The sequence below is a fragment of the Sorangium sp. So ce590 genome, assembly GCF_051521365.1.
Lineage (GTDB): Bacteria > Myxococcota_A > Polyangia > Polyangiales > Polyangiaceae > Sorangium.
Genome location: NZ_CP150346.1, coordinates 1,845,488 through 1,903,158 on the forward strand (window position 1 = coordinate 1,845,488; position 57,671 = coordinate 1,903,158).

At 68.8% G+C, this 57,671-nt stretch carries 49 protein-coding genes and 4 pseudogenes (2 of these 53 running past the window's edge); 34 read left to right on the top strand and 19 right to left on the bottom strand.

Features of this window, described 5'->3' with window-relative positions:
- The 6 genes from WMF28_RS06840 to WMF28_RS06865 all read left to right on the top strand — a co-directional run.
- Positions 1-245, top strand: the 3' portion of a protein-coding gene (locus WMF28_RS06840; protein ID WP_437601263.1) for a hypothetical protein. The gene continues 226 nt to the left of window position 1, outside the view; 245 of the gene's 471 nt are visible here — the last part of the coding sequence; the start codon falls outside the window, past its left edge; its stop codon occupies positions 243-245.
- A 367-nt stretch (positions 246-612) separates the two neighbouring features.
- The gene (locus WMF28_RS06845; RefSeq protein WP_437601264.1) at positions 613-1,761 is read left to right on the top strand and encodes a hypothetical protein; all 1,149 of its coding nucleotides are present in this window, start codon (positions 613-615) and stop codon (positions 1,759-1,761) included.
- 203 nt (positions 1,762-1,964) lie between these two features.
- Positions 1,965-3,551, top strand: a complete 1,587-nt coding sequence (locus WMF28_RS06850) for an SNF2-related protein (RefSeq protein ID WP_437601266.1) — start codon at positions 1,965-1,967, stop codon at positions 3,549-3,551.
- Positions 3,552-3,976: 425 nt separating this feature from the next.
- Positions 3,977-5,086, top strand: a complete 1,110-nt coding sequence (locus tag WMF28_RS06855) for a hypothetical protein (protein WP_437601268.1) — start codon at positions 3,977-3,979, stop codon at positions 5,084-5,086.
- Between the two features lie 289 nt (positions 5,087-5,375).
- The gene (locus WMF28_RS06860; RefSeq protein ID WP_437601269.1) at positions 5,376-6,236 is read left to right on the top strand and encodes a HipA family kinase; all 861 of its coding nucleotides are present in this window, start codon (positions 5,376-5,378) and stop codon (positions 6,234-6,236) included.
- Entirely contained in the window at positions 6,217-6,645 is a 429-nt protein-coding gene (locus tag WMF28_RS06865) for a DUF3037 domain-containing protein (protein WP_437601270.1), read from the top strand. The genes WMF28_RS06860 and WMF28_RS06865 overlap by 20 nt, the downstream gene beginning before the upstream one ends.
- 35 nt (positions 6,646-6,680) lie before the next feature.
- On the opposite strand, the pseudogene WMF28_RS06870 reads toward WMF28_RS06865, so the two are convergent.
- The 5 genes and pseudogenes from WMF28_RS06870 to WMF28_RS06890 all read right to left on the bottom strand — a co-directional run.
- Positions 6,681-6,803: pseudogene (locus WMF28_RS06870) on the bottom strand (prolyl oligopeptidase family serine peptidase); the annotation flags it as partial.
- Positions 6,804-6,934: 131 nt separating this feature from the next.
- Positions 6,935-7,858, bottom strand: coding sequence for a DUF808 domain-containing protein (locus WMF28_RS06875; RefSeq protein WP_437601272.1), 924 nt, complete (start codon positions 7,856-7,858; stop codon positions 6,935-6,937).
- Positions 7,859-8,273: 415 nt separating this feature from the next.
- The gene (gene ylqF / locus WMF28_RS06880; RefSeq protein WP_437601273.1) at positions 8,274-9,197 is read right to left on the bottom strand and encodes a ribosome biogenesis GTPase YlqF; all 924 of its coding nucleotides are present in this window, start codon (positions 9,195-9,197) and stop codon (positions 8,274-8,276) included.
- 29 nt (positions 9,198-9,226) lie between these two features.
- Positions 9,227-9,946 (bottom strand): DsbA family oxidoreductase, encoded by a 720-nt coding sequence (locus tag WMF28_RS06885; RefSeq protein WP_437601274.1) that lies wholly within the window; start codon positions 9,944-9,946, stop codon positions 9,227-9,229.
- A 540-nt stretch (positions 9,947-10,486) separates the two neighbouring features.
- Positions 10,487-11,047, bottom strand: a complete 561-nt coding sequence (locus tag WMF28_RS06890) for a hypothetical protein (protein ID WP_437604397.1) — start codon at positions 11,045-11,047, stop codon at positions 10,487-10,489.
- On the opposite strand from WMF28_RS06890, the gene WMF28_RS06895 reads away from it, so the two are divergent.
- The 16 genes and pseudogenes from WMF28_RS06895 to WMF28_RS06970 all read left to right on the top strand — a co-directional run.
- Positions 10,953-11,771, top strand: coding sequence for an IS630 family transposase (locus tag WMF28_RS06895; protein ID WP_437601276.1), 819 nt, complete (start codon positions 10,953-10,955; stop codon positions 11,769-11,771). The genes WMF28_RS06890 and WMF28_RS06895 overlap by 95 nt on opposite strands.
- Before the next feature lie 248 nt (positions 11,772-12,019).
- Positions 12,020-12,598 carry an AbfB domain-containing protein gene (locus tag WMF28_RS06900; RefSeq protein WP_437601277.1) on the top strand — a complete coding sequence of 193 codons (579 nt, stop codon included), beginning with the start codon at positions 12,020-12,022 and terminating at the stop codon, positions 12,596-12,598.
- A gap of 1,111 nt (positions 12,599-13,709) precedes the next feature.
- Entirely contained in the window at positions 13,710-14,300 is a 591-nt protein-coding gene (locus WMF28_RS06905; RefSeq protein ID WP_437601279.1) for a hypothetical protein, read from the top strand.
- A gap of 24 nt (positions 14,301-14,324) precedes the next feature.
- Positions 14,325-15,002, top strand: a complete 678-nt coding sequence (locus WMF28_RS06910) for a hypothetical protein (RefSeq protein WP_437601281.1) — start codon at positions 14,325-14,327, stop codon at positions 15,000-15,002.
- A gap of 13 nt (positions 15,003-15,015) precedes the next feature.
- Positions 15,016-16,017, top strand: coding sequence for a hypothetical protein (locus WMF28_RS06915; protein ID WP_437601282.1), 1,002 nt, complete (start codon positions 15,016-15,018; stop codon positions 16,015-16,017).
- The gene (locus WMF28_RS06920; RefSeq protein WP_437601283.1) at positions 16,014-16,841 is read left to right on the top strand and encodes a phytanoyl-CoA dioxygenase family protein; all 828 of its coding nucleotides are present in this window, start codon (positions 16,014-16,016) and stop codon (positions 16,839-16,841) included. The genes WMF28_RS06915 and WMF28_RS06920 overlap by 4 nt, the downstream gene beginning before the upstream one ends.
- A complete protein-coding gene (locus WMF28_RS06925) occupies positions 16,838-17,893 on the top strand; it encodes a hypothetical protein (protein WP_437601285.1) in 1,056 nt (351 codons plus the stop codon). Before WMF28_RS06920 ends, WMF28_RS06925 begins: the two co-directional genes overlap by 4 nt.
- A gap of 19 nt (positions 17,894-17,912) precedes the next feature.
- Positions 17,913-25,793, top strand: coding sequence for an RHS repeat domain-containing protein (locus tag WMF28_RS06930; RefSeq protein ID WP_437601286.1), 7,881 nt, complete (start codon positions 17,913-17,915; stop codon positions 25,791-25,793).
- A 124-nt stretch (positions 25,794-25,917) separates the two neighbouring features.
- Positions 25,918-26,142 carry a hypothetical protein gene (locus tag WMF28_RS06935; RefSeq protein ID WP_437601287.1) on the top strand — a complete coding sequence of 75 codons (225 nt, stop codon included), beginning with the start codon at positions 25,918-25,920 and terminating at the stop codon, positions 26,140-26,142.
- A gap of 49 nt (positions 26,143-26,191) precedes the next feature.
- Positions 26,192-26,698 carry a hypothetical protein gene (locus WMF28_RS06940; protein ID WP_437601288.1) on the top strand — a complete coding sequence of 169 codons (507 nt, stop codon included), beginning with the start codon at positions 26,192-26,194 and terminating at the stop codon, positions 26,696-26,698.
- A 240-nt stretch (positions 26,699-26,938) separates the two neighbouring features.
- On the top strand, positions 26,939-27,193 hold the full coding sequence (locus WMF28_RS06945; protein WP_437601290.1) for a hypothetical protein: 255 nt from the start codon (positions 26,939-26,941) through the stop codon (positions 27,191-27,193).
- 13 nt (positions 27,194-27,206) lie between these two features.
- Positions 27,207-28,064, top strand: a complete 858-nt coding sequence (locus tag WMF28_RS06950) for a hypothetical protein (RefSeq protein ID WP_437601291.1) — start codon at positions 27,207-27,209, stop codon at positions 28,062-28,064.
- Positions 28,065-28,739: 675 nt separating this feature from the next.
- Entirely contained in the window at positions 28,740-29,048 is a 309-nt protein-coding gene (locus WMF28_RS06955; protein WP_437601292.1) for a hypothetical protein, read from the top strand.
- A pseudogene (locus WMF28_RS06960) lies at positions 29,020-29,097 on the top strand (hypothetical protein); the annotation flags it as partial. The gene WMF28_RS06955 and the pseudogene WMF28_RS06960, both read left to right, overlap by 29 nt.
- A 238-nt stretch (positions 29,098-29,335) precedes the next feature.
- Positions 29,336-30,271 (top strand): transposase, encoded by a 936-nt coding sequence (locus tag WMF28_RS06965; protein WP_437604221.1) that lies wholly within the window; start codon positions 29,336-29,338, stop codon positions 30,269-30,271.
- 256 nt (positions 30,272-30,527) lie between these two features.
- Positions 30,528-31,166: pseudogene (locus tag WMF28_RS06970) on the top strand (reverse transcriptase family protein); the annotation flags it as partial.
- A gap of 62 nt (positions 31,167-31,228) precedes the next feature.
- Here the strand turns inward: WMF28_RS06970 and WMF28_RS06975 are convergent.
- The 3 genes from WMF28_RS06975 to WMF28_RS06985 all read right to left on the bottom strand — a co-directional run bounded on the left by WMF28_RS06975 (position 31,229) and on the right by WMF28_RS06985 (position 33,941).
- Positions 31,229-31,678, bottom strand: coding sequence for a hypothetical protein (locus WMF28_RS06975; protein WP_437337173.1), 450 nt, complete (start codon positions 31,676-31,678; stop codon positions 31,229-31,231).
- Positions 31,679-32,017: 339 nt separating this feature from the next.
- Complete coding sequence (locus WMF28_RS06980; protein ID WP_437601293.1) at positions 32,018-33,196, bottom strand: PAS domain-containing protein; 1,179 nt, start codon at positions 33,194-33,196, stop codon at positions 32,018-32,020.
- A 226-nt stretch (positions 33,197-33,422) separates the two neighbouring features.
- Positions 33,423-33,941: a hypothetical protein gene (locus tag WMF28_RS06985; RefSeq protein WP_437601295.1), complete on the bottom strand. Its 519-nt coding sequence runs from the start codon at positions 33,939-33,941 to the stop codon at positions 33,423-33,425.
- Between the two features lies 1 nt (position 33,942).
- Here WMF28_RS06985 and WMF28_RS06990 point away from each other — a divergent pair, with 1 nt between their 5' ends.
- The gene (locus WMF28_RS06990; protein ID WP_437601297.1) at positions 33,943-34,533 is read left to right on the top strand and encodes a transposase; all 591 of its coding nucleotides are present in this window, start codon (positions 33,943-33,945) and stop codon (positions 34,531-34,533) included.
- 837 nt (positions 34,534-35,370) lie between these two features.
- A complete protein-coding gene (locus WMF28_RS06995) occupies positions 35,371-36,393 on the top strand; it encodes a poly(ethylene terephthalate) hydrolase family protein (RefSeq protein ID WP_437601298.1) in 1,023 nt (340 codons plus the stop codon).
- A 25-nt stretch (positions 36,394-36,418) separates the two neighbouring features.
- Here the strand turns inward: WMF28_RS06995 and WMF28_RS07000 are convergent, their stop codons facing one another.
- From WMF28_RS07000 to WMF28_RS07015, 4 genes are all read right to left on the bottom strand, one after another.
- A complete protein-coding gene (locus WMF28_RS07000; RefSeq protein WP_437601299.1) occupies positions 36,419-36,928 on the bottom strand; it encodes a glycoside hydrolase family 30 beta sandwich domain-containing protein in 510 nt (169 codons plus the stop codon).
- Positions 36,929-37,665: 737 nt separating this feature from the next.
- Complete coding sequence (gene tnpC, locus WMF28_RS07005) at positions 37,666-38,937, bottom strand: IS66 family transposase (protein ID WP_437601300.1); 1,272 nt, start codon at positions 38,935-38,937, stop codon at positions 37,666-37,668.
- Positions 38,931-39,269, bottom strand: a complete 339-nt coding sequence (tnpA, locus tag WMF28_RS07010) for an IS66 family insertion sequence element accessory protein TnpA (RefSeq protein ID WP_437601301.1) — start codon at positions 39,267-39,269, stop codon at positions 38,931-38,933. The genes tnpC (WMF28_RS07005) and tnpA overlap by 7 nt, the downstream gene beginning before the upstream one ends.
- A 121-nt stretch (positions 39,270-39,390) precedes the next feature.
- Positions 39,391-39,948, bottom strand: coding sequence for a dihydrofolate reductase family protein (locus WMF28_RS07015; protein ID WP_437601302.1), 558 nt, complete (start codon positions 39,946-39,948; stop codon positions 39,391-39,393).
- 517 nt (positions 39,949-40,465) lie between these two features.
- On the opposite strand from WMF28_RS07015, the gene WMF28_RS07020 reads away from it, so the two are divergent.
- The 7 genes from WMF28_RS07020 (at position 40,466) to WMF28_RS07050 (ending at position 47,470) form a co-directional block, all read left to right on the top strand.
- Positions 40,466-41,005: a transposase gene (locus WMF28_RS07020; protein WP_437601303.1), complete on the top strand. Its 540-nt coding sequence runs from the start codon at positions 40,466-40,468 to the stop codon at positions 41,003-41,005.
- Between the two features lie 106 nt (positions 41,006-41,111).
- Positions 41,112-42,032: a hypothetical protein gene (locus tag WMF28_RS07025; RefSeq protein ID WP_437601305.1), complete on the top strand. Its 921-nt coding sequence runs from the start codon at positions 41,112-41,114 to the stop codon at positions 42,030-42,032.
- Between the two features lie 358 nt (positions 42,033-42,390).
- Positions 42,391-42,804, top strand: a complete 414-nt coding sequence (locus WMF28_RS07030) for a helix-turn-helix domain-containing protein (RefSeq protein WP_437604222.1) — start codon at positions 42,391-42,393, stop codon at positions 42,802-42,804.
- A complete protein-coding gene (tnpB, locus tag WMF28_RS07035) occupies positions 42,801-43,145 on the top strand; it encodes an IS66 family insertion sequence element accessory protein TnpB (RefSeq protein ID WP_165374362.1) in 345 nt (114 codons plus the stop codon). Before WMF28_RS07030 ends, tnpB begins: the two co-directional genes overlap by 4 nt.
- 257 nt (positions 43,146-43,402) lie before the next feature.
- Complete coding sequence (gene tnpC / locus WMF28_RS07040) at positions 43,403-45,445, top strand: IS66 family transposase (RefSeq protein WP_437596408.1); 2,043 nt, start codon at positions 43,403-43,405, stop codon at positions 45,443-45,445.
- Positions 45,446-46,021: 576 nt separating this feature from the next.
- A complete protein-coding gene (locus WMF28_RS07045) occupies positions 46,022-46,306 on the top strand; it encodes a hypothetical protein (protein WP_437601307.1) in 285 nt (94 codons plus the stop codon).
- Between the two features lie 291 nt (positions 46,307-46,597).
- On the top strand, positions 46,598-47,470 hold the full coding sequence (locus WMF28_RS07050; protein WP_437601308.1) for a fibro-slime domain-containing protein: 873 nt from the start codon (positions 46,598-46,600) through the stop codon (positions 47,468-47,470).
- 239 nt (positions 47,471-47,709) lie between these two features.
- Here WMF28_RS07050 and WMF28_RS07055 read toward each other — a convergent pair whose 3' ends face one another.
- From WMF28_RS07055 to WMF28_RS07070, 4 genes and pseudogenes are all read right to left on the bottom strand, one after another.
- Positions 47,710-47,865: a hypothetical protein gene (locus WMF28_RS07055; RefSeq protein WP_437601310.1), complete on the bottom strand. Its 156-nt coding sequence runs from the start codon at positions 47,863-47,865 to the stop codon at positions 47,710-47,712.
- Between the two features lie 435 nt (positions 47,866-48,300).
- Positions 48,301-49,650: an NADP-specific glutamate dehydrogenase gene (gene gdhA, locus WMF28_RS07060; protein ID WP_437601311.1), complete on the bottom strand. Its 1,350-nt coding sequence runs from the start codon at positions 49,648-49,650 to the stop codon at positions 48,301-48,303.
- A gap of 523 nt (positions 49,651-50,173) precedes the next feature.
- A pseudogene (locus tag WMF28_RS07065) lies at positions 50,174-50,478 on the bottom strand (dihydrofolate reductase family protein); the annotation flags it as partial.
- A gap of 33 nt (positions 50,479-50,511) precedes the next feature.
- Positions 50,512-50,790, bottom strand: a complete 279-nt coding sequence (locus WMF28_RS07070) for a GFA family protein (RefSeq protein ID WP_437604223.1) — start codon at positions 50,788-50,790, stop codon at positions 50,512-50,514.
- A 312-nt stretch (positions 50,791-51,102) separates the two neighbouring features.
- Between WMF28_RS07070 and WMF28_RS07075 the strand changes: the two genes are divergently transcribed.
- Both WMF28_RS07075 and WMF28_RS07080 read left to right on the top strand, forming a co-directional pair.
- A complete protein-coding gene (locus WMF28_RS07075; protein ID WP_437601312.1) occupies positions 51,103-52,632 on the top strand; it encodes a glucuronyl esterase domain-containing protein in 1,530 nt (509 codons plus the stop codon).
- 19 nt (positions 52,633-52,651) lie between these two features.
- Entirely contained in the window at positions 52,652-53,713 is a 1,062-nt protein-coding gene (locus WMF28_RS07080; protein ID WP_437601314.1) for a hypothetical protein, read from the top strand.
- 246 nt (positions 53,714-53,959) lie between these two features.
- Here WMF28_RS07080 and WMF28_RS07085 read toward each other — a convergent pair whose 3' ends face one another.
- The 3 genes from WMF28_RS07085 to WMF28_RS07095 form a co-directional block, all read right to left on the bottom strand.
- Positions 53,960-54,649, bottom strand: coding sequence for a GNAT family N-acetyltransferase (locus WMF28_RS07085; protein WP_437601315.1), 690 nt, complete (start codon positions 54,647-54,649; stop codon positions 53,960-53,962).
- A 103-nt stretch (positions 54,650-54,752) separates the two neighbouring features.
- Positions 54,753-56,432 (bottom strand): rhomboid family intramembrane serine protease, encoded by a 1,680-nt coding sequence (locus WMF28_RS07090; RefSeq protein ID WP_437601316.1) that lies wholly within the window; start codon positions 56,430-56,432, stop codon positions 54,753-54,755.
- Positions 56,433-56,549: 117 nt separating this feature from the next.
- Positions 56,550-57,323, bottom strand: coding sequence for an endonuclease/exonuclease/phosphatase family protein (locus tag WMF28_RS07095; protein ID WP_437604224.1), 774 nt, complete (start codon positions 57,321-57,323; stop codon positions 56,550-56,552).
- A gap of 79 nt (positions 57,324-57,402) precedes the next feature.
- Here WMF28_RS07095 and WMF28_RS07100 point away from each other — a divergent pair, with 79 nt between their 5' ends.
- Positions 57,403-57,671, top strand: the 5' portion of a protein-coding gene (locus WMF28_RS07100) for a GNAT family N-acetyltransferase (protein ID WP_437601317.1). It continues 202 nt past the right edge of the window; the window shows 269 of its 471 coding nt (coding positions 1-269); its start codon is at positions 57,403-57,405; the stop codon falls past the right edge of the window.

Genomic DNA, 57,671 nt, shown 5'->3' on the forward strand with positions numbered 1-57,671 from the left:
TGGGGATCGTCCTGCTCGCCGCGACGCTGATCGTCTGGGGTGTGCAGCACATCCGCTGGCTCACCCAGCAGCCGGGCAACGACATGCGCAGCTGGCTCCTCGTCTCCCTCGCCTACCGGGATCGCAAGACCACGATCTACCGCGTCGCCATCGCGTTCCTGCTGGCGGGCCTCTCGTTCTATGTCGCGGCGATCGCCCTGATGCTACTCCACCCCACCGCGGCGCCGGCCTCGGGCGGGCGCTGAGCCCTGCGCCTTGACGGGCCCCGTGAACGGCGCCGCCGTCGTCTCGGCGTCATCGCGCCACGGTCGAGCGCCCCTGAGCGCTCGGCCGCCGGCGCCAGAGGCGCGCTGCGCTCCGAGCTCGACTCCACAGGTGGTCTGATGTGGCTGCCGCCCTCGCAGCGTACCCAGCGATCCATGATCGCAAAACGCGCTCGCTGTGCTCCTGACAACGTATTCGATCGTCCTTGCTGTTGAGAAAGCGCTCGGTGCAAGATAATCTCGAGGTTGCGGCGTTGGCTCGGAGGAGCTCGGGTGCGGCGGCAGCCGTTACGGCGAACGGCGGCTTCGGCCGCGCATCCTCGCGGGATAGATCCAAGGAGGGGCTCGGATGAGAACCGTTCATTCTCTGGCAATAACCGGTTTGCTGGTCGGCGCGTTCGCCGTAGCGGGTTGCGGTGACGACGGCGGCTTGGGCAGCGGCGGCGCTGGCGGGAGCCCCTCCAGCTCCAGCACGTCGAGCTTGACAGGCGGGACCGGCAGCTCGAACGGCACGGGAGCTGCCGGCGGCGGCTCGGGTGCAGGCGGCGGTGGGAGCACCGATCCGAACGAGCAGTGCTCCGGTTGCGCGCGGCTCTCCGTGCCGCTCATGAGCGCAGGGCAAGCGACGCAGTTCTTCATCGGGTTCGACGAGCCGGTCGACCTGACCGGCTCCCTCGTCACGTTCCGCGTGAAGGCCCACACCGGCACGAAGGGTGGCCTGCAGCCGTTCGTGCAAAACGGGGCTGACCTGTTCTGGGCGAACATCGGCTATGAATGGAATCCGGTCGCCGGCCTGGGAGAGTGGGTGGACATCACGATCGATGTCGATGCCGCGGCCTCGACGTCTCCCTTCTTCAAGGGAACCGTGGTGGCGTTGCTCGGGCTTCAGGTCACGGCGGGCGACACGGGGCCCTGGGCCAACCCGACCGTCATCTACGTCGATTCCATCACGGTCACGAGGCCCGCGAGCATGAGCGGTGCGCGCGGCGCCGGGAGCCCGAGTGGCGAGCGCGGCGCGGGCGGCGAGGGCGCTGAGGGCGGCGCGAGCGGCGAAGGCGGCGCGGGCGGCACGAGCGGCGCCGGCGGCGAAGGCGGCGCGGGCGGCACGAGCGGCGCCGGCGGCGAAGGCGGCGCGGGCGGCACGAGCGGCGCCGGCGGCGAAGGCGGCGCGGGCGGCACGAGCGGCGCCGGCGGCGAAGGCGGCGCGGGCGGCACGAGCGGCGCCGGCGGCGAAGGCGGCGCGGGTGGCACGAGCGGCGAGGGCGGCGCCGGCGGCGTGGGTGGCGAAGGTGGCGTGGCTGGGGCCGGCGGCGTGGGCGGCGCTGGCGGCGCTGGCGGCGCTGGCGGCGAGGGCGGCGAGGGCGGCGAGGGCGGCGGCCCCGGTGGAGATGTGGTTCATGTGGTGGGCCCGTTCGAGTTCACGACCGGCGTGGAGCCCATGGTGATCGGCGATTATATGCCAGTGGCAGGCTCGACGCTGCTTCACATCGCCGACTGATCGCGCGAGCTCCCGAAGGCGCTCGAGAAGGAGGTCTCGCCTGCGCCTTCACGCCGAATCCTGCGCGTGCGCGCGGCCGCGCTGGTATCAGGGCCGTCATGACGACGATGCGCGCCAAGCGAACGGTCTCGGCCCCGCGTAGAGCCTCCAGCGGGGCCGCTCCAGCGGCCCCTGCTCCGCGCGCGGCGGCGGAGCGAGCCCATGTGCTCGACGTCCCGTTCGCGATGCGCGCGGTCGCGTCCGCGAGCGGCGCGCGCTGGGACGCGGCGCACGGCGTGTTCGTCGTTCGCGCAGAGACGCTCCCGCCGGCCCTCGCGCCGCTCCGCGCCGCGCCGTACTCGTGGGAGCGACGCATCGAGCTCGCGCTCAACGACGACCCCGCGCCCGCGCCGGCCGCCCCCGCCGGCGCGATCGTCCCCCGCCCGCACCAGTTGGACGGCGTGCGGGCCATCGCCGCCGCGAAAGCCGCGAGGCGCGCCGGGTTCCTCCTCGCCGACGACGTCGGCCTCGGCAAGACGATCACCGCCTGGGCAGCGGTCCTCGGGATGCCGGACGTCACGACGGTGCTGATCGTCTGCCCGCTCGCCGTCGTCGCGCACTGGCGCCGCACCGTCCAGGCCATGGGCGACGCAGGCAAGCAGGTCGTGATCATCAACTATGATCGGCTCGGCAAGCTCTTCGAGGTGACCCCGGAGGCGCGGCGAAGGATCCGATCGAAGAAGGGACTGGCGCGCGCCGGCAGCGCCGCGGAGTTCGACGTGGTGATCTGGGACGAGAGCCACCGCTGCAAGAACCCGGCGGCGGCGCGCTCCAAGCTCGCGGTCAAGCTCAACGCACGCGCACGGTTCGTGCTGTGGCTCTCGGCCACCGCGGGGCAGAACCCGCTGGAGCTGTCGTATCTCGCGCCGCTCCTGGCCAGCGCGACCGGGAGCCGCTCCGCGGATCTGAAGGACTTCGAGCAGTGGTGCGCCGACCAGGGGCTCGGGGTCGCGCGCGGCGCCTTCGGCAGGTGGGACTGGCGCGGCGATCCGGCGGACTGCGAGAAGGTGCGAGCCCTCCTGTTCGACGGCCGTCCCGCGGTAGGGATGCGGCGCCGCCCGGAGGACGTGGCTGGCTGGCCCGAGATCAACCGCATCCTCACCCCCCTCGAGCTCGATGCCTCCGCGCGGGAGCTCTACGCGCAGGCCTGGACCGCGTTCCGCCGGGAGATGGAGCTCGTGCCGAAGGGCGCGAACCCGAGGTCGGCGCTCGCCGCGACGCTGCGCCTGCGGCAGAAGAGCTCGCTCATCCGCGTGCCAGGCACCGTGGAGCTCGTGCGTGAGCTGCTCGACAACGGGCATCAGGTCGCGGTCTCCGTCGCGTTCATGGAGACGCTCGAGGCCGTGCAGGCCGCGCTGGCCCGGGAGCGCGTCCCGTGCGCGCTGATCCACGGCGCGCTGCCGGCCGGCGAGAAGGAGGCCGAGCGCCTCCGCTTCCAGCGCGGCGAGCCGCCCGTTGTGCTGTTCACCGTGGAAGAGGGGATCTCGCTCCACCAGGGCGAGCACAACGAGGCGCCGCGCTCGGAGGTGATCCACGATCTGCGGTGGTCGGCCATCCAGATGGCGCAGATCGAGGGCCGCTGTCACCGCGATGGACGCTTTGCGCAGGTCTACTGGGCGTATGCCGACGACACCGTTGAAGAGAAGATCGCCGCGATCGTGTGCCGCAGGATCCAGTCGATGAAGGCGATGGTCGGCGATGATGTCGAGACGATGCACGAGATCGAGCGGTTGCTCGCCGGAGCCGCCTGAGAGGCGCGACTGCACCGAGGCCGTGTTCGCCGCATGCGAGCCAGATTACGAGCGCGCCGTGCTGGCCCTGTTTCAAGAAGCCGGCGCCGTCGAGCTCCACGGCCATCAGCGCCATGTCGTCTCGCCGGACGGTCGGGTCTCCAGGCGGGATCCGAGAGCACCTCGGGCGCGGCCCGCGCAGGCGGCGAAACCGACGATCGATGAGCGTCCGGCGCGCCGAGGGCTGCGTTTCGGAAAAGTCCACCTGCGCCGTTGAGAAAATTCCGGCTTCGGGATAACGTCGCGCCCGCGCGGCGGGTTCGGAGAGAGCTCGGGTACGGCAAGAGCAGGTACGGCGAACGGCGATACTCAGCCGCGCGACCGCGCGTAGGACACATGGAGAGGATGCGATGAGATCAGTACTTTCTTTGGCGCTATGTGGATTTGTGGCCGGCGCGTTCGCGTTGACGGGTTGCGGCGACGACGACGGCGGCGGTAGCGGCGGGGGCACCTCCTCCAGCACGTCGACGAGCGGCTCCGGGGGCTCGACCAGCACGGGGGGCGGCGGCGAAGGCGGCGAAGGCGGCCAAGGCGGCGAGGGCGGCGAGGGCGGCGAGGGCGGCCAAGGCGGCGAGGGCGGCCAAGGCGGCGAGGGCGGCCAAGGCGGCGAGGGCGGCACGAATGAAGGCGGCGGGGGCGGCGCTCCAGACATCGGTCCTGGTCCGGACGAGAGCTGCTCGGGTTGCGCCCGGCTGGCCGTGCCGCTCACCGCGGCCACCACAGGGACGCTGTTCCAGTTCGACTTCCCGGCGCTCGTCGACCTGACCGGCGCCACCGTCACGTTCCGTTTGAAGGCCCACGCCGCCACCGGCGGTGGGGTGCAGACGTTCGTACAGAACGGACAGGACCAGACCTGGGCGGGCGTCCCCTGGGCGTGGACGGACTTCAGCAGTCTGAGCGAGTGGACGGAGCTCACCATTGACGTCGATGCCGCCGCTGCGGCCGCTACGGACCCTCCGAAGTTCGAAAAGGACAAGGTGAGGCGCATCGGCCTCAAGGTCGATGCAGGTAGCGCGGGGCCCTGGGCCAACCCGACCGTGGTCTACGTCGACTCCATCACCGTCACGAGGTCCGGCGGCACGAGCGGCGCTGGCGGCGAGGGCGGCGCCGGTGGCGCGACGGGCGCTGGCGGCGAGGGCGGCGCCGGTGGCGCGACGGGCGCTGGCGGCGAGGGCGGTGCCGGTGGCGCGACGGGCGAGGGCGGCGCCGGTGGCGCGACGGGCGAGGGCGGCGTCGGTGGTACGAGCGGCGAGGGCGGCGCCGGTGGTACGAGCGGCGAGGGCGGCGCCGGTGGCACGAGCGGCGAGGGCGGCGCCGGTGGCACGAGCGGCGAGGGCGGCGCTGGCGGCACGAGCGGCGAGGGCGGCGCCGGTGGCGCGAGCGGCGAGGTCATTCATGTGATCGGTCCGTTCGAGTTCACGGCCGATCTGCAGGGATTGCTGCTCGGTGACTACCAGACCGTGCCTGGCTCGCGGCTGGATCACCTCGGCGAGTGAGCCAGGACGGCCTGCGGCGCTCGTTCTCGCGCAGCTGCGCGGAGCGAGCGCCCGGCCGGCCTCATCGATCATCGAGGGCGCGCGTTCGGGTGCGACCCAGCTCGACCCAGCTTCCCCGTTTCACGTAACGTAAATGCACGCCTGCTGTCGTCGGTGCTGGCCGCGGCGTCGCCTCGCGAGCCGCCGGACCCGCGCGCGGCGGCGACGCGCTGGCATCGAGCGCCGAGATGTCGTCAACTACCGCCGCCTGACCCGAGGGGCGCGGTCCGTCATGGCGCCAAGGTCCCCCATGATCCGAACTGTCCACACGACCCGCTACGTCACCCCGCTCCGCGAGGGCGGGTCGCTGCCGGCCCTCGTCGAGGCCGACGACGACGGGCTCTATGTGCTGAAGTTCCGCGGCGCCGGCCAGGGGCCGAAGGCGCTCATCGCGGAGCTCGTCGCGGGGGAGATCGGGCGCGCGCTCGGGCTGCCGGTGCCGGAGATCGTGCTCATGGAGCTCGACCCCGAGTTCGGGCGCGCCGAGCCGGACCCCGAGCTCTCGGACCTGCTCTCGGTGAGCGCCGGCCTGAACCTCGCCCTCGACTACCTGCCCGGGTCGCTCGCCTTCCATCCGCTCGCCGGCCCGGCGCTCGACCCCGGGCTTGCGGCGGCCGTCGTCTGGTTCGACGCCTTCGTGAGCAACGTGGACCGGACGCCCAAGAACCCCAACCTGCTCCTGTGGCACCGCCGCCTCTGGCTGATCGACCACGGCGCGGCGCTCTACGTCCACCACGCCTGGACCGACGCGACCGATCCGCTCGCCGACGCCCCCGACCGCTTCCCGCTCATCGGGAACCACGTCCTCTTGCCGTTCGCCGGCGACCTCGCCGCGGCCGACGCCGCGCTGAGCGCCCGGCTCACGCCCGAGCGCATCGCGGAGATCGTCGCCGCGATCCCGGACGCGTGGCTTGTCGAGCAGGCGCCCCCGGTCCGGCTCGCCGGAGAGCGGCGCTCGGCGTTCTCGTCCGACCCGGTGGACGAGCCCGGGCCGCAGGCCGCGCCGGTCGCGGAGGCGCGGCGCGCGGCGTATGCCGCCTACCTGACCCGCCGCCTCGCGGCGCCGCGGGGCTTCGTCGAGGAGGCGCTCGATGCTCGAGCCCGGCGCTAGCCCTCCGCCTGCCCGCGCGGGGGCCGACCCCTTCGATTACGCCGTGCTGCGCGTGGTCCCGCGCGTGGAGCGCGGCGAGCGCGTCAACGTCGGGGTGGTCCTCTTCTGCCGCGCCCGGGGCTTCCTCGACGCGCGCCTCGAGCCCGACGAGCGGCGCCTGCTCGCCCTCTGGCCCGATCTCGACCTCGATGCGGTCCGCAACCACCTCGACTTCATCCGCCGCGTCTGCGCCGGCGATCCGGCGTGCGGGTACGTCGCCGGGCTCCCCCAGGCCGAGCGCTTCGGCTGGCTCGTGTCGCCGGCCAGCACCATCGTCCAGCCCTCGCGCGTCCACGTCGGCCTCGGCGCCGACCCGGCCGCGGCCCTCGACAGGCTGCTCGCGGCCCTTGTGCGGCCGGGACAGGGCTGATCACCGCGGCGATGCGGCCCTCCTGTACGCGCCACCCACGCCGCGGCGTCGCGCACGTCGTCGAGGTCGCCGCCGCCCCAGTCGAACCGGTTCGCGAACGCGAACTCGTCGCCGTAGCCCGTCGAGCCGCGGAAATTCGGCGCGATCACCACGTATCCCTGGTTGACGAGGTGCCGGGCGGCGGCCGCTTAAGGGGCGGCGTCCGCCGGCCGTGGCGCGGGCGCTGTGCAGCCGAGGGCGGACGCTGCGACGAGGAGGAGCGAGGCGAGCTCGCGGGTCGTGTTCGGCCTCAGGGGGCGTGCTTGTCGCGGCCGAGCGCCCGCTTCACCGCGGTCACGACGCCCAGCACCACCGCGCCGGCCGCGACACCGACCACGGCGTTCGCCAGCGACGGCACCACAGCGCCGAGCACGGGGCCGACGCCGTGGGTCATGTCCTCGATGCGGTGATGGAGCCACGGCACCCCGTGCGTCAAGATGCCGCCGCCGACAAGGAACATCGCCGCCGTGCCGGCGACCGACAGGCCCTTCATCAGCCAGGGCGCCGCCCTCAGGATGCCGCGGCCCAGCGACTGCTGGACCGGATCGCCCTGGCGGCTCAGGTGGAGGCCGGCGTCGTCGAGCTTGACGATGCCGGCGACCAGGCCGTAGACGCCGACCGTCATGAGCAGGGCGATGCCGGTCAGCACGGCGACCTGCGTGCCGAACGGCGACGCCGCCACGGTGCCCAGCGTGATCGCGATGATCTCGGCCGACAGGATGAAGTCGGTGCGCACCGCGCCCTTGATCTTGTCCTTCTCGAACGCCACGAGGTCGATCTTCGGGTCGGTGAGCGCGTGCACCAGCTCGGCGTGGTGGGCCTCGTCCTCCTGCTCGGAGTGCAGCACCTTGTGCGCGACCTTCTCGAACCCCTCGTAACAGAGGAAGGCGCCGCCGATCATCAGCAGGGGGGTGATGGCCACGGGCACGAAGGCGCTGATCGCCAGCGCCGCCGGCACCAGGATCGCCTTGTTGATCATCGAGCCCTTGGCCACGGCCAGCACGACCGGCAGCTCGCGTTCGGCGGTGACGCCGGTCACCTGCTGCGCGTTCAGCGCGAGGTCGTCGCCCAGCACGCCGGCGGTCTTCTTGGCGGCCACCTTGGTCAGCACGGCCACGTCGTCCAGCACGGTGGCGATGTCGTCGATCAGGGCGAGCAGGCTGCTTCCGGCCATGGAGTGAGGTCCTCGTCGAGTGGATGGGGTGAGGGGCGGGGCGTCGCGGCGGCGCCGCCTGGCGGCCGCCGTGGCCCGCAGGATAGCGGCGCCGGCCGTCGCCGGTCGAAGATCCTAGGCGTTCACGCCGACCGGCGAGCCTAGCATGCGCGGCAGCTCGACGTCGCCGCGCCGCCGCGCCCCGGGCGACGCCGGCCGAGCGCCAGGGCCCGCGCCTCGACGGCGAGGCGGCGGATTGGACACTGTCCAACAGGTTGGAGCGCGCGCTGACAGGATGGACACCCCAGCTTACCCTGATGAGATGTTCGTTCCTGGCTGGAGGGAGCCCTCATGAAGATCGGTATTTGCCTGGTAGCACGCGGGTCGGAAGGCAGCCGTACAAGGTCGCGCATCACCGAGCGCGCCGCGCCGCCGCTCAGGCGCTCTCTTCGATCCCCGAGGGCGACTCCAGCCCCGGCGGCTCTTCCAGGCTGATGCGCCCGAGGCGCCCGGCGCGGAAGTCGTGGACCAGGATGTCCGACGCCTTGTGCAGGTCCACCGACCCGCCGCCGCGCAGGCAGCCGCGGCGGCGGCCGATCTCCTCGATCAGCGCGGCGGCCGTCTCCGGCAGCTCCTTCAGCTTGTAGCGGGCGACGAGCAGCTCGGGATAGCGCCGCAGGAAGTACCCCGCCGCGAAGAGGGCGACGCTCTGGTAATCGATGGCCGTGTCGGGGATCGCCCCGCCCACGGCCAGGCGGAACGAGGCCGCCTCGTCGTCGATCTTCGGCCAGAGGATCCCCGGGTTGTCGGAGATGGCCATGCCGCTCTTCAAGGTGACGAGCTGCTGGCTCTTCGTGACCGCGGGCTCGTCGCCGACCTTGGCCACCTTGCGCTCCATGAGCGTGTTGATGAGCGTCGACTTGCCGACGTTGGGGATCCCCACGATCATGGCCCGCACCACCTTGCCCGGGCCGTTCTTGGGGGGCACGAGGCGCTTGCAGAGCTCCGGGATCCGGCGCCGCGCCTCGGACGACTGGGTCGCGGAGATCGCGATCGCGAGCACCTTGCCGCCGGGCGGCGCCTCACGCGATGTTTCACGTGAGGCCTCACCGAGGAGCGCCGGGGGCTCCTCCTCGAGGTGGCGGAGCCACGCCCGGGTCACGGCCGGGTCCGCCAGATCGCTCTTGTTGAGCACCTTGATGCACGGCTTCCGGCCGCGCAGCTCGGCCACGACGGGGTTCTCGCTGGCCTGCGGCATGCGGGCGTCGAGCACCTCGATGACGATGTCCTGCGACGGCATCGACTCGGCGATCGTGCGCCGAGCCTTGGTCATGTGGCCGGGATACCATTGAATCGACATCGGCCGGCAGCTCTATCACGCCCGGCGGCTCACGCGCACCCGTCCGGGCCGCAGGCCGCTCCCTCGGCGAGCGCGTGGTTGGGCGCGTCGGGCGCGTCGGCCGCCTCGTCCCACGCCCGCTGGAGCACGCCGAGGAGGGCCTCGGCCGGCTGCGCGCCGGAGACGCCGTACCGCCCGCCGATCGCGAAGAAGGGGACGCCCGTGATGCCGATGGCGCGCGCCTCGGCCTCGTCGGCCCGCACCTCGCGCGCGAACGCGTCGCCCGCGAGCGCCTCGCGGACCTCGGCCGGATCGAGCCCCGCCTCGCCGGCGAGGCGCGCGAGCACCTCGGGCTCGCCGATCGCCTCGCCCTCGGTCATGTAGGCCCGGAGCAGCCGCTCCTTCACCGCGTCCTGCACGCCGCGCTCGGCCGCGAGGTGCAGCACGCGGTGCGCGTCGAAGGTGTTGCCGGGCCGGACCTTCTCGAAGTGGAGCTCGAGCCCGTCCGCCGCGGCCACCTCGGTCATCTGCCGGATCATGCCCTCGGCCTTGGCGACGGACGCGCCGTACTTCCTCGCGAGCCGCTCGGCGTAGGGGACCTCCGCGTCCTGGACGCGCTTCGCCGCGGGGTCCAGCTCGAACGCGCGCCAGACGACCTCGACCGCATCCCGGCGCGGGAACCTGGCGAGCGCGGCCTCGAGCCGGCGCTTGCCGACGTAGCACCACGGGCACGCGATGTCGGACCAGACATCGACACGGAGCTTCTTCATGGCGGTCAAGGTAGGGCGCCGCGGCGCCTCCGGCCAGGCGCGTTCGCCGCCGGGGCGGAGGGCGGCCGCGCGGGGGCGACGGCGGGCGGGGCCCGGCTGGCCCCGCGCGTCAGAAATCCCGCCAGGATTTCTGGGACGACGAGGCGGACACGGACGAAATATCAAAAATTTCAATCTGTTATGTCTGATTCGCGGCCGAGTCGCTCGCCGGCGTGGCCCAACGCGGGCCCAACGGGCCGCATGCAGCCACCGGGGCGCCCGCTGCGGGCTGGCCGGCGTGGTCAACGACCGCGGCCGGCGCTCGGTGGTGCAGCGCGCGGACAAGGGACGCGCCGTTGCTCGGCGACGGCGAGCCCGCCTCCCGTCCGGCAGACATGGGATCACTTCCACCTAAACGGCCACCCCTGCCGTTCAGCTCGGGGATCGCCTCGTCCAGAGGCGCGAAATCCCCCATGTCGTCGAGCACCACGGCGCCGCGCTCGAGATCGAGGTCGGACGGCTCCAGCCTTCCTGCCTCGTCCGCCCGCATTCCCTCGCGAATCAGGAAGCCATAAAGATCCGATAGGACAGCGGCATATTCACCGCCGCCATGAGGCGCCTATCCTCGTCGGGATAGAGGGAGCCTTTGGCCTTGTTGTCCTCCGCCTTGGGGATCCATCCACGCGGCAGCGGATTGCTTACGATGATGCGCGCCGGATAGGTCGCGAGCGCGAGTATCCGATGAATGACCTTTGCGACTCCCTGACGCGAGGAGTCCTCAAGATGTCCTGGCAGCATGGAGATCGCTCGATCCGCATGATCAAGCGTCAAACGAGGGAGAGGAACGGGGCCGAGTACCCCTAGAACATGATTGAGCTTATGCCGGTATTGCTCCGGATGGCGAAGCGCTTTCACATGCAGTGGGTATTGCTCGGCGAGCCTTCCAGAAACAACCAACTCGGCGAACTCAGCGAAGGTTGTTTCCCCGGACGCGCGGGCACGCTCTTCGCCCCTGCAGAGCTGCTCGATGGCAAGCCGGACGTCGCGGAGCCCGCTTCCCTCGCGCGCCGCCGCCCGCTCCAGCAGCGGCAAGATCGTTCGCGCGGTCAGCCAAGAGACCATACGAAGAACCCTCGCCGACCAGGACATCAAACCCTGGCGGGAAAAAATGTGGTGCGTTCCGAAGATCGACACGCCGTTCGTCGAGCGGATGAAGGACGTGCTGGAGCTGTACGCCCGGCCCCACGACCCGAGCGAACCGGTCATAGCGCTCGATGAGCGCCCCGTCGTCCTGCACGACAGCGCAAGGCCCGACAGGCCGATGCGCCGAGGGAAGCCACGGCGCATCGACTACGAGTACGTCCGTCGGGGAACCGCCAACATCTTCTGCATCGTGGAGCCGAAGACCGGGCGCCATCTCACCCACGCGACCGAGGATCGGACGCGTCCTTCCTTCGCGCTCGCCGCCGAGCGCATCGCCCGCGCCTACCCGCGGGCGAGTCGGATTCACCTGGTGCTCGACAACCTCAATACTCACACCCCTGCATCGCTCATCAAGGCCTTCGGGGCCGAGCGGGGCCACGCGCTTGCCTCGCGTTTCGCGTTTCACCACACGCCGAAGCACGCGAGCTGGCTGAACGCCGCGGAGATCGAAGCCAGCCTCGTGTCCAGGGAGTGCCTCGGCCGTAACCGCATCCCGACGCTCAAGGAACTCCGGGCTCGCGTCCGGCAATGGAATGCAGTTGCGGACCGAGCTCGCCGCAAGAACAACTGGAAGTTCACCGTCCGCGACGCCGAGCGAGTTTTCGGATCCGACTGGTTCAACAGAATCGCGTCAGAGCACTAGGAGAGGCATGCTTGGATAATCAGCCTTTCATTCCGTGTGATTCTCCAGCCTGGTAGCGTATAGGCAAGATACCGATTGACTTCCCGACGACGCTTGTACGGCCTATACGCATCCGCCGTCAGCGACAAATCCGCTTGCGTTCACAAGCGTGACGAGGCGTGGCGCTGGGAGCGAGTCTTGACACTGCCGCAGCGATTGTTAGGTTCCGAGTGAAAACATTTGATCTCGTCAGCCAGGAATGACAAAACATGATGTCATCGAAGTCCTGTTGCTCCACCGTTGCTCTCACTCCGTTCTGGGCTCTGTGCTGGGCCATCGTGGTCAGCGGATGCAGCACCGATGGCATGCCCGAGCTCGACGAGGAGGGCCCTGAAGTCTCCGCACAAGCCCGTGGGGTGGGTGACTTCGTCTCGATCGAGTCGCACAACTTCCCCGGCATGTACATTCGTCACCGAGATTACCTGGGAGAACTGACCACGGTGGATTCTGCGCTGGATAGGGCGGATGCTACTTTCAGAATCGTTGCCGGCCTGGCCAATAGTAGCTGCGTTTCCTTCGAGTCCAGCGATGTTCCTGGAGCCTATCTCCGCCACCAAGATTTGCGGCTCAAGCTGCATCCGTTTGCCGATAAAATCCTCTTCAAGCGAGACGCAACATTCTGCATCCGGCCCGCGCTTCAACCTGGCGTCGGGGATCCCTGGCTCTCTCTCGAGTCGTACAGTGTCTCCGGCTATTACATTCGTCACGCCGATTTTCATCTCTTTGTAAGCCGAGACGGGGGCTCCTTCCAGGCCGACGCGACGTTCAGGTTCGTGGACCCGCTATGACTTCGGTTCGCTCGCCGATTCTACCGTAGTTAGCCACCCTTTTCCCCTTCGGGCCTGGATTTGCGGGCGGTCGACGAGGAGAGCCTCCGGCCTGCGCGTCTGCCTATTCCGCGATCCGCGACGATTGCGACAAGCGTGAACAACGAGCCCAATCTCGCACGAACAGAGCACTCCGGCGCGTAGGCAAATCAAGCCGGATCGCAGCGCGAGGAAGTGTAGCGCGGCAGAGCGAAAGGGTGGGACCGCGGTGCCGCTGCCCCCGGCGCCGTCGCAATAGAGCACCGGCCGCCCGTACCGGCGAGCCTCCTCCAGGGCCTTGCCTGTGAATTCGGGCAGCGTGTGGTGCGGCGTCAGGCTCGGCACGGCGAGAAAGCGACACGCCCCGAGCCGCGGCGCCACGAGATTCCGGTGCGGCTCGCTCTCTCGAAACAGGAAGTCGAGACAGACCAGCACGCCCATCGGCCTCGGGATGCCCTCCGGCATCTCGACGGGCGCCCAGGCCTCGCTGGGCCGCAAGGAGCTCCGCTCCGGAATCTCACGTCTGGCTGTCGGTGGCCAGACGCCTGGCTGTCGGTGGCCAGACGTCGTGAGCGCTGCGCGAACACCGTCTCGCGCGGTGGTCACCGCGTCAGCAAACTGGGTCCGTGCGCGCCGCGCCGCTCCCCAGCTTCACGCTTCTAGGCAGCACGTCGCGCCCCTGGTCGAGCCCGAGGTCCTCGGCTCCTACCAACGAGGGCGCTGAGGCAGGAAGCGTCCTTGAAGGCGGAGCTGCGACGGCGCGGGACGGTCATCGTCTTCCGTTCCTAGGCCATGCACCGCGTCCTCCTGTTGGAGAGCGAGATTCGCCACAGCCTGGTCGCGTGGACGTAAGGTATCCTCTGTCGCTGACACAGCGGCGGACACACACGGGTCAGTCAATATGTGAGTTGACCTAGAGATTAAATGGTGCGAGAAGGGAATCGCGGAGGCCGACGAGTAAGCGGTCCGTACGAAACACTCGTCGCAAGGAACGTCAAGCGTCCCGGGCACAGATGTGCCACGTCATGGTGCGTGGTGCGCGTAGGGGCAATCGTCGCGCGATGACTCATGTCTCCATTGACTAGGAGGATTCATGATTGCGAACTTGCGGGCCGAGCAGCTCAGTGCCTTCACGGAGCAGCTCAGTCTATATGGCATTTCCGTGGACGACGTGGAGGGCCAACGCCTGGAAAATGCCAATGGTGGTCCGATCGTTCTCGACACGAGCGGCGGCCCGAGCGCGGTGCAGCCCAAGATCCTCACCACCACCGATCTCGACGAGATGCGGCGTTGGCTGAACCCGGCCGGCGACGCCCGTGCGGCGATGACGAGGACGGTCAGCACGCCCTTCCCCTACGCCGCGGCGGCGGCCGAGGACGCCGGTGAGGAGTACGCCCGGCTCACCGCGGCGGCATACGATTATATCTTCCACGGGGCCGGCTTCGCTGCGGCGAGCCCGAACGATCCCGGCCTCAAGTCGGCCATCGAGGCCGCCTTCAGTGAGATGAATCTGGCGGTGTTCGCCGGCGAGACCATCGTCGTCCGCCCGGGGCAACCGCTGATCATTAGCGGCGCCGTGCCCGTCGCCCTGAACTATGCGGAGATGGACATCTACACCGGCGGCCAGGTTCTCATCTATGCCCCCGGGGTGATGACAATCCAGGTGCTCAAGAAGCTTTCCTGAACGCTAGGCTTGGAGGCTCCAACCATGACACTCGCCAATGGTTACGATTTCTATGTCGTCGGTCAGGACGGCGCCGACGGTACCGACGGCTCGAATGGAAAGAACGGCACGGATGGCCCAGCCGGTACCAACGCCAACTGTGACTGGAAATCCACCTGCAGCCCGGCCTCCGGCAGCGGCGGGACGGGTGTTTCCGGAACCTCGGGAACGGACGGCGGCAAGGGCGCGGACGGCCAGCCGGCGCAGCCCTTCACCATCACCATCAACGACCTGCAAAGCAGCATCACCATCTATGGCAAGGGCGGCGACGGCGGCAGGGGCGGCAACGGCGGCGCCGGGGGCGACGGCGGCAACGGCGGGAGCGGCGGCAACGGGAGCTCGTGCCCGGCCGGCGGCGCTTGCAGCGGCTCGGCCGGCGGCAACGGCGGCAACGGCGGCAGCGGCGGCAAGGGCGGCGATGGCGGCAACGGCGGCAACGGCAGCGCGGTGAACGTCAGCTTCACATCCACGAACGGATCGGTCGCGCAGGGGACAGGCGTCGCCTCGGTCGGCGGCGACAACGGCAACGGCGGCGCCGCGGGCGTGGCCGGCAGGGGCGGCACCGGCGGCAGCGGCTCGGGCAATGCCGGGAACGAGGGCACGCCGGGCGCGCCCGGCGCTCCGGGCAACAAGGGAACGCCCAGCACCATCTACATTGGCTAGGGCGCAGGACACCATGGAGGCTATCCCCGCTGGCGCCAACGCCCCGGCCTGGCCCGCGGCGCTGGTGCGTCTGGGCGCCGACCTTGCGGCCCTCGGCATCGACGACGTCGGCCGCCTGGCGCACCTGCTGACCGCGCGCGACGATCGCGCGCCCGGTGCGCCCGGCAAGTCGTCGCTCAACGCCGATGGGACGCCCCTCCAGCTCTGCCTGACCAGCCGCCGCGACGGCTGGGACATGCGGCTGATCGGAGATCCCGCCACCCATCTCGCCGATCCTGAAGCGCGCGCGGAGGCGACTCGGGCGGCGGTCGGACCGGTGCTGGCCGCCGCGCGGGCCGACCGGCTGGCGCCGCTGGTGGCGAAGAGCTGGGACCTCCTGTTGCCCCATGACGGCGAGCTGACAGTCTATGTCGAGGGCGTCGCGTGGTTCGGCGCCGCCCCTCGGATCCCAGGGTGCGCGATCTATTTCGACGTCACCAAGGGTGCGCTGGAGGCGCGCTGGCGGCGCGTCGCCGAGTGGCTGGCGGCCATCGCGGGGCCCGAAGCGGCCCGGGTCGTCGATCGGCTGCGGCCAGCAGGCCTGCCGATGGCGGCGGGGCTGGAGGGCGTCGACGAGCGCTTCGTCCGCCTGAAGATCTACTGGCGGCTTGCCTGCGCGGCTCCGCTCGCCGCGTTCGGCTTGCCCCTGCTGACCGATCCCGCGATGGCCGACTTCGTGCGCCTGCTGATCGGCGACCGGGTGATCGACGGCGACGGGCTGGTGCTCGCGGTCGGGCTCGACCCGCGCGACGGGCGTGTGATCGACGTCAAGGCCGATGTCTGCGGCGCTCACTGCCTGGGCTACGCGGCGGCCGAGTGGATCGACCGCATCGGTGCGCTCTCCGCGCGCTTCGCTCTCGCCGCCCTGCCCGTCGCCCGCGCCTTGGCGCAGGGCGGCCGGGTCTCCTATGTGGGTTTCGGCCTCGACGTCGCGGGCGGCGCGCGCCTGAACCTCTATCTGGGAGCCTCGACGTGAGGGGCGTCGCAGCGGTGTTCAACGATCCGGCGCGGCAGGCGGCGTTCGAGCGAGACGGCTTCGTCATGGTCGACCTGCTGGACGAGGCCGCGATCGCCGAGCTCGACGCCGTGTGCCAATCCCTCCGCCACCATCACGTCAATCCCTTCCACTCCAGCATCTTCACCGCCGACCTGGGCTATCGCTGGCAGGTGAATGCAGCGATCACCCGCGTGGTCGCGCCGCGCATCGCCGCCCTGACCGCGCATGAGCTGCTGTTCGGCGGCTTCCTGGTCAAGCAGCCGGCGCGGCGCAGCTTCGTGAGCTTCCACCAGGACTGGGCCTTCGTGGACGAGAGCCGGTACGCCACCCTGACGCTGTGGGCTCCGCTGCGCGACGTCGCCAACGAGGACGGCTGCCTGCTCATCGTGCCCGGAAGCCACACGCTGAACCGCAGCCCGCGCGGCTTCAACACGAGCTTTCCCTACGACGCGCTGATCCCGGAGCTGCTGCGGCGCCATACGCGCGTCGTCCCCATGCGTGCAGGCCAGGCGATCCTGTTCCATAACGGCCTGTTCCACGCGTCCAACCCGAACCGCGGCCAGGACGAGCGGCGCTGTGTGCAGGCCTTGCTGGCGCCGGGCGAGGCGGCGCTGCGCTTCCATTACGAGACCGAGGCCGAGGCGGGCGAGCCGACCGTGTTCGAGACCTACGAGGTCGGGCGCGACTTCTACACCGGGTACCAGTGGGGGACGCGTCCACCGACCGAGCGGCGGACCGCGATGGCCCCGCCCGCCTTCGATCCGATCGAGATCAGCGACCTCGCCCAGCTGCCCCCGTTATGAAGCTCTGGCCGACGCCCGCGGCGGACATCGGCACCACGGCGCTCGAGGTCCTGCTCGCCGCTGCCGATGACGACTTCGCCGAGTCGAAGCACGTCATGTCCTTCCCCCGCGCCCAGGGCTTCCGTGGGCCAGCCGACGAGCAGGTGGGCGACGTGTTCGCCCGCGCGCTGATCGCCGACGCGCTGCAGGACGACGACGCCGAGGCCCATGCGCCGCTGATCGTCGGCGCGATCGAGCATCTCCTCGACCGCCGCCGGCGAGACGAGGTCGGGGGCTGGAGCTATTTCCCGGACCTCATCGAATTGCCGGCCGATGCGGACGACCTTGCGCAGGTCATGCTGGTGTTGCTGCGCGGCGGCCGGCGTGATCTCGTCGCGCAGTATTGCGAAGCCCCGCTGGCGGCGCTGCTGGCGCTGGCGAGCGACGAGGGCTTCTTGCCGACCTGGATCGTGCCCGATCCGCCACGAACCGCCGAGCAGGCCCTGCAAGCCGAATGGGTGAGGCTGGCCTGGGGCTCGACGGCCGACCCCGAGGTGATCGCGAACCTGCTGCATGCCCTGGTGCTTTACGATCCCGACCGGTTCGGCGCGATCGTTGTCGCCGGCGCGAACTGGCTCGCCGCCGAGCAGCGCGCGGACGGGAGCTGGCGGTCGACCTGGTACCACGGTCCCTATTACGCCACCTGGCAGGCGGTGCGGCTGATCGCCGGCATCGTTCCGCACCACCCCTGTGTCGCCCGGGCGCGCGCGTTCTTGCTCGAAAGCCGCCTGGGCGCCGGAGGGTGGGGCCTGGGCCCCGAAAGCGATCCGCTCTCCACTGCGTTCGCGCTGCTGGCGCTCACCGCGTCGCGCGCCCCGCTTCCGGCACGGGTGGCGCAAGCCGGCCTGGCCGCGCTCGCCCCGGTAGGCGGCGCGTGGCCGGCGACGCCCTTCATCCGTATGCCGCTTGGCCGCACCGGGGGCGGTCCGGTGCAGGTGCTGAGCCATGGCAGCCGCACCGTCACCGCTCTGTTTGCGCTGAAAGCGGCGCTCGCCCTGCGCGAGCCCAAATGAGCCATGAAGGGATACCATCATGCCGAGTCTCACCCAGACGTCCGGATCGCAGGCGACGCTCGTCCCGCCGGTCCGCGCCTTTCAATTCGATTCCGCCGTCCCCGACGCCGCGAATCTGGTCAACCTGTTCCGCGGCACGGTCGCGCTGCCGCTCCCGTTGCTTTCGTTACCTGGCCTGAACGGCAACGATGTGACGATCCAGGCCAGCTACAACGGCGAGGCCGCGAGCAGCGCCGACACATGGAACGTGACCGCGCCGACCGGGCTGCTGGGGCTCGGCTGGTCGATTCCCTTCGAGTTCATCAGCGCTGAGGGCGTCGGCGCCGACACTCGCTACTTCCTGATGGGCGGCGCGTCGGCGACGGAGCTCGTCTGCACCGACGCGCGCGACCGCACCGCGATCCGCTTCGAGCCGATCGACTTCAAGTTCTGGCAGGTCACCTATGACGCGACGCGCGAGCTGTGGACCATCGTGCAGGAGGACGGCACCACCAGGATCTACGGCGACGCGTCGAGCGGGCGGAGCACGGTCCAATATGGGGTCCGCTGGGGCGCCTGGCGCGAAGCCAGCACCAGCGCCGGACAGCAACGCTATGTCAATGCCTGGAACCTGAGCCAGATCCGCAGCGTCTGGGGCGATGTCGTCACCTTCACCTTCGACGCCGTCGAGCAGGCGGTGGGCAGCGGCGGGCAACGGTACACCAAGGCGAGCTATCTCTCGCGGATCGTCGACACCTTCGGGCGGACGGTGACCTTCGTCTATGGCGAAAAGGTGTACGACCGCGCCAAGGGCGTGTGCGAGTACCAGGACCCGCACAAGACCGCCCCGAGCAACGTCCCCGACGCGTACCAGAGCCGTTACCAGACGCGCTTCCTGCAGCAGATCGCCGTGGCCGCGGCCGACGGCGCGCCGCTCACCTCGATCGACTTCGGCTACGAGATCCGCAGCTTCGCGCGCCTTCCCGTCAACGACCCCGACGCGCCGCTGTACGCTAAGCGGCTCCTCGTCTCGGTCGTGCAGCGCGACGGAGCGGGTAATAGCCTTCCCGGGTTCGCCTTCGACTATGGTGGAGCCAAGGACCCGCTGCCCGGCGGGCTCACGTCGATCGTCTATCCGGCAGGCTCGATCGTCACCTTCTCCTACAGGAAAGACGCGATCCTCGGCACCGGGCGTTCGCTCGCGGTCCCGGCGCCAGCGGCCGGGGCGGTCCCGCGCGTGTGGCACGGCAACGACTATGTGCTCGTCACCTGGCACGACCGGGCAGGCGGCGAGCTGCTGACGACCATCTACAGCTGGAACGGCCGCTGGACGGGCTGGTCGCTGGCGACGATCCGGGGACAGATCGATCCGGCCAGCCTCGTGGTCATCCCACGCGCCGCGTTCGCCGTGATCGCGTTCCGCAACACCGCCACGAACCGCGACGAGTTCCACATCCTGCGGCGCGATCCCCGCCGGTTCGGGGACTGGACCGTTCATGTCGACACCGTGCCACTCGCCGCCGGCGCAGGCGCCACTCAGCTGGCCTCGGGCGATGAGTTCTTCATCGCCTTCAACGCCGCCTATGCGGGCCCGCGCTTCCACGGATTCGGCTGGAGCTGGCGCGACCAGGCCTGGGAGGCGCTCCCCAGTCCAACCATCGCCGCCGATCCCGCCAGGACCGTGACGCTGGGCGCGGTCCGCAACGCGTTCGTGGCCTGCTCGTTCGATCCTGCTGCCGGGACCGTCACGTTCCAGACGGTCGCCCGCGACATGGCGGGCCGCTGGTCGGCGCTCGCCGCCTGGACGACGACCAACGTCAGGCCCTATCTGATCGACGACAAGCCGGCGCTCACGACGACGACCGGCGAGGTATTCCTGACCCTCGCCTTCCTCAAGACCGTGACGTCCGGCGCCCCGGGGTCAGCCGACTACGAAGTCCGCACCTGGATATGGGACGAGCAGTTCCGCGTCATCGACATGGCTTCGCCCTACACCTACACGGCCAGCGTCGACATCTGGCAGGGCAAGCCAGACATGCAACCGCTTGAGATCGGGTTCACCGGATCGCTGCTCGGCAACAACCGGACGGTGTCGCGCTACAGGGGCCCGGCCGCTCCCGCCTGGTCGTCCCAGGCCTTCCCCGCGCCCTCCGCCAGCGGCGCGACCTACAACTTCGCCTACGGCGACGACGTGGCGGCGATGTCCCGCGCGGCAGGCGCCGCCCTGGTCAACCAGCTGCTCGCCTATGATCCAAACCGCAATGGCTGGACGACCGTGGCCCTGCCGGCGAAGGGCACCCGCCCGACGCTCTCTGGCGATGTCGCGACCGTCGGCGCGGCCGTATGGCGGCGGGGGGTCGACGGCATCTGGCGACCGCTGGCGACGGGGCTGACCGCGCCGGTCGCCGACGCCTCGGTCGCGAACTTCGCGCCCAACTACATCGTCTACGGTGACGGCGCCGGCGCGCTGCGCGTCGCGCTCTTCCGCGGCGGCCGCATCGCCGTCGACGAGCTGGTCGCCTCTGGCCAGACGACGGCGGTCGCCAGTGGCGGCCCCGGCACGCAGCTGACCGCGCCCGCCGCCTTCGTCGCCTATCCGGCGGGCAAGCCGTTCGATCAGGCGACGACGCTGTGGCTGTACCAGGTCGCCGGCCGTTCGATGACCCTGCCGCTCACCAACACGCCCGTGGTGACGGTACGGGTCCAGGACGGCTATGCCGGCGACTCGCCCACAGCGGAGGCGTTCAGCTACGACCAGTCGACCTGCACCTTCGACGCGACGACGGCGCTCACCCAGTATGGCCGTGTCCGGCGGGTGAGCGGCAGCGCCGACAGCCATGTCGCGCCACAAGGGTACACCGATTTCTACTACTCGAACGGCTTCTCGAATGACGCCAGCAGCTACTCCATCTTCGGAACGCCGCTCAATTACATGAACGTGCTGAACGGGGTGCTGCTCGCGCGCCTCGCCTATGATACCGGCGGCAAGGAAGTGAGCCGCACGGTCAATGCGTTCGACGTCCGCACCAGGGCCCGCGCGCTGAGCACAGGCGCCTGGCGCAACGTGGCCGGGGCATGGTTCGTCGCGGTGGCGCAGCTCGAGATCAAGGATGGGGTCCAGAGCCGGACGGACGCGGCCTATGACGACGCCACCGGCCAGCAGACCGAGAGCCGCATTGAGTTCTGGAACAGCGATGGGCACAAGGTCCGCAAGCGCACCACCTATGAACGCGCCGCCGCGCGCTATCCGGCCATGGCGGCGCGCAACATGCTGAACCAGATCGCCGCCGAGACAAGCTTCAGCGCGGTCGACGGCGCCGACGAGGCGATCGTCGCCCATCGCGTCACGACCTGGCAGGCCTGGGACGTGGATGCCTCCGGGCCCTGGGGCAAGGCCAGCGTCTACGACTGGCGTGGAGGCGGCGACGCGACCATCCCGGCCGAGGCGTGGAACGGAGCGCCGCCCGGCGCGGACTGGCTGCGACTGAGCGCCATCCAGGCGGTGACCGCCAGGGGCCAACCCCGCCTGATGCTCGATGTGGGCGGGCGGCTGTCCGAGAACCTGTTCGCGGCCGACGGCGCGACGCCGATCGCCAGCTTCGTCAACGCCGCTGCGACGACCAGCGGCGCGGCCTACCACGGGTTCGAGCCCTACGAGGCGTCGGACCAGGCCTGGACCTGTACGCCCGCCTCTAGCGGCGCGGTCACCGCGGGCGATTCGCGGGCCGGCACTTGCTGCTTCGCCATGACCGGCGCGGCGGTGCTCAGCCGGGTGCTGCCGCTGCCAGTCCCGCGGAAGACCTATGTGCTGTGCGGCTGGATCAAGACCGCGCCCGGTGATCCTGACGGGGCGGTGAGCTGGTCGGTGACGCTGGCGGGGGCCGGCGGGCGGATCACCCACCCCGTCGCCGCGACCGCCGGCTCCTGGGCGTTCCGGCGCTGGATCTTCGATCTGCCCGGCGACGGCTCGGCCACGACCGCGACGCTCGCGCTCGAGGTCACCGGCGGAAGCCGCTGGGTCCGCGTCGATTCCCTCGCCTTCTTCCCGCTCGACAGCACCTATTCGGCCGCGGCCGTCGACATGGCGCTTCGCGTCCCCACCGCCCAGCTCGGGCCCAACGGCGAGTGCGCGACGCTGTTCCTCGACGGCTTCGCGCGCCAGATCGGCAGCGCGGGCCCCGGCGAGGCGCCCGTCGCGCTCAACGCCAGCTTCGCCACCCGTCAGGTCAACGCCGTCAGCCCCACCGTCCCCTTTCCTCAGGGGCAGCCGAACCAGATCGTGGAGTTCCAGGCGCGCGCGGCCGGCGTGGTGGACCGCTTCGCCGATGGCGATGAGGGGCTCTGGACCTTCGCCGGTCAGGCCTGGCGGATCGCCGGCCGCGCGCTCGTTCATGCGGGCGCCTCGGCCGATCCCCTGGGCGACACGGCGCTTCGGCGGGGCTTCGCGTCGCCTGACATGGCGCTGAGCGTCGAGGTGGCGATCGATCCCGGCGGCTCGGCCGCGGTCGGTAACGGCGACGTGTTCGCCGCCTGGAGCGCGGTCGACGGGTGGCGGCTGCTGCGCTCGAGCAAGGGCGTGATCACGGTGCTGGCCCAGGCCGCCGCCGGGCCAGCGCGACGCTGGCTGTTCGCGATGATCGATGGGCGCGCGCTGCTGTTCGCCGACGGCGCTCCGCTGTTCGACATCAGGGTGACGCCGGCCTCGCCGCCACCGGACGGCCTGGTGCTGGCGGCGAGCGGCGGCGTCCGCTTCCAGCGCCTCATCGCGCTCGCTGATCCGACCGCGAGCTTCAGCTTCACGGACGGCGGGAACAAGACGCGCCAGCGGGTCCGGCTCCTCGACGGCGCGACCGGCGTGCGCGACGCCACACTGTACGACGCGCTCGGCCGCGCGGCGGCGGAGACCTTTGCCGCCTACTCGACCGGGCCCTCGGCGTTCGCCTACGACGTAGGCTTCGTCACCAACGCCGGACCGGGCGGCGCGCTGTGGAATGGCGCGCCGCTCACCGGCGGCCTCGCCGACGCCTATCCGGAGGCCGGCGGCTATCCGTTCCGCCGCAGCGCATTCGAGGCTTCGCCGCTCGGCCGCATCGTCGCGCGCGGCCAGGCGGGCGTGGACTTCGCGCTTCGGCCCGACCAGCCGCACGTCACGCGCTTCGAATATCGCGCCAATACAGCCGCCGATGCGCCCGACCTGCCCCCTGGCCAGTATCGCGCGGAGGTGCGGTACGACCCCAACGGCGTGTCGACCACGACCCTGGTCGACCTCGGCGGCGCCAGGGTCTGGGCGCGGGTGGGCGCGACGGTCAAGGGCGTCGAGCACGGCGCGGCGGCGAGCTTCCGCTATGACGCCATGGGACGGATGGCGCGGGCGATCCCCCCGGCGAGGAGCGTCGCTCCGGTCGACAGGGCCTATGATTTCCTGGGGCGCACCGTGTCGCTCACCTCGCCGGACACCGGCCTCGTGCGGTCGCTGCCGAACGACGAGGGGCAGATCCGCTTCATGAGCACCGCGGCCGGCGCCGCGGCGAGCCCGCCGTTCATCCTCTATCAAAAGTTCGACACCCTGGGCCGGCTGATCGAAAAGGGGTACTACCCCTTCGTCTGGGATGCGGCGGGCGAAGCGGAGCTGCGCGCCAAGGCCGACGGTGACCCGGCGTGGCCGCCCGCCACACAGACCTGGCGGCAGCGATATTGGTGGGACTGGGACGGCGGGCAGGACGCACCGACCATCGGGCGATGCTGGCGCACCGAGAGCAACAACAGCGATACCGCCACCGCCGACGTCATCGAGACGAGAGTCCACGGGCTGGACGGCGCCCCGATCGCGACAAGCCTGGTCTGCACCGGATTCGGTCCGCAGGCCCAGAAGGTAGGCTATGGCCACAATCTGCTCGGCGCCGTCATCTCCACCGCGGCCGGCGATGCAGAGCCGCCGGTCCTGACCGGTTACGATAGGCTCGGCCGCGTGACAGGCGTCGGCGTCGCCGGCGATGCAACGCGCTTCGCCGCGTATGCGTACGACGCCAACGGCCGCATGACCGAAGAGCGCCTGCATCCGGGCGCCTCGGGTTTGATGCGCAGCTACGAGCACGCGCCTCCTGGCTGGCCGCTCCGCATCGCCGACGCGACGACCAGCGAGACCCTCACCTATACCGAGGGGGGCTACGATGGTGCCGGATACTGGGACGGCCAGGTGGCGAGCCAGGAAGTGGCCTACCCGCCGCTCGGCCAGCACATCAAGCGGACGTTCCGCAACGACAGCCAGGGACGGCTCACCGCCATCGGCGGTGGCGCCGCCAACGCCGAGGTGCTTGCCTATGACGCCAACGGCAACATGCTGTCGCGCAGCGGCGGCGGCGGCGGCGCTGTCTTCACCTATGAAAGCGGGACCAACCGGCTGCGCAGCACCGACGGCGGCCAAGGCGACGCCTACCGTTATGATCCGTCCGGCAATGTCATCGAGGCGACGTCGAGGTCGCTCTCGCTGGAGTACGACCGCGGCACGGGGGCCGTCCGCAAGGTGCTGCTCGGCGGCGGCGCCCAGGTGGCCTATGCCTACGGCGGCGGCAGCCGGCGGGTCTTCAAGAGCGCCGGGAGCGACCGGCTCTACGTGCATGGGAGCGAAGCCCTGCCGCTGGTCGAGATCGAGCGGACCGGAGGTGCGGAGGTCCGGTCGCGGCTCGTCTACGGGCCGACCGGGCTGATCGCGGTCCGCGTCGACGGGGTGCTCTACTTCGTCGCCAAGGACCATCTCGGGTCGATCCGCACGATCACCCGCGAGGATGGAACGCTGGTCGCCGCGTTCGACTATGACCCGTTCGGCGAGACCAGCTCGCTGTCCGGCGACGCATCGGCGTTCCGGTATCGCTTCACCGGCCAGGAGGTGGACCTCGAGACGGGCCTCTATAACTTCCGGCTGCGCCTCTACGATCCGGCGCTCGGCCGCTTCTACCAGGTGGACCCCGCCGGCCAGCAGGCCTCGCCCTATATCTATGTCGGCGACGCGCCGCTGCTGTTCGTCGACCGTAGCGGGGCCGACTTCGGCCTTTCGCTGCTGATCGCGATCATCATCGGCGCAGTGGTGTCGGCGATGGTCAGCGCCGTCACCTACGCGATCGTCAACCGCAACGACTTCCATTCGCGGGATTTCGGCATCGCCATCGGCGCAGGCGCGCTGGCCGGCGCGATCGGCGGCGCGGTGGGCTTCGCCGGCCCCGCCGTGCTGGCGGCCGGCGCCACGACGATCGGGGCGGCGACCGTCGCGCAGAGCGCCGCCTTCTCTATCACCGCCGGCGCCGCCTTCGGCGCGGGCGGCGGCGCCCTCGGCCAGCTGGCCGCCAACGCGGTGACGGGGCAGGACCTGGGCAGCGGGATGCTGATGGCGTCGCTCACTGGCTTCGTCGGCGGCGGCATCGGCGGCTATGTCGGCTGGCGCGTGAACGTCGGCCGCCAGCTCGGTTATCACGGCACCACCAGCAACTACGTCAACTCCATCGCCCGCCAGATCAATCCGCCCCCGGGGGGCGTCAGTTTCGAAGGCGCGGAGCTCGGCGAGGGGTTCTACACCTCGGCGGAACGCGGCACCGCCGAGGAATTCGCGTTCTTGGCGCGGCGCAACGCCGGGGTGGCGCGGCGCAACGAAGCGATCCTGAGGATCTTCTCGCGTAGAGAGCCGAACATCGGCCAGATTCCGGAGGAGCTGGGGTGGACGCCGCTGCCCTGGGCCCGGCTTCCCTCGCACCCGTCCTACGATCCCTTGCGCGCGGGCTATATCAACAACTTCGACGCGCTCGCCGGGGTCATCTCCGACATGGAAGGGCAGACGCAGATCAAGTACAATCCCCGCTTCTACGGGCAGCTGAAGGCGTTTCCGGAACAGGCGACCGGCATCTGGCGCTATCTTCCGGGGCACGGGTAGGGAGCGGCGAGGACATGGGGGCATTATCGGAACATGTGCGGCATCCTCTGAAGCGCGAGCTCTACTGAAGCGCGAGCTCTACCAGCCGGCCGAGCTCAGCGAGCCGCTCATCCTGGTGTACAAGATGGTGGCGGCGGCGCTCGCGGACGGGGCCGAGCGGATCGACTTCGCCATGCGTGGCCTGTCCTGGAGCGGCCGAGCCGGCCGGCAGGAGGTCAACATCAGCATCGACATGCGCCCCTTCGTCGAGCGCGTACGGGCGCGCGACACGCTGATGCGCGCCCGCCTGCTTCCCCTGGGCGCGCAGCTGGAGAGCGATAGCTACGGGCTCGACGACGCCGCGGGCTAGATCTGGCGCTCGGCCGTATGCGGCGACGCCGGAAGAAGAGGAGCTCGTGATGACCACCCAGGAGCTCGTCGAGCCGTTCATCCAGCAGGGGCGCAAGCAGGGGATTGGATGGACCGTCGCGAGCTCTCCGGGCCCAGGGCTCGGCGGTTGGGCCGGGGTTGGGGCCATGCCGCCCGAAGGGGTGCGATCCGTCGTCACGCCCTCCCAAAATCCCTGGAGATGCGACGGATCGCGACGGTTCGGCGCCGCGGAAAAGTCCCGCCAGGATTCCGCCGCGGTGGCGAACGGTCGCGATCCGTCACTTCTTGCGGGGTTTCGGGGGGGAGCGACGACCGATCGCAGACCCTCGGACGGCATGGACCCAACCCTGGCCCAACCGAGGGGATTCGGGTCCGGAGAGCTCGCGATGGTCGAGCCGTCGCCTCGGGCCGCCGTGGTTGCGTCGCTCGCCGGCACCCTAAGCCGTGCCGTCGCCCTCGGCGATGAGGAGGCAGCCCGGGTCGTGCACGAGGCGATCGGTCAGCTACTCGGGCTGTCGGTGGCACCGGAGGGGTGAGCAAGCTTGGGCCGAACGTCGAGCCCGCCGCTCGCGTCGACTCGCTGCCGGAGCCTTGCCGCTCGCCAGTGCCCGCAGGCTCTACTGGGATCGCCCGCACGCAGCGGTTGCGTGCCGAAGCGCCCCGGAGGCATCCGGAAAGTGATGCCGGCAAGCAGCAGGCCTGTGCCGGGAGGCAAGCGCGGCGGCGTGCGCAGGCGACGACCCTCTCGCCGCGTTGCTGCATGGCGACGCGATACCATGACGCAAGTCACCGCTCCTGGCACGGACCCGGATGCGGTGCGCGGAATCGAGCAGCGCGGCACGGAAGAAAATCCGCTGCTCGGACGCAAAAGCGACAAAATCAGGGGGAACAAGATCTCCGGTATCTCGGAGCGTAAGCAGAAAACGGCGCGCGGACGTCAGCGGCTCGCCAAGGGAGATGGTATATTGGCCGGCCGCAAACCCAGTCAAATGCCTGCACTCAATACCTTGAACGCCAAAACCTGCAAATAGCCCTGGAGGGCAAATGTATTCAAAAGAAAATCAGGTCGACTCGCGGGCACTGAAGTCACTATTGAAATTCGATCCGTTCAGCAGTGGCCGCTACGAAGCGGAATCGTCCGGCGGCCTTAGCGATGACGAATACAAACACGCCGTGCAAAGCGGCCTGTTGTTTTCGCCGAACTTGATCACCTGCGACCATGGCAGCGCTGTCAAAAGACTGCTGCTGGCCAAAAAGCAGTGCCGTGATCGGAAGTTTTATACCGACCTGTTTATCGCCGGATTGGCCAGCGGGAGACTGGATTATCGGGCCGGTTTGCCGGCGTATGCCATAGCGTTGAACTTTCCCGACCACAAATTCGAACCCTTGAATGGGGGGGCATACTGTCGTGTCTGTGGTCTTCAGAAAGAGGGCAACAGTTTGGCGCGGACCGACCGCAATTTCGATCGGTTTGCGGCGGGTGGTGTCATAGGGTCAAGTCCATTGGATATCGCCTTCTATCTCGAATGTCATCATTTGCTTTTCCCAGTGAGGCCTGATGATAAAAGCCTGAAGGTTACGAAGGCGATATTGGATATCCTGAGAGAAACGCCGCCAGAAGAGACCGCAAAAAAACAGGTAGTGAAGAGCGTCCGAAAAATTCCCGACTTCAAAGCCAGCGTCGAGCAGGTGCAATTGGTGTTGGAGACGCTCGGATATTGCAGTGTGCTGGGAACGCCCGAGCATAAAGGTTATCTGCATGAGTTTGTGAATCTGGGGTACGCACCCAGGTCTTCGCCGAGAACGGACTGGCGCTATCCCGTCGACTTGTGGCGCGGTGAATTCGGTTTGGATAATGATGCGGTTGATTACTGGTTTTCATCCTATCCGCTCCTTGACTAATACCTTGGCTGTTTGTTCACCCCGAGAGGGTTCTCTGCCAAGCCGGATTAAAATGTTGGCCTGACCGAGTGCGGATGTCGATCGCGGGTGGTGCCCCACAGAATTATCGACCCGCTCATAAATATCACGACGATTGAATACAACGAACATTTGCCGCCCCGGAGAAAGCTATTGCTTGGCTCTAGCAATATCCTTTTGCCGCTAATAAAAATAAGCGATGTAAAAATCAGTTTCGTGTTTTTGCAAACGTCGGCCATTGCGGTTTCCAAGGAATCTTACATGGTCTGTAGCCGATGAATTCACGCGAGAGTTGGGGCCGTCTTTTATCTGACGCCAATTATTTTTCGGAGTGGCGAGTGTCAAAAAAATTCGACCCTCTGTATGGGCGTGGATATCCATATAATGGTGACTTGCCTTCAACCTGGAACACGGAAATAAACTCGCTCGATGCATCTAACGAAAACCCACCTGCCGAGCGAAGCCATATGTCCAGAAAATTTTCGGCTGGAATTTGCGGAGTGTCGCACAAGTGAGTGTCCCATACCTTTCTAGTCCCGCCGCCGCGGGTATAATGCCCCGCCAAACCTAGCTCGCTCCGTCTTTATAATACGCACGGCGCATGTATATGGCGCGTATCCCATCTTTGCTTCGCCATCCAACACCAGGGAGCATCTCGTGGCTTTCGATTTCGACTTCGCCAGTCTTATATTTTCGCAAGAAACCCGTCGTTTACGTATCGAGACCAATCTCGATGATGGCCACCTATTGTTGCGCCGCCTTCACTGTGTGGAAGGGGTCTCCCAATTGTTCCGCCTCGATCTGGACCTGCTCTCCCCCAACGGGGAGATCAAGCCACAGGACATAGTGGGAGATAAGGTCGGGGTCATCGTTCAGCCGGATAATGAGCCTAAGCGTTTTTTTTTATGGTTATGTGAAAAGCTTTCAATACGCGGGACTGGAGAAACGCGGGCTCTATGCCTATAAGGCAGAGCTGGTACCTTGGTTTTGGTTTCTCAGCAAACGCACCAATTGTCGCGTCTTCCAGAACCAAACCGTTCAGGAAATTATCGAGTCCATTTTGGCGAACTGGGGTTTGCGGATTATATTTTTGCCGGCGCAGGCTCGCCCAGGACGGGGCGTTGTTCGGGGTGCTGACCCGCATCTTCGTCGAGAGCGTGGAGCGGTTCTACGAAGAGCGCGCCGCGCGCCGAGGCGCGTGCGGCGCGGTCAAGAGCGGCGCGGTGACCGCCGTGCAACGCACGTCCGGCGACATGCGGCTCAATCCGCATCTGCACGTGGTCTTCCTCGACGGGGCTTATCACGAAGACGGCACCGAGCTCGTGTGGAACGAACTCGGTCACCTGCGAACGCGCGAGGTCGGTCAGGTCATAGAGCACGCCGTCGGGCGGATGCTCCGTTACCTTCGGCGGCACGGGCATCTCGAGATCGAGCACGACGTCGAGGAGGACGGCGAGCCCGAGGCAGCGCTCTGTGCCTCCGCCGTCTCGGGACGAGAGTCGCCCGCCGGCCCGCAATGGCTCCGCGGGCTCTCGCCGTCTTCTCCGAGCGCGCTCGCGTACGACAAGCCGCTGTGCGCTGCGCTCGATGGCTTCACCTTGCACGCAGCGACGCGCGCCGGTGCGCACCATGCCGCGGCGAGGGAGGCGCTGCTGCGTTACGTGCTGCGACCCCCGATCGCAAAGGAGCGCGTCGAGCCGCAGCAGGACGGCCTGGTGCGGCTGTCGCTCAAGCGCGCCTTCGCTGACGGGACTGTCGCGGTGGACATGGATCCGCTCTCGCTCTTGTGCCGCCTCGCGGCCAGCGTCCCGCCGCCGCGCTTTCACACCGTCAAGTACGCGGGGGTGCTCGCCTCGGCAAGTCCATGGCGCAAGCGCATCGGACCGCGCCCTGCGAAGCCACAAGAGCCTACGAGGGCGGACGAAGACGCCGCTTCGAAACGCAAGCGTGGCGGCTATCGGCCGTGGGCCGAGCTCTTGCGCCGCACATTTGCGATCGACGTCCTCGAGTGCCCAACTTGCAAGGGGCGGATGAAGCGCGTCGCCATGGTGACCGAGCCAAGGAACATCGCCCGCTTCCTCTCCGCGCTCGGCGAGCCGACCGACGTCCCAGCACGCTCTCCCAACCGAGGGCCGCCGTACTGGAAGAGCACCGTTCTGCGCCGCAAGGCGCCCGGTGACGCCGCATAGCGTCTCGCGACGCGCCTCCCGGGCCAGACCAACGCCCGGACGGACACGTGTGCCCACGGCACGCCGATGCGCCCCGTAGCGCGCTCGGCGCCGCCCGGACCACGCTCTTTCGGCCCAGGACCGAGCCATCACGACGCTCGCGGCCCCACCCTTTCGGTTTACTGCGCTACACTTCTTCGCGCTGCGATCCGGCTTCTTTTACCTACGCGCGCTACACTTCTTCGCGCTGCGATCCGGCTTCTTTTACCTACGCGCCGCGCTGCTCGCGACGGAGGCGCCGCGCGAGGTCGTGCAGTTCCGCGGGCAGACGCTCCACGTGGCGACCGGCCCGCGCGTGCTCCCGCAGGGCGCGCCCACCTCTCCTGCGATCACGAACGCGATCTGCCTGCGGCTCGATCGGCGCGTGTCCGGGCTCGCGCGCAAGCTGGGGTTCCGCTACACGCGGTATGCGGACGATCTCACCTTCTCCTTCCGCGCGCCCGATGCGCCAGATGCGCCCGGGCTCGCCGGCGCCGCGCGGCCGCGCGCGCCGGTGGGCGCGCTGCTCCGGGGCGTCCGGGAGATCTTGAGCGCGGAGGGCTTCCGGCTGCACCCGGGCAAGACCGTGGTGATGCGCAAGGGCAGCCGCCAGAAGGTGACGGGCCTCGTCGTCAACGGCGCGGGCGAGGCGGCCCCCGCGGCGCGGGTCCCGCGCGAGCGGGTGCGCGCGCTGCGCGCGGCGATCCGCAACCGGGAGCTGGGGAGGCCCGGGAAGGGGGAGACGCTCGCGCAGCTCAAGGGGCTCGCGGCGTTCGTGTACATGACCGATCCGGTGCGGGGGCGCGCGTTCCTCGGGCGCATCGAGGCGCTCGAGCGGAATCCGCCGGCGCCGGCCGATGGGGAATCCGGGCGGTAGGCGGGCCAGGCAGCCTGTTCAGAGCGCCGCGCGGGCGGTAGCCAGAGCAGGCAGCGAGAGGGTTACTGTCGCTCCATCCTGAGCAGCGTGACGTCCCCCGCGTCCCTGGCGATCGCTGTCCCCCGCTGCCCCTGCGCCGTCAGCACCCAGTCGAAGACGCTGACGCCGCCGGACGAGTCGACCGTGGTGAAGGTGCCCGTGCCGTCCTGGTCCAGCGTCCATGTACCGGTAAAGGTATCGGAGAAGTACGCACCCTCGAGGTTCCCCGATTCCGTGGCGGTGAGCGTCCCATTGCGGTGGAATGTAATGGTCCCATTCGCCACGAAATTGCCCTGCCCGACGATGGTGCCGGAGGCGTCCCAGCCGAAGCGGCCCTGAAAACCGCCGCCCCTGCGCTCGGACGCCGCAGGCTCCTTCGCGTGCGCGATCCCGGCGCCGCGCTGCTCCACGTCGAGGAAGCACGCGCCAGTCAGCAGACCAACGATCGCCAGCCTTACCAATGACTTTTTCATGTTGCACCTCCACTCCCGGCTTTCGCGGAGCGGGTATGTTCGAGATGGTCCGATGAGGGGCACAGGCCCCCTCGATCCGAGCGCTTGCGTCTTCGCGCCTGCGGCGTGCCCAGATGGGTCATGACCCGAGGGACGCCGCGAGCATCGAGCACCCAAGTCTCGGTATCTGATCGAGGCTACGGGCTAGCGGGCTCAGCTGTCAACACCGAGGGCACGCTCACGACGAAACCTGCTCGAATGTCGGAGCCCGAACAAATCTGCGCGCCTCTACGCTCCCCGCGGACGCGCCAAAAGGAGCGCGAAGCGCCGACGGGGGCGCGCCGCGCCGACCTCGCGGCCTCAGCTCCGGGTCGAGAAGAGGCGGATCGCGTCCTTCGGGGTGCGCATCGTGACCATGCTCGAGAGATCGATGCCCAGCGAGGTCATCGTCTGCGCGACCGCGGGCTGTATCCCCGTGATCGCGGCGCGCGCGCCGAGCAGGCCTATCGCGCGGACGATGCCGACGAGCCGGTCGGCGGTGCGCGTATCCATCGCCTCGAGCGCCGAGAGATCGATCACCACGCTGCGCACGTGCCGCGTCGCGATTGCGTCGAGCAAGCGCTCGGTGAGCATGGCCGTCCGCTCTTCATCCATGGCGCCGATGAGCGGCACGCCGACGATGCCGTCGGCGACCTCCAGGATGGGCGCGGAGAGCGCGAGGATTTGCCGGTGCTGCGCCTGGATGACGGCGAGCCTCCGGTCGAGCTCGGCGGCGAGCGCCGATTTCTCGTCCGCCTCGCGCCGGGCCGCCGCGGCCATTGTCTGCAGCTCGCGCGCCGAGCGCTGGAGCGCCTCCTGGGCGCGCTGGCGCTCGGAGACATCCACGCTGAAGCAGGCGACCTGCACCTCGCCGCTCCTGCGGACGATCGGCTTCTTGACGGTCTCGTACCAGTGCACCTCGCCGTTCGGCCGCGTCTCCTTCTCCTCGATGACCGCCGGCTGCCGCGTGTCGATGACCTGCCGGTCGACGCTGGCGAACCCTGCCGCCTCCTCCGCGCTCGCGGTGAGCTCGTGCTGGGACGCGTGGACGACCTGCTCCGGGGTCATGCCGTAGCAGTCCGCGAGCGCGCGGTTCGCCATGACGAAACGGCTGCGCCGGTCCTTGATGAACATGAGGCTGGGCGCGAGGTCGATGAAGGTACGCAGGAGCTCCACCTCCTCGGCGAGCTCCTCCTCGCGGCGGCGCGGCGCCGCCCCGTCCTGCGCGCGCGCGTGCACGAAGACGAGCGGCTCTCCCTCGGCCCTCGCGCAGCGCAGGAACGTCCAGCGCTGCGGGCCCGATCCATTCCCCGGCCCCGCGTCGATCTCCATCCGGCGCTGCGCCCCTCCGAGCACCGCGCGCGCGGCCTCCTCGGCCTGCGGCGCGAGGACCGGCGCCGCCCCGAAGGCGTGGCGCCATGCCGCGTTGACCTCTCGCAGCTGCAGGGTCGCGTCGAGCACCGCGAGCGGCTCAGGAAAAGCGTCCAAGTCTGCGCGCATGCGCACCTCCGTGGCGGCCGGTGCGACGCTGCAGACGCACCGTGTCGACAGCGACGACGATGCCTGTACGGCGCGCGGTTGTCTACGGCGTCCGCCGGTGTGATGTCGTGAGCACAGGCCCGTCCCGGGCGCTTTATCCATTCAATATAGGAGCGTGTTCGTCCGCTCCGCAACGAGGGTGTCCGGGTCGCTCGCCAGCTGTGAAGCCGGGCTCGGACCTGAAGGCCTAAAGATGGTTGGGCGGCTCACTCACCTTCAGGGGGAGCCGCGCCGCCGGATCGCCGAGCAGCACGTAGCCGCGCAGATCGTTGCGGAGCATGAATGCGCGGCTGCGGTGGGTGGGCTCGACCGGGGAGGGCCGGTTCCATGCGCGCGCGTCCTCTTCGGCCTGATAGCCGGCGATCAGCTCGTCGTTGACCTCGCGGTACGAGCGCATCAGCGCGTCGAGCGCCACGCCGGCGCGGCTGCCGCGGGCGGTCGACTGGAGGCTGCCGAAGATCCGGGAGGCGCGGCTCTGCGCCGCCCGGGCCGGGTCGACGAAGCTGTAGGTCCAGGCGAGACACGGGCATCTCGAGATCGAGCACGACGTCGAGGAGGACGGCGAGCCCGAGGCAGCGCTCTGTGCCTCCGCCGTCTCGGGACGAGAGTCGCCCGCCGGCCCGCAATGGCTCCGCGGGCTCTCGCCGTCTTCTCCGAGCGCGCTCGCGTACGACAAGCCGCTGTGCGCTGCGCTCGATGGCTTCACCTTGCACGCAGCGACGCGCGCCGGTGCGCACCATGCCGCGGCGAGGGAGGCGCTGCTGCGTTACGTGCTGCGACCCCCGATCGCAAAGGAGCGCGTCGAGCCGCAGCAGGACGGCCTGGTGCGGCTGTCGCTCAAGCGCGCCTTCGCTGACGGGACTGTCGCGGTGGACATGGATCCGCTCTCGCTCTTGTGCCGCCTCGCGGCCAGCGTCCCGCCGCCGCGCTTTTACACCGTCAAGTACGCGGGGGTGCTCGCCTCGGCAAGTCCATGGCGCAAGCGCATCGGACCGCGCCCTGCGAAGCCACAAGAGCCTACGAGGGCGGACGAAGACGCCGCTTCGAAACGCAAGCGTGGCGGCTATCGGCCGTGGGCCGAGCTCTTGCACCGCACATTTGCGATCGACGTCCTCGAGTGCCCAACTTGCAAGGGGCGGATGAAGCGCGTCGCCATGGTGACCGAGCCAAGGAACATCGCCCGCTTCCTCTCCGCGCTCGGCGAGCCGACCGACGTCCCAGCACGCTCTCCCAACCGAGGGCCGCCGTACTGGAAGAGCACCGTTCTGCGCCGCAAGGCGCCCGGTGACGCCGCATAGCGTCTCGCGACGCGCCTCCCGGGCCAGACCAACGCCTGGACGGACACGTGTGCCCACGGCACGCCGATGCGCCCCGTAGCGCGCTCGGCGCCGCCCCGGACCACGCTCTTTCGGCCCAGGACCGAGCCATCACGACGCTCGCGGCCCCACCCTTCCGGTTTGCTGCGATACACTTCTTCGCGCTGCGATCCGGCTTCTTTTACCTACGCGCCGGTCTGTTCGCCGAGCCGCTGGAGTGCCGCGCGCGGTACCCGGCGGACCCCGCGTGACGAAACTGAAAGGGGAGGGACGCTGCTCGACGACGTGGCCGGGGGGAGGTCTGCCCTGAGGTGCGTGCGCCGGCCATCACGACGCGCCGCGAACCGCGACGGCGGCCGTTTGGACGAGCTCAGTAGTGTACAGCTATACGGTAGGATGCCTTCCGCTTGGTGCCAGTAGTGTACAGCTATACGGTAGGATGCCTTCCGCTTGGTGCGACGTCGCGGTAATCGCAGGCGTTTCACGAGTGGAAGGCCTGCCTGATCGCATAAGGCCCGTTCTGTCAATGAGCTCGTACAGTCGGACTGCACGAGCCAGGAACGGCTCCGAGAATCTTGACTTTGCGGAACGCGTTTGCTTGTCCTATCCGCCAAAGCGCTTGACGACGCTGAGCGGCTGGGCGAGGACAGAGTCACCATGAGGCGTTGGCTACTGGCTTTGGGCGTGTGCGTTTCCACCGCGGCGTGTGGTAACGGATCGAATGGGGACGCTGCCGCGAGCGGGGGCGCGGTTGGCACGGACAGCGGTGGGACGGGCAGCGGGGGCACGGCCTCCGGTGGTGCGACGGGCTCTGGGGGAATGGCCGAAAGCGGCGGCGCATCCAGCGGCGGCGCATCCAGTGGTGGGGCTGGCGGCTCGAGTGGGGCCACGGGTGGCGCGGCTTCGGGCGGGCAACCGGGCAGCGGCGGCCAAGGAAATGCCGGAAGCGGCGGCACGACCGGTAGCGGCGGCTCGGTCAGTAGCTGCGTCGGCGACCCGTTCCCCACGGCCGATCCTACCAAGACGGGCCCCTTCTCGGTCACCGCAGACAAGAACGTCGGCCCCCTCGCCGGCGTCGTTCCCGATCCGATCTATGGGGACGAGCAACAGCGCTTCAACGTGTACCGCCCGAGCAATATCGCAACCAGCGGCCACTGCCATCCGATCCTGATCTGGGCCAATGGCTACCGGGACAATCCGGAGCAGAAGCCGCCGAAATGCGTCGTCAACGCCGGCAGCAATCAGTGGTGCGGACAATACGGACCGATCGTCAACCATCTCGCGTCCCACGGTTTCGTCGTGGTGGCTTCTCTCAGCACCGCGACCGCCGAAGGCGATCCTTTTCCCACGACCGCGGGCCTCGATTGGATCTTGGAACAAGCCGAGGATGCGAGCAGCCCGTACTATCACGCCCTCGACACCACGAAGATCGGCCAGCTTGGCCATTCCTATGGGGGCATGTCGACTTGCAAGACGGCCTCCGATCCCCGTTTCTCGGCCCTCGGCACGATTTGCGGCACCAGTGCCCTCGAGGGAGTGCACACCCCCATGTTGTTCTTCTGCGGGGGGAACGACTCCACGGTGAAATGCAGCGGGGTCCACGATGTCTTCAAGACGGTCACCGATCAGCCCGCGTTTTTCCTCAACGAGCTCAACGCGGATCACGGTAGCTGGGTCTATCAGGGCGCAAATGGCGTGTCCCTGTCGTCGGCCGCGGCCTGGTTCCGCGTTCATCTGATGGATGACACAGCGAACAGGAACTTCTTCTACGGCGACAACTGCAAGTTCTGCACCGATGGCCGCGTGCAAGCAGAGCAGAACGCCCTGATGAAGGTCCCCTGAGCGACGGGGCCGATCTGGCTAGGCTTCACTGACTCACGAACGTCTTCACGCTCATGGCTTCGAGGGCCATCGGGAGCGTGGCGTCCGTTACGGTGACGGGAGTTCCTTCGGCCCAGTTCTTCGAAGCGGCGGTCACGAAGGGGACCATCGCGCTTGGCGCGGTGCCGCCTGCGAAGGCGAGGGGAACGGTCTGGGCGGAGGTTGTCTCGTTGATGGCGACGACGACGACTTTGCCGCTGTCGTTTGTGTAGGCGCTGACGAGGACCTTTTCCGGGAAGACGCCGGTGACGGCGACGCGGTGGTAGCCGGGGCGAATGTAGCGGGTGAAGTTTCCGAACGTGTAGTAGCGCTTGGTGGTGACGCTGCCTGACTGCTGAATCAAGCCTTCGTTCGTGGTGTTGCCCGAGTACCACCACCAGAGCCAGGCGTTGGCTTCGCCGACCACGAGCGCGCTGTGCACCCAACGGGCGATGGCCACGCCGTTCTCGATGGTGTTGCTCGGTCCCTGTTCCGGCCACCACTTCACGCCGGACATCTCGGTCTGCCAGACTTCCTTGTCGCCCCGAGGCGGGACATCGTCCGGCCAGGGGTAGGCGACCTGAGTGTCATATTGGTGGGTCCCGAGGATGTCGAAGGCGGCCCACGCGTCCGGGTCGGCAGCGAGCGCGTGCCCATAGTCGTACCCGCCAAAGTCCCTTGCTGAAATTTATCAGGTCACACGCAGGGCACACAAAAAGCAGAAGACACGACTCTCGCCGTGTCTTCTTGGTTTGGTGGAGGCGCCGGGAATCGAAACGCCTGCCGAGGGTGGGGATCCGCAGGGATCGCGTGTGTTTCCGCATGAGTCGGGAGCGGCAAGCGTGCCGACGACGGCGGCTAAGTGCGCGAAGCCTCGTGAGCCGGACGAATCGCGGACGAAACCGGCGGACCCGCGGACGGTGCTCCTCCGTCAGCTGGCGGACGGCATGAGGGCGGCGCTCGCGGCGGGCGACGTCGAGGCGGCGCGCATCGCCCACGAGACGATCGGGCGGCTACTCGGCGCGCCAGGGGCCGACACGGCCGGCGTCATCGACCTCGCCGCCGAGCGCAGCCGGCGCGTAACCGCCCACCCATCGCCATGGGGGCGACCCCTTGCGGCTCTCACCGGGGTCGACGATGCTGGGCGCGGGGCGGCGCCTGCCGATGGTCCGGGCAGACGCGAGCGGACACGAGAGGGCCGGCGAGGGGCTCTCCCCCCGGGACCCCCGGCGGCGAAGATTGAGGTTCGCGTCTTCAGGACGTGTCGGCGTCGTCAGCGACCGGAGCCGCGAGCGACGCTCGCGCCCATGCGTCGGGCAGCAGCTCGTCCAGGCGTTCGCGCGGCCAGCCCGCCTGCAGCTTGCCGAGCACCTCCGTCGCCCAGGCGAGCGGGTTGACTCCGTGCATCCGGCACGAGCCAAATACGGTGTAGCCGACGGCGAGGCGTTCAGCTCCCTTGTTCGAGCCCGCGAACAAGTAGTTCTTCCTTCCGAGCGCCACACATCTTATCCGCCGTTCGACTTCACCGTTGTCGATCTCGAAGCGCCCATCCGTGAAGCAGCGCCGCCACGCTGCCTCCTGGTTGATGGCGTACAGCGTCGCGACGTATAGCGGCGTACTTGGCACGAGCCGCAGGTGCAGCTCGTGAATCCACTCATAGAGCTTCTCGAGCACGGGGAGCGACAGCTCCTGCCGGCGCGTCAGGCGTGCCTCCGCGGACAGCGCCTCAGCTTTGCAGGCAGCTTCGATGCGGTAGATGGCCTTGAAGTACGCAAGCGCTACAGCGGCTCGCTCGTCGCCGCCCTTCGCCGCCTTCTCGAACTTCGCGCGGATGTGCATTCCACAGCCGAGCCGGCGCTCCTCGGGCACGATCACCTCGCCACCGTCGTCTCCGCGCAACATCGCGCCGTACCCTGCGTACCCATCGCCCTGCAGGTAGCCTGTGAAGCCCTGCAGCTGAGCAGCCGGATGCTTCGCCCTCCAGTCCGGTGCGTACAGGAACGCGACGAGCTCCGCCCCGACGAAGGCCCAGATGTGCCCTCGCTTCACCCCCGCTGGATGATTCTGATCCAGCACGCGCATCCCGGTGTCATCGGCGCGCAGGTAGCATGCGCCCAGCACACGCTCCTGGATCCTCTTGGCCACCGAGGCAAGCACATCGAGCGCGAACGCCGACCACTCACCCAGCGTCGACGGCGACAGCGACACGCCGAAGCGAGCGTACTGCTGCGCCTGCCGGTAGAGCGGCATCGCGTCCTCGAACTTCTCGACGATGATGCTCGCGAGCAGCCCCGGCCCCGGGCGACCCCGATCCATCACCTTTGCCACGATCACATAGCCGGTGCGGTCCCAAAATAGGACTCGCACCTGGTCGCCTCGCCGATTCCTGAACACGAACAGATGCCCACAGAGTGGATCGGTTCCGAAGCACTGAGCGACCAGCACCGACAGGCCATCAAAGCTCTTGCGCAGGTCGGTAGGCTCCGCCGCAACGTAGACGCGCACCGACGGCGGCTGCGTCAGCACGGCACCTCCTCGGCAGCGAGCGCCAGCACCCGCTCGAGCGTGGCCGGGTCGAAGCCCGGCCGAACGCGGACCACCCGGCCGTTGGGCAGCGCGAGCTCGATCGGCTCCGCCGCGACCGGCGATGCGTCGGTCACCACGTGCACGGGCAGGAAGCGCGGCGTCTCCGTCAGCGACAACGGCACCGGCTGCGCGGGCCCGTCAGCCCGAAGCTTCCAGCGCCAAAAGGACTGCTGCTTGGGCTTGTAGCCCTCGCGGCGCGCGAACTTCTCGGCACTCAGCCCGCTCCGCTCCCATCGACCCACCCGCTCGGCCCACTCCACTCTCGTCGCCATCGCTTCCTCCTTCGTCGCGATGGGAACAGGTAACCGACGCCGCGCGGACGGTCACGATGCCCTTGGCCGGGGGCTTACGACGCGCTGGCCCGCGAGCTGGGCGCGATGGGGCTCCTCTGCGTCAGCGCGCGCGCCGGTAGTGCATCGCCACCGCGCCGCAGCGGAGCGGCTTGGCCGAGACCAGCTCGAGCCGCCGCGTGGCGGGCAGCCCGCTCTGGTACAGGGTCGGGCCGCGGCCGGCGAGCTTGGGGTGGACGAGGAACTTGTACTCGTCGATGAGATCCAGCCGATCCAGCTCGGTCGCGAGCTTGCCGCTGCCGAGGAGCACGCCGGCCGGGGTCGCGTCCTTGAGCTTCTGCACGCCCATGCGCAGATCGCCGGCGATGTGGTGGCTGTTGGTCCACGGGAAGTCCTTGCGCGTGGACGACACCACGTACTTCGGCTTGGTCTCCAGCTTGAGCGCCCACTCGCGCATCGCCGGAGGCGCCTCCTCGTCGCCGCGGGCGACCGCCGGCCAGTAGCTCTCCATCATCTCGTAGGTGACGCGGCCCCACAGCATCGCGCCGCTCTCGTCCATGAGGCGGGTGAAGAAGGCGTGCGTCTCGTCGTCGGCGATCCCCTCCTGGTGGTCGACGCAGCCGTCCAGGGTGACGTTGATGGTGAAGGTCAGCAGTCCCATGCGGCGAGTCTCCTTCGGAACGAGGCATCGGTCAATGTTCTGGTATTGCAATGCGCACCGCGAGGCTCCCGGCTTTGTCATCCCGCAAGACTCTCGAGTCCCTGTAGTCGCAAAGCACAGGCCCAATGAGACGTTCTGGCAAGATGTGCAGCTGCAGGGATTCCTGAGTCCCCCCTACGATAGGTGGGACGTTTTCGGGCGTTGGTCTGGCCCGGGAGGCGCGTCGCGAGACGCTATGCGGCGTCACCGGGCGCCTTGCGGCGCACAACGGTGCTCTTCCAGTACGGCGGCCGCCGCGTGGACGCTGGGAGAGCGTGGCTTGCGCGCCTCCGGACGACGCGCAGCCCTCTGTGCCAACGTCGGGTGAGACAAGCTACCCCCTGGAAATCTGTGATGAGAGCGCGGAGAATGGACCTGACCCGTGCCGAAGCCTTCCCATCTCCGAGCGGTCGATCCTACCCCCGCCCCAGCGGCGCAGGGCGCTGCTGCTCGCCCGAGTGGCGCCGCCGTCGAGAGCGTGCCGAAGCCGGGCAAGAGGCGGAAGTTCTCGGCGGCGGAGGAGCTGCGCATCGTTCGCGAGGCGGCCGCGTGCGCCCAGCGCGGGGACATCGAGGCGTTGCTGCGCCGCGAGGGCATCTACAGCTCCCTCCTGGCGGCGTGGCGCAAGCAGCTCGCCCTCCACGGCAGCGAGGCTCTCGCGGAGCGCAAGCCCGGCCGCAAGCCGAAGCAGGACGCGAAGGGTCGGCGCATCGCCGAGCTCGAGAAGCGCTCGGCGCGGCTCGAGGAGAAGCTCGCGTTCGCCGACAAGCTCATCGACCTCCAAAAGAAAGTCTCTGCCATTATGGGCGTCAATCTCACGACCGACGGAGAGCGCCGATGGACGTCATCGAGGAGCTCGATGACCCGCACATCCCCATCGCGCAGGCGTGTGCGGCGCTCGGCGTCAGCCGCGCCACGCTCTACCGGCAGACCCGGCCCGCGTCGCCTCCCGCGCCGCCCCGGCCCGCTCGATGTCGGTGGGGTAGAATTGATGGCGTTCTGGGCATGTGCAAATTGATCGGTGCACAGCAAGCTTTGCACATGGATAATTTTCTATATCGATCCGCCAGCCACTTTTAGAGCACTGCGCAAACAAATAAATACAAAAAACAATGCACTCAGCCATGGAAGAAAAAAGTTTCTGGCAACGCAATCAGTCCGACAAGGCACAGAATCAGATAGCGCGCGAAGCGAAGAGGTTTGGTCTTGATAAAAAGGCGCTGAATATCGCATACAACACGTGTAAAGATCTGGATGCTTTTGATCCGGCGCTGACGGATTATCTGGAGCCGCCGGAAGAAGATCTTGCTTATGCTATAGAGAAAAAAGTGCTGTTGCGTTTGCCGCTCAACGATCACGATCGCGTAATTTCCATGTTACGCGACAAGGTTAGACAGATAGATCGTGCAGACATTGTTAATTCATTTGTCGCCAGTTTGAGTGCCGGTCGGCCCGATTGGCGCTCGCCGCTTTCTTCTTATGCCTATCATTTGCATCACCCCGCGCATGATGCGCAAGAAAAGGCACTTGGCCACAATGGGAATTACGAATGCCAAATTTGCGGCCTTCGTCGAAATCCAAATAAGGGACAAGCGGCGGTCATCGAAGATATTTTAGTTCGCTTGCGCGGAGGCGGCATTCACCATTCGTCGCCAGGCTATGCGCTGGCAGATTTAATCTGGTCTCAGGAAGGCGATAAAATCAAACCAAGCGAAGCGGATTGGAAAATTTTTTCGAAAATTTTCCCAGCCATCAGGGCATTACCTGAAACGGCGCAATTGAAAGAGCTAAATGAGAGCCTATCAGGCCTTGTTAAAGGCAATAAATTTGATCGCCAGGGCATACTTGAAACACTGGGTTATTGCGGCATTCTAACCGCGCGCAGCAGGCCGATTGTTTGCAATACCTGGTTTCGTCCACACGAAGATCTTCCTTCACATTTTTATAAAAAAGAATGGCGCTACCCGACTTGCTGGTGGACAGGTGAAGAAGGATTAAACGAGGAAGCAATTGCGTTCTGGTTTCCGGAATTGAGTCCAATGTGACAAGTTCATTTTCCGGAAAGAAAAAAAATAAACTTGCGCGTAGGTGAAAGAAGCCGGAGCGCAGCGCGAGGAAGTGTAGCGCAGCAAACATAATGGGTGAGACCGCGAGCGTCGTGATGGCTCGGTCCTGGGTCGAAAGCGCGTGGTCCGGGCGGCGCTGCGCGCGCTAAGGGGCGCATCGGCGTGCCGTGGGCACACGTGTCCGTCCGGGCGTTGGTCTGGCCCGGGACGCGCGACGCGAGACGCTATACGGCGGTAGCCGCTCCGCGGACCGCATCTTTTCCCTGGCCAGCTTCGGTTGCACGCTACGCGACGTCCGATGAGGGCCGCGCCCTCGTCGAGCGAAGAGGAGCGAGCAATGCCAGGAAGCAGGGAGCTGGTGCAGCTGCGTGCAGAGCTGTCGAGGTATCGAGAGCAGAAGAGCCGTGGGAAGTACCCGAGCGAGCTGCGGGAGCGAGCCGAGGCGTACGCCAGGGAGCGTTCCCGCGCGGGGGCGACGCCGACCGAGATCGCCACGGAGCTCGGTGTCCACAAGATGACCGTCGACCGATGGGTGGCTGGCGGTGAGCGCGCAGACGAGGGTGCGTTGCCAAGAGCCACCAATGCGGCTCAGCATGTTCCGTTTCTCCCCGTCGTGGTGCGCCCGGAGCGCCGAGAGGCGCCGCCTGTGCGGCTCAACGTGGCATTTGCCGATGGGACGCGGATGCAGGTATGTGGGATAGGCGCGCGCGACCTCGTGGAAGCGATCGAAGCGCTGCGGAGGGGACGGTGACCCCCGCGACGATAGCCGTCTATCTGGCGGTCGGTCCAGTGGACTTGCGTGGCGCGTTCGACCGGCTCGCCGCGATCACCCGGCAGGTGCTGTGCCTGGACCCGGCCAGTGGCGCGCTGTTCTTGTTCCTCAACAGGAGGCGCAACCGGCTAAAAGCACTTTGGTGGGACCGCAACGGATATACGATTCTGTATAAGCGTCTCTCGAAGGGTGCGTTTGCTCTGCCCTCGTTCACCGAGGCCGACGGCAAGTGTATCGAGCTGTCAGCACAGGACTTCGCGCAGCTGCTCGCCGGCCTACCCGTGGAAGAGCTGGCAAGCCGCCGCCGGCTGGTCCACTGAGGCGCCTGCGCCGGCGCTCGTTCACCACGCTGCCGGCGTCAGCGCGGCCCGATGGCGGCCGGCGCAGCCGGATGCGGAGATGGAGCAGGGCGCGAGCTGCATCGCGCCCGAAGACCTCGCGGGAGCGCGGCGCCGATGGCGCACCACGTCTGCCCTGCATTCCCGTCTTCGGTGAGAGATTCTCGTCGAAAGTAGCGACACGTCGGCTGCATAAGGTACTTGTCAAGGGCAAGCGGAGAGGGCATCCATGGCGCGCCTTGACCTCGACGACACGATCCGGTGAGGCCGCGCTGCCGCAGTCGGCGGAGCCAGAGCGCCTTGACGGCGCGGCGCTCGTGCTCGGCTACCTCCAGGCCAGGGGACAAGCCCAGGGGAGCCCCGCCGACCCCGGGTCGGCGGTCGACGCGCTGCTCCGGCGGGTGCAGGAGCTCGAGGCGAGGCTGGCCGAGCTCTCGACGGCGGAGCAGCAGGCCCAAGAGCTCGCTCGCACTGTCGAGTCGCTCAAGGCGTACAATCAACAGCTGCAGGAGACGATTCGGACCTTGGAGATCGGGTTCCGGCGCCACGTCTCCGAGCAGGTCTCGCCTGACCAACTGCGGCTTTCGCTGGCCGGCGAGCCAGGCGCCTGTCCGGCGGAAGCTTCGTCGCAGGCCGAGCACTGCGCGTCGCGCGATGCGGACCCGAGCGACGGCAGCAACCAGCCGCCGGGCTCCGCGAGCCCGCCGGAGCGCGCGGGGACGGCAGAGTCCTCCTCCGGCTCGGAGCCCAGAGGCGGCAAGCGAGCCAAGCGCCACGAGCACGGGCGCCGTCGCATCGGTGTCATCCCGAGGGTGGTCATCGAGTCGCTGCCGCCGGAGGTGCTGCTCAAAGGCATCGAGCGCTTCGAGCGTGTGGGCGCCGAAGACAGCTCGGTGATCGGCCACCGGCGCGGCGGCCCCGTGGAGATCGTCTGGCGTCGCCTCAAGTACGTGGCCAAGGCGGAAGCCCCGGCGGCGAGCAGCGGAGCGGGCGAGATGCCTGCTCCTTTGCCAGCAGGTGGGCCGGCCGTCACGCACGAGCTCGACGAGCCCCTGGTCGTGCGGGAGCACGAGCTCTTGGGGATCCCCGCGGACACGGGCTTCAAGCAAAACCCCTTCGTCGACGGCGTCCTCGTACGCTACACGCCCGGGTCGGACGCTGCGGAGGACAGCGGCGGACCGGTGAAGATCGCCTCGCTGCCGGAGCGCCCGATCGATAGATGCCTTGCCGATCCGAGCCTCTTGGCCCATCTGTTCGTCCACAAGCTCGATTACCACACGCCCTACTACCGGCAAGAGGTGGAGTCGGAGCGCCGCGGCTTCCGCATCAGCCGCGGCAACATGACACGCTGGCAGTACGATTGTGGTGGCATCGCGATGCGCATCGCCGATGCCCTGTGGAGCGACGCGCTCTCGAGGTCGTGGTTCGCCATGGATGCGACGGGCACCGCCATCCGGGCCAAGGAGAAGCACCGCTACGGGCATGTCTTCGTCCTGGTCGCGCCGGGCGATGGGGTGCTGTTTCGCTATACACCGACGTACGACGGCCCCACGGTCGCGAAGCTCTTCGGCGGCTACCAGGGGACGCTCGTCGCCGATGCCTCGGCCAACCACAACGTGCTGTTCGGGCCGGGCAAGGCGCGCGAGGCCGGCTGCTGGAGCCATGCACGAAGGCGCTTCTTCAAGGCGTTCAAGGCCGGGGCGGGCAAGGAGGCGGTGTTCGCGCTGCAGGCCATCCAGGCGCTCTTCCGCGTCGAGGAGGGATGTGCCCTGTGCAGCCCGGACGAGCGTCTCGAGATCCGGCAGCGCGAGTCCGCACCGCTGATTGAGAAGCTCTTCGCCTGGGTCGAAGCGCAGCGGCAGGTCATCCCGGAGCATTCGCCGTTGCGCGAAGGGCTGGTCTATCTGCACAACCAGAGGGAGGCACTCTGCGAGTTCGTCTCCAACGGGGAGATCCCCATCCACAATAATGCCAGCGAGAGGGCGCTGCGCCGCGTCGTCAAGGGACGGCGCAACTGGCTCTTCCACGGCAGCGACGAGCATGCTGTCCGGGCGTGTGCCATCACGTCGCTCATCGCTACCTGCCAGGTACACGGGCTCGACCCCGAGCTCTACTTGCAGGAGATCCTGACCGTGGCTCCGAGCTATCCGCTCAGTCGCATCCTCGACCTGAGCCCCAAGAATTGGGTCGCGACGCGACAACGCCTCATCGCCGAGGGGCGGCTCAAGTACCTGGACTTGGCTCGGATCACCGGCTCGCGCCTCGCCCTGCGCGATCGCTGATCGCGCCGCGTTGCCCGCGTCCGTCGCGCCCACAGCGCTCGCCGCGTCCAGCACGGCCGAGCCAGGCGCGCGTCCTTTCCGCGCCGAGGTGCGTCGGGTCGTCGAGCCGGTGCTGTCGTCGCATCGCCCTGCCACCGTCGAGCGCGTCTTGGCGGGGCGCCTTCGGGTCGCTTCGCTTCGGAGCTGCTTGTCTGCGCCTCGGGTCGGCCGCCGTTCGCCCATCTCGTCCGCGGACGGCTGGGCGGCGCTCTTGCGGCGCCGCACGCCTGTGGCCTCGGCAGATCCCGCGCGCTCCTCCTGCCCGGCCGCGCCACGCGCGCGCCCCTTCGCGCGGGCGGGGGCGTCCTCGCGGCCTTGCCACGCGACATGCGGCGCGGACAGCTTCAGCACCGCCGTCGTCAGGCTCGGGACTTCGACCCCCTCCTCCCCGCTCCGTCGCTTCGCCATCGCACCGCGACTCTACGCACGTGGCCGCCTTCCACAAGCACGCTTCAGAACGCGCTCTGCGGAGCGGCTACATACGGCGTCGCCGAGCGCCTTGCGGCTTGCGGCGCACAACGGTGCTTTTCCAGTACGGTGGCCCGCGGCTCGTCCGGCATCTTCCTCTCCGAGGGGTTCGAGCGCACGCCGCTCGGCTTCTTGCCGATGGTCCCGGTCGGCGTGGCCGCGCTCGCCGCGAACCCGCTGCTCACGCGCCGCTCCCGCGCCGCCAAGGCGTGGCTCACGTGGGTGACGCCGATCGCCGCCGCGGCCAGCGTGTGGGACGGCGTGGTGAGCACGCTGCGCGTCTACTCCGAGGCCGAGCTGCGGGAGATGGTCGCCCCGCTCGGCGACGCGTTCACCTGGGAGTATGGTACCTAACGATTCCCCCTGTGGTGTAAGGGGCACTACTTCTACGGAGCTCCTGCGCGGAGGGCCACGTCCCGCGGCGTAGACAGGCCGTGACGAGCTTCAGATGCGTTTGAATTTTCTGCTCCTGATGCAGAAGGTCTCCGGGGTTGCGGCCGGGGACGCCGAGCTTTTTTTGTCGAAGAATTTTTTGACCCGTTCGAGCCACCACTGCCCACCGGGAAGGACGCTGGCGACGTGGGGCCTCCGACGTCGTCCCGTGCGGGTTCGATGGCTTCTGGCGGTCGGGAAAAGGTGCGAGACATGATGGCTTATCGGCGGATGGTGGTGGCGGTGGCGGCGTGCGTGACCCTCGTGGCGGCGACCGCGTGTGCAGGAGGGACCAGCGACGCTGGTGACGCTGCCTCCTACGGCGCCGGGACGGCGAGCGGCGGCTCCGGGACGGCGAGCGGCGGCTCCGGGACGGCGAGCGGCGGCGACTTCGGGCAAGACCCGTCTTTCGGCGATATCGGGGGTAGCTCGGGCGGTAACCCGAGCTCGGGCGACGACGCCTGCGGCAGCGATCTCATCGCGATCGTCCGCGACTTCAACGACACGCACCCTGATTTCGAGGCGGGCCGGTTCGGGAGCGACCGGGGCTTCGTGGAGGCTCAGCTCGGCGCGGACGGCAAGCCGGTGTATGCGGGCGGCAGCGAGGGCACGCGGACCACGACCGGCAAGGAGGCCTTCGATCAGTGGTTCCGCGACGTGCCCGACGTGAACACCGCCGTCCAGATATCGATCCCGCTCGCCGACAACGGGAATGGCACGTCCACGTACGACAGCTCCGACTTCTTCCCGATCGACGACATGGGATTTGGCAACGAGGACCGGCTCCACAACTACCACTTCACGCTCGAGCTCCGCACCAAGTTTGAATACGAGGGCGGCGAGGTGTTCACCTTCTCGGGCGACGACGACCTCTTCACCTTCATCAACGGCCACCTCGCGATCGATCTGGGCGGTGTTCACAGGCCGGAGAGCGCGACCATCGACCTCGACGCGCGCGCTGAGGAGTTCGGCATCACGCCGGGCAACAGCTACACGCTCGACTTCTTCTTCGCCGAGCGCCACACGACCGAGTCGAACTTCCGCATCGACACGTCGATCGGTTGCTTCACCCCGGTCGTCAACTGAGCTCGGTCGCCCGCTGACCCGGCGCGACCTGAGCCCACAGCGCCCTTCGCGAGGAAGTGTAGCGCAGCAAACTTAAAGGGTGGGACCGCGAGCGTCGTGATGGCTCGGTCCTGGGTCGAAAGAGCGTGGTCCGGGCGGCGCCGAGCGCGCTACGGGGGCGCATCGGCGTGCCGTAGGCACACGTGTCCGTCCGGGCGTTGGTCTGGCCCGGGACGCGCGTCGCGAGACGCTATGCGGCGTCACCGGGCGCCTTGCGGCGCACAACGGTGCTCTTCCAGTACGGCGGCCGCCGCGTGGACGCTGGGAGAGCGTGCTGGGACGTCGGTCGGCTCGCCGAGCGCGGAGAGGAAGCGGGCGATGTTCCGGGGCTCGGTCACCATGGCGACGAGCTTCATCCGCCCCTTGCAAGTTGGGCACTCGAGGACATCGAGCCCGGGCCCGAGAAGGCCTCGAGGAGAGGCACGAGGAGGGTGCTGGCGTAGACCAGCGACCCGCCGCCCACGCCCGCGCCCGACAGGATGAGCGTGTCCCGGAGCAGGGTCAGCCGCTGGATACCGTGACACAGCAGCCTGGGCGCCAAGAGGAACTGCCGTACATTCCAGCCGGCCTCCGGCGCCCACGGCGGACGCAGGTCCGTCCCGCCGCTCGCCCGCCCGCGCGCCGAGGAGCGCTCGGCCGCCGCGCGTACCAGGAGTCACAGAGAGCCTGCCCCTGCGCCACGCGGGAGGGCATCGATCCGATGCGTGCTGTCGACGGGATGTCAGTACCAGGTGGTGGTGAATCCCAGCTGGCCGCCTCGTGCGCGGTCTTCTTTCCCTCGCGGCCCGCCGTCAGATCACGCCGAGCGCGATCATGGCGCGCGCGACCCGCAGGAACCCCGCGACGTTCGCGCCCACCACATAGTTGCCCGACACGCCGAGCTCCTCCGCCGTGTCGTAGCACGTGCGATGGATGTTCGTCATGATCTCGGCGAGCCGCTTTTCGGTGTGCTCGAACGACCACGAGTCGCGGCTCGCGTTCTGCTGCATCTCGAGCGCCGAGGTCGCCACGCCGCCGGCGTTCGCCGCCTTGCCGGGGCCGAACGCCACCCCGGACTCGAGGAAGACGCGCACGCCGTCGGGCGTGGTGGGCATGTTCGCGCCCTCGGCGACGGCGCGGCATCCGTTCTTCACCAGCGTCGCCGCGTCGCGCGCGTTCAGCTCGTTCTGCGTCGCGCAGGGGAGGGCGATCTGGCACGGCACCTCCCAGACATTGCCGCCCGGCACGAAGCGCGAGCGCCGGCCGCGCCGCGTCGCGTACTCGCTGATGCGAGCGCGTTCGACCTCCTTCACCTGCTTGAGCAGCGCGAGATCGATGCCGTCGGGGTCGTGCACGTAGCCGCTCGAGTCCGAGCACGCAACGACGTGGGCCCCGAGCTGCTCCAGCTTCTGGCTCGCGTAGAGCGCGACGTTGCCCGAGCCCGACACCACGCACGTCTTGTCCGCGAGCTTCTCGCCGCGCACCCGCAGCATGTCGGCGACGAAGTAGACGGCGCCAAAGCCGGTCGCCTCCTTGCGCACCAGCGAGCCGCCCCACGCGAGGCCCTTGCCGGTGAGCACGCCCGACTCGTAGCGGTTCGTGAGGCGCTTGTACTGCCCGAACATGTACCCGAGCTCGCGCTCGCCCACGCCGATGTCGCCCGCCGGCACGTCGGTGTGCTCGCCGAGGTGGCGGTGGAGCTCGGTCATGAAGCTCTGGCAGAAGCGCATGATCTCGCCTTCGGACTTCCCCTTGGGGTCGAAGTCCGCGCCGCCCTTGCCGCCGCCGATCGGCATCCCGGTGAGCGCGTTCTTGAAGACCTGCTCGAAGCCGAGGAACTTGATGGTCCCGAGGTAGACCGTCGGGTGGAAGCGGAGGCCGCCCTTGTAGGGACCGAGCGCGCTGTTCACCTGCACACGGAAGCCGCGGTTCAGCTGCACCTCGCCGCGGTCGTCGACCCACGGCACGCGGAAGATCACCTGGCGCTCGGGCTCACAGATGCGCTCGATGATCTTGTGCCGCGTCAGCTCGGGATGCTTGGAGAACACCGGGCCGAGGGACTCGACGACCTCACGGACCGCCTGGTGGAACTCCGATTCGCCAGGGTTGCGGCGAACGATCTGCTCGAAGAGTGACTCAACTTTCTCGTCCAAATGCACCATGTCGAAGGGGGGGTATACACCGGCGCGGCGCGCGGTGCAGTCGTCGTCGCCATCGCCCCCGTTTATTCGGAGTATGCAGCCCGCCCACCTGGGTAGTATCGGTGTTAAATTGTTAATGCAGTGTAATTTCAGGAGGGAGGCGGACCGCAAAGGGACCTTCTGTCACCTGACGCGGGCGTGGCGGGTTCGCCCTTGACATCGCATGGCGTCGAGCATTGTTGAGAGGACTAGTGACCGAGCTTACGGCGCTCAGGCGAGAGAGGGAGGGGGCGGCGACGGCCCAAGCCGCGGCGACCTTCGAGCTCTGCTTCGGCGAAGCCGCCCCGCACGGCCTCATCGCAAGATGCGCTAACGAGGCTGCGCTGCGAGGCGGAGGCTCCGCTGCCCGTTGCGCGCTGCGCGCGAAGCCCTGAAGGCGACTCTTCCTGCTCGTCCCGTCGGTGACGTCCAGCAGGAGGAGGGCGGCAGCGCCAGACGGTATGTCCGTGATCGGGACGGTGAGCGTCGGCTCGCCAGACCAGGGTCACGTCGCCTGCGGCCGGTGCCGAGAGCAGCTATCGCCGGTGCGGATAGGACAAGCAAACGCGTTCCGCAACTTCAAGTCGACAACCTTCGATAGCCCCGCGAACAACGTCGGCCCATGGCCCGCTAGCCTGGGCCGCACGACGAACTCGTACTCATCGATCCATCCCAGCGCTCCGCGTTCCAATCGACCCGATCCAGGGGGCTCGACACGACGTGCTTCTTTGTCGCTTCGATCGTCCGGGCGAAGGGTTCCATCCAGTCAGGCCTCGCTCCCGTCCGCGCCTGCGGCCGCCACGCTGCCTCCCCGCTTGATGGAGGGGTCAGGTGCCTGATCGCTCATGGGATGTGCTCGGCGTCGGGAGGGGGAATGACCCAGCTGTGCATTCGAGCCTCGTAAACAGAGACGAGCGGCGCTGGAAAGCTTGGATCAGCAAACGCCCCAACAGGGATTTCCAGGTATTCTTCCATTCCCTCAGACTCGTAGTAGACGGTCGATCCGCAGCTTGGACAGAAGTGGAACTTGCTATGAGAGCCTTCGTCGCCCACGCGCCTCGAAGGCGAAGATCTGCCGCCCTTCGCTGCAATGCTGGACTTCGAGGAGGCATTCGGCGGCATCCTGTCGTCGCCAGACGAAACGGGGCTCACGCTGGGCACCTTTCAAGCCCTCTCGCGCCAGAGAAGCAGCGCACCGGCTGCACGCCCGGCGCATTCCGCCAGAGTCGAGATTTCGCAAGAGCCGAGAAAAGTCCACCTGAGCGGTGCGCGCAGCGCGCGGACGCCACGAAATGACACAAAATCGACTTGAAGACGACCGGCAAAGTGGGGAATAACCTCGGTGGCCCTCGCGGGTCGGGCCCTCGTCCACCACCCCATCGCCCGACCCCGGCGGGATACTGCTTCACGACCTCCTCACGAGGAGCGCTCAACATGCGTCTACGCGTTGCACGTCGCACGACCTCTTTGGCCTGGTTCGCAGCGCTGCCTTGGGCGCTCGCCGCCTGCGCCACCGGAGGCGGACCGGATCCCATCGGTTCAGGAGGAAACCCTGCGGTCGGCACGGCGGGCGTCGGCGGCAGCGGCACCGGAGGGGCGCCGACAGGCACTGCGGGCACTGGTGGAGCGCCCTCTTCGGGCGGTGGCCCGGCCGGGACGGGCGGCGACGTGGCGACGGGCGAAGCCAGCACCGGTGGAGGGGGCCCGGTCGGAACGGGCGGAGCGCCGGGAACCGGTGGTACCGATGGCAGTGGCGGCGGTGGCGGCGGCGGCGGCAACGCCGTGAGCGGCGAGTGGGGCCAGGTGGAAAACCCTGGAGCCGGGTGCACCGTCGGACCGATGCCGAGCGTCGCTTCGCTCACGGCGAACGCGAAGCTGCCGGACCCCTTCAAGAAGATGGACGGCAACCGCATCGCCGCCAAGAGCGAGTGGGCCTGCCGGCGCGAAGAGATCCTCCAGCAAGCCTACAAGTTCATCTACGGCGACAAGCCCGTCCCGGCAGAGGGAGCCGTGTCCGGTACCGTGAGCAACAGCAGGATCACGGTTCAGGTCAACGATGGCGGCGGCAGCGCCTCGTTCAACCTCACCGTGAACATGAACGGGGCGACGGCGCCCGCCCCGGCCATCATCGGCTACGGCGGCCTGAGCGGCATGCCAGTTCCGAGCGGCATCGCGACGATCACCTTCACCGCGGTCGAGTCGACGGGCGGCAGCGGCGCGAAGAACGGGCCGTTCTACAGCGTCTACGGTTCGGATCATCCCGCGGGTTACCTCGCGGCACAGGCCTGGCAGATCAGTCGCGTCCTCGACGTCCTGGAGCAGAACCCAGGCGTCATCGATCCGTACCGGGTGGGTGTGACGGGTTGCTCACGATGGGGCAAGGGTGCCTTCGTCGCCGGCGTGCTCGACAACCGCATCGCCTTGACCATCCCGGTGGAGTCGGGTCTCGGGGGCACGATTGGCCTGCGGCTCGTCGAGGTGCTCGACAGCTACAGCGGCTCCGAATGGCCCTATCATGGCATCAGCTACGTCCGCTGGCTTTCGGAGGTGGCGCTCGGTCAGTTCACCACGGGCAATAACGCTGGGGCCGACAACACGAACAAGCTGCCCGTCGACATGCACGAGATGATGGGCCTCATCGCTCCACGCGGCCTCTACATCGTGGACAACCCGAGCACCATGTTCAACGGGCTCGATCGGAACTCGGCGTGGGTCACCGCCAACGTCGGCAAGATGATCTTCGAGGCGCTCGGCGTCGGAGACCACATGGCCTACACGGGCGCTGGTGGGGGCCACTGCAACTGGCGCACGCAGTACACTCCATCCCTCAACGCCATGGTCGACAAGTTCCTGAAGGGCAACGACGCCACGGCGACGGGCAATTTCGCTACGGACCTGCCCAACCGTCCCAACCACCTGGACCACATCGACTGGACACCGCCGACGCTCACCGGCGAGCTTTGATCCAGCACAGAGGTAGCGCATGAAACATAGCTCATTCCGTTCTCTCGGGGTCGCTCTGGCCCTGACGCTGGGCGCTTGCGGCCCTGGCCAAGACGGTGACGCCACGGGCGGCAATGGAGGTGGTGGCGCCTCTGGCGGCGCGGTGGGCTCGGGCGGCCAGAGCCCCGCGGGAGGCGCCGGCGGCACGCCGCAAGACACCGGCGCCGCCTCATCGGGCGGCGCCGGCGGCGGGGCGGGGCCGAGCGGCGGCACCTCCAGCGGCGGTGGACCCGGCGCGGGCACCGGCGGAGCGTCGGGGTCGGGCGGCGCACCGGGGGGCGACTGCACGCGCGAGCTCTTGGATGGCCTCCTGGACGACTACTTCGCCGCCCTCGCCGCCGGGGATGCTTCCAGCCTACCCCTGGCAGATGGCGTGAAGTTCACCGAAAACGGCATGCAGGCCGAGATCGGCACGACGGACTTCTGGATGGACGCTGGCGAGGTGAAGCATTCGCAGCGTGCCCTGGATACCGAGGCGTGCAGCGCCGGCGCTCAGGCGGTGGTTCCGGAAGGCGGGAGGGATCTTCCCATCGCCCTCCGCATCAAGGTGGAAGGCTCGGAGATGACGGAGATCGAGACGATCGTCGTCCGCCCGGGCGACTACACGGCATCCTTCGCCGTCGCCTCGGATCCCGCCGCGATCATCGCCATCTCGGACGACATCGGTTGGCACGACGAGGTCCCGGAGGCCGAGCGGGCCACCCGGGAAGAGCTGACGAGCTGGATCGACAAGTACTTCCGCGCGTTCCCCTCCGGCGTCTGCGACGTCACGGGAGCCTGCAAGCGCCTGGAGAACGGGGGCGGCAACTTCTCTTGCCGCACCGGAGCATCCTGCAGCGCCGGCGCTCCTGGGTCCGGCGGCACCTTCATCCCGCGCGTCATCCTGGCCGACGAGGTGCGCGGCATCGCCATCGGTTTCACCATTTTCGACTTCATGACGGACGGGCATCTGGACATGCATATGATCAAGATGTCCGGCGGTGAGGTGCACGCCGTCCACGCCATCCTGCGCGACACGAACGGCGTGTCCGGCTGGGAGTGATGGCGACCTCCCTCGCCGCTCGCGTCGAACCGCCGCCCGGTTGACGCTCGGCGGGGGTACAGCTCTACGGTAGGTACTTCTCGCTCGCAGGCGAACGCCGCCGAACCATATCGGACGTTCGGTGACCCAGCTGGAGTCTGGCGCGACGACTTCGAGGACGCTGGGAGCTGCCATCAGGGGTGGCATGCCGTTCGTTGAGCCTCTCTGCCAGGAGGCCCCAACGCTGTCCAGCGCCATAGGGTACGTCTAGCGGGAGCCCATGAGCGCCGAGAGGCTCTGGCGCTGGCGGCCCGATCCGTCGAAATTCGACGGGTCGAGCCAGCGCTCGAACGCCGCCTTCGCCGCCGGCCACTCCCTGTCGAGGATCGCGTGCCACGCGGTGTCGCGGTTGCGCCCCTTGACCACGGTGGCCTGCCGGAACACGCCCTCGAAGCGGAACCCGAGCCTCGCCGCCGCCGCCCGCGAGCCGGCGTTGAGCGCGTCGCACTTCCACTCGTAGCGCCGGTAGCCGAGCTCATCGAAGGCCCGCCGCATCATCAGGTACATCGCCTCCGTGGCGGCCGGCGTCTTCTGGAGGAGCGGCGCGTAGTGGAGGTGCCCGACCTCGATAACGCCGCTCCGGGGGTCGATCCGCAGGTAGCTCGCGACCCCGACCGCCCTCCCCGTCGCCGCGTCGACGATCGCGTGGAACAGGGGATCCTCGCCCATGCACGTGGCCTCCATCCAGGCGCGGTAATCCGTCAGGGTCGCGAACGGGCCATAGGGCAGGTAGGTCCAGCTTCGCCCCTCCGCGTCCGCGAGGTTGGCCGCATGGAGGTCCGCGGCGTGCCGTTCGGGGTCGAGCGGCTCGACCCGGCAAATCCGCCCGATCAGGGGCTCGCGCGGCGGATGCGCCCGCGGCGTCCAGCCGGGGAGGGGATGACCGATCGGCTGCATCAGAGAGTTCGTGTGCTCCACAGGGGGAAGGCCTCCGCCAGGTTGTTCGTTCACCACGCTCACCACGCTCGCCGCGTCCTGCCGCATCTCATCCTGCCGCGTCTCATCGCAGTCCGATCGTCGCTGCCACCTTGTCCTCGATCCCGTTCCAGGACGCCGGTCGATCCTTCGTCGAAAAGGCCTGGAAGACCACCTCGCGGTCGCCGAGCACGAGGATGTAGGTCACCCTCTGCAGCCCGTTCTTGAGCTCGCTCCTGAGGCTCACCGCGGGGCGACCGCCCAGGTCGACGCGCGTCGCCGGGCCCTTCGTGGTGCTGTTCGCCGGCCGGTGCCCGTCGAGCTGCTTGCGCTCCCGCTCGAGGAGCTCGTCCACCTGATCGGGCGGCACCTCGCCCCCGAGCGGGAAGACGGCGAGCTGCAACATCATCGGCGTCTCGGGCAGCCGCCCGTACGTGTGGAAGCGGACGCCGTTCAGATCCTCCACGGACGCGGCCCTCGCGAGCGACTCCGGCAGGTCCAGCGCGACGCCCGTGTCCGCGACCGCGGTGCGCGTCATCGCCGGCGGCGCGCGGAGCTCCCAGGGGCGGCCGGCGGCGAGCGCGACGGCCACGGACACCGCCATCGCCGCGGCCGTGAGGGCCGCCGCCACCGCGAGCAGGGGGCGCGGCCTCGGCTCCGCGTCCGCCGCGCGCTCGCGCTGCTCCACCGGCGTGAGGCCCCGGGGCAGGACGGTGACGACGAGCGCGAAGCCGACGACGCCGCCGCCGAGGTGCGCGAGCAGATCGATGCCGGGCTGCAGGCTGTAGATGAGGTTCAGCCCCAGCGGCCACCACGCGCGGCTGCGCATCTGCGCGATCATCGCGGGGGGCAGGAGCCCGTGCGGCCGGAGCGCGATGCCGATGCCCGCCATCATGAGGCCCCAGATCGCGCCCGACGCGCCGACGCTCCATCGGTCCACCAGCATCGCGCTCGCGAGCGACCCGCCCAGCGCCGACGCCCCGTAGAGCAGGAGAAAGCGCCGCGGGCCGAGGAGCGCCTCGAGCATCGGGCCGAACGACCAGAGCGCCAGCATGTTGACGAACAGGTGCACCGGGTCGGCGTGCAGGAAGGCCGAGGCGAGGAGCCGGTAGAGCTCGCCGCGGCGCACCGCCTCGCCGCTGTTCGCGCCCATGCGCCAGAGCGCCGCCTCGTGGGTGCCGGAGCCGAAGGCGTAGCTCACGGCGAGGAGCACGGCGCACGCGATCACGAGCGTCGCCGTGACGCGGCGGCTGCCCGTCAGCCGGTCCACGATCGCGCGCTCCTGCTGCGCCACCGCCTGCCCCTGCGCGAGCGCCTTGTCGATGTCGTCGGGGCCGAGCGGGCCCACCTCGCCGAGGCGCCTGTGGGCGTCCTCGAGGGCCGGCAGGGCCTGCCCCTTCACGCGCGTGAGCGCGCCCGTCGCGTCGAGGTGGTGGAAGCCCATCCGCACGAGCTGCACGAGCGGCGCCGCCTTGGCGAGCGCGGCCCGGCCGGCGGCGGCGCCGCCGCCCACCACGACGAAGTGCGCGGGCGGCCCGCCGGCGCGCACCGCCTTCACCAGGGGCGCGATCCGGGCGTGGAGCGGGTCGGCCGAGGCGCCGTCGGCCGCCGTGATCAGCACGATCCGGAGCGGCCCCGCCCCGCCGACCATCTCCGCCACGGCCGCGTCGCAGCGGAGGAGCACGAAGGCGCCCGGCCCGTGGAGCAGCGCGGCGAGCAGGCGGTCGCGCCGATCCAGCGTCTCGTCTTCGGGCGCACGGTCCATGATCGGCTGCTCCACCACGGTCTCTTCTCCTGCGCCTGCGAGAGGTCGCGCGGCGAGCGTAGCGGAAAGGCGGCGCGCGCTGGCTCGCGAAGCGCGCCGCGCGAGCGCCGGGCCGCGTCAGGCGAGCTCGGCGACGACCGCGTGGTGGTCGGACGCGGCGCCGACGTCGACGATGTCGGCCAGCGCGAGCCGCCCGGCGAGCGGCGGTGAGAGCAGCACGTAGTCGGTCCGCGTCTCCACCTGCGCGCCGGCGCGCCCGCGCAGCGCTGTGGCCCAGCGCCCGGAGCGCGGCCGGAGGAGCAGGGCGTCGGCCCAGCCGGACGCCTCGAGGGTGTCCATCGTGTCGAATCGCGGCGGGCTCCCGTACTTCTCGATGCCGGCGGCCGCGAGGCGCGCGTCGAGGTCCGCGGGGTAGGGGTCGCGCCGCGAGAGCGCGTTGAGGTCGCCGGCGAGCGCCCAGAGGCCCGCGGCGAGCCGGGCGGGAGGCACGAGCGAGAGCAGCCAGCGGGCCTCGCTGACCCGGCGATCCTCGCTGCCGGCGTTGAGGTGGGTGCCGAGCACGAGGAGCGGCTCGCCGGCGAGCGAGAGCTCGACCTCGACGAGGCAGTGGGCCAGCGCCTCGGGCGCGTGCACGCGCGCCTTCACGAGCGGCCCCCGGCTGACCACGCCGACGTGGTTTCGCCGGCCGCTCGGCCGCGGATTGGCGCTCCCTAGGACGGCGTGCCGCTCGCCCGCGGGCGCGCCGATCGCCTCGGCGACGGCCCGGAGCCGGGCGCCGTCCTCCCAGCCGACGCACTCCTGGAGGACGAGCAGGTCCGGGCGCGCGGCGGCGACGATCGCGAGGATCGCCTCGAAGCGATCCTCGCCGCCGGAGAGGATGTTGAAGGTCATGATCTTCACGGTGGGATCAGGCTAGCTCGTCCGGGCTGAGCAGCTCCAGGGCGCGCTGAATCCGGTGGACGCGGCGCTCGTGACAGCGCACGAGTCGGGCATGGCCGAGCGCGTGATGGCCCGCAAGATCCTCCCGATCCGCAGCGACTCGCCGCTCTACGCCGGCGCCCTCCGCCTGCGGTACGAGGTCTTCGTCGTCGAGCAGGCCGTGCCCGAGGACATCGAGGTCGACGAGCTCGACGAAGGCGCGCAGCACTTCGTCGTCCTGGACGGCGACGAGGTGGTCGCGACGATGCGGATCCTGCCGTACGAGGGCGCGCTCAAGGTGGGCCGCGTCGCCGTCCGGAA

Excerpts from the sequence above, each read along its gene's own strand:
- WMF28_RS07050 (WP_437601308.1), top strand. The coding sequence starts at position 46,598 with ATGATGGCTTATCGGCGGATGGTGGTGGCGGTGGCGGCGTGCGTGACC.
- WMF28_RS07090 (WP_437601316.1), bottom strand. The coding sequence starts at position 56,432 with ATGGACCGTGCGCCCGAAGACGAGACGCTGGATCGGCGCGACCGCCTG.
- WMF28_RS06885 (WP_437601274.1), bottom strand. The coding sequence starts at position 9,946 with ATGAAGAAGCTCCGTGTCGATGTCTGGTCCGACATCGCGTGCCCGTGG.
- WMF28_RS06925 (WP_437601285.1), top strand. The coding sequence starts at position 16,838 with ATGAAGCTCTGGCCGACGCCCGCGGCGGACATCGGCACCACGGCGCTC.
- WMF28_RS06930 (WP_437601286.1), top strand. The coding sequence starts at position 17,913 with ATGCCGAGTCTCACCCAGACGTCCGGATCGCAGGCGACGCTCGTCCCG.
- WMF28_RS06995 (WP_437601298.1), top strand. The coding sequence starts at position 35,371 with ATGGCCGAAAGCGGCGGCGCATCCAGCGGCGGCGCATCCAGTGGTGGG.
- WMF28_RS06980 (WP_437601293.1), bottom strand. The coding sequence starts at position 33,196 with ATGCGCGCAGACTTGGACGCTTTTCCTGAGCCGCTCGCGGTGCTCGAC.
- WMF28_RS07080 (WP_437601314.1), top strand. The coding sequence starts at position 52,652 with ATGAAACATAGCTCATTCCGTTCTCTCGGGGTCGCTCTGGCCCTGACG.
- WMF28_RS07025 (WP_437601305.1), top strand. The coding sequence starts at position 41,112 with ATGGAAGAAAAAAGTTTCTGGCAACGCAATCAGTCCGACAAGGCACAG.
- WMF28_RS06865 (WP_437601270.1), top strand. The coding sequence starts at position 6,217 with ATGCTCGAGCCCGGCGCTAGCCCTCCGCCTGCCCGCGCGGGGGCCGAC.
- WMF28_RS06950 (WP_437601291.1), top strand. The coding sequence starts at position 27,207 with ATGTATTCAAAAGAAAATCAGGTCGACTCGCGGGCACTGAAGTCACTA.
- WMF28_RS06905 (WP_437601279.1), top strand. The coding sequence starts at position 13,710 with ATGATTGCGAACTTGCGGGCCGAGCAGCTCAGTGCCTTCACGGAGCAG.
- WMF28_RS06965 (WP_437604221.1), top strand. The coding sequence starts at position 29,336 with ATGCGGCTCAATCCGCATCTGCACGTGGTCTTCCTCGACGGGGCTTAT.
- WMF28_RS06875 (WP_437601272.1), bottom strand. The coding sequence starts at position 7,858 with ATGGCCGGAAGCAGCCTGCTCGCCCTGATCGACGACATCGCCACCGTG.
- WMF28_RS06890 (WP_437604397.1), bottom strand. The coding sequence starts at position 11,047 with ATGGTCTCTTGGCTGACCGCGCGAACGATCTTGCCGCTGCTGGAGCGG.
- WMF28_RS07015 (WP_437601302.1), bottom strand. The coding sequence starts at position 39,948 with ATGGGACTGCTGACCTTCACCATCAACGTCACCCTGGACGGCTGCGTC.
- ylqF (WP_437601273.1), bottom strand. The coding sequence starts at position 9,197 with ATGTCGATTCAATGGTATCCCGGCCACATGACCAAGGCTCGGCGCACG.
- WMF28_RS06975 (WP_437337173.1), bottom strand. The coding sequence starts at position 31,678 with ATGAAAAAGTCATTGGTAAGGCTGGCGATCGTTGGTCTGCTGACTGGC.
- WMF28_RS06845 (WP_437601264.1), top strand. The coding sequence starts at position 613 with ATGAGAACCGTTCATTCTCTGGCAATAACCGGTTTGCTGGTCGGCGCG.
- tnpA (WP_437601301.1), bottom strand. The coding sequence starts at position 39,269 with ATGGCGACGAGAGTGGAGTGGGCCGAGCGGGTGGGTCGATGGGAGCGG.
- WMF28_RS07075 (WP_437601312.1), top strand. The coding sequence starts at position 51,103 with ATGCGTCTACGCGTTGCACGTCGCACGACCTCTTTGGCCTGGTTCGCA.
- WMF28_RS07000 (WP_437601299.1), bottom strand. The coding sequence starts at position 36,928 with ATGTCCGGCGTGAAGTGGTGGCCGGAACAGGGACCGAGCAACACCATC.
- WMF28_RS06940 (WP_437601288.1), top strand. The coding sequence starts at position 26,192 with ATGACCACCCAGGAGCTCGTCGAGCCGTTCATCCAGCAGGGGCGCAAG.
- WMF28_RS07055 (WP_437601310.1), bottom strand. The coding sequence starts at position 47,865 with ATGAAGCTCGTCGCCATGGTGACCGAGCCCCGGAACATCGCCCGCTTC.
- WMF28_RS07095 (WP_437604224.1), bottom strand. The coding sequence starts at position 57,323 with ATGACCTTCAACATCCTCTCCGGCGGCGAGGATCGCTTCGAGGCGATC.
- WMF28_RS06895 (WP_437601276.1), top strand. The coding sequence starts at position 10,953 with ATGGCAAGCCGGACGTCGCGGAGCCCGCTTCCCTCGCGCGCCGCCGCC.
- WMF28_RS06915 (WP_437601282.1), top strand. The coding sequence starts at position 15,016 with ATGGAGGCTATCCCCGCTGGCGCCAACGCCCCGGCCTGGCCCGCGGCG.
- gdhA (WP_437601311.1), bottom strand. The coding sequence starts at position 49,650 with ATGGTGCATTTGGACGAGAAAGTTGAGTCACTCTTCGAGCAGATCGTT.
- WMF28_RS06860 (WP_437601269.1), top strand. The coding sequence starts at position 5,376 with ATGATCCGAACTGTCCACACGACCCGCTACGTCACCCCGCTCCGCGAG.
- WMF28_RS06910 (WP_437601281.1), top strand. The coding sequence starts at position 14,325 with ATGACACTCGCCAATGGTTACGATTTCTATGTCGTCGGTCAGGACGGC.
- WMF28_RS07070 (WP_437604223.1), bottom strand. The coding sequence starts at position 50,790 with ATGCCGCCGAATGCCTCCTCGAAGTCCAGCATTGCAGCGAAGGGCGGC.
- WMF28_RS07085 (WP_437601315.1), bottom strand. The coding sequence starts at position 54,649 with ATGCAGCCGATCGGTCATCCCCTCCCCGGCTGGACGCCGCGGGCGCAT.
- WMF28_RS06900 (WP_437601277.1), top strand. The coding sequence starts at position 12,020 with ATGATGTCATCGAAGTCCTGTTGCTCCACCGTTGCTCTCACTCCGTTC.
- WMF28_RS07030 (WP_437604222.1), top strand. The coding sequence starts at position 42,391 with ATGCCAGGAAGCAGGGAGCTGGTGCAGCTGCGTGCAGAGCTGTCGAGG.
- WMF28_RS06935 (WP_437601287.1), top strand. The coding sequence starts at position 25,918 with ATGGTGGCGGCGGCGCTCGCGGACGGGGCCGAGCGGATCGACTTCGCC.
- WMF28_RS06945 (WP_437601290.1), top strand. The coding sequence starts at position 26,939 with ATGACGCAAGTCACCGCTCCTGGCACGGACCCGGATGCGGTGCGCGGA.